Raw genomic sequence first — 56,990 nt, 5'->3', positions numbered from 1 at the left:
CTCCTTGGTCGTCACGGACAGCTCCACGTCGTGGTAACCCAACTCGTCCAGCCGCTCCAGCAGTTGGTCGACCAGCAGCTCGGGCGCGCTGGCGCCGGCGCTGACGCCGATCGTCCGCACCCCCTCCAGCCAGCTCACGTCGAGTTCGGTGACGTCCGGCACCAGGTGGGCGGGGGTCCCTTCGAGGACGGCGACCTCCACCATCCGTACCGAGTTGCTGGAGTTGCGCGATCCGACGACCAGCACGAGATCGCTGCGCGCGGCGATCTGCTTCACCGCGACCTGCCGGTTGGTGCTCGCGTAGCAGATGTCGCCGTCGGCCGGGCTCCGCAGATCGTCGAAGCGCTCGTTGAGCACCGCGACGATGCCAGCGGTCTCGTCCATCGAGAGCGTCGTCTGGGTGAGCACCGCGACCGGGGTGTCGCTCGGCAGGTCGAGCTGCCGGGCGCTCTCCTCGCTCTCCACGATCACCGTACGGTCGGGGGCCTCGCCGTACGTGCCCTCGACCTCCTCGTGGTCGGCGTGGCCGACCAGCAGCAGGGTGCGTCCGTCGCGGGCGTAACGCCGGGCCTCCTGGTGGACCTTCGACACCAGCGGGCAGGTCGCGTCGATGGTGTCGAGCTGCCGGGCCTTCGCGTTCTCACGGACCTCGGGCGCCACCCCGTGCGCGGAGAAGACACAGACCGACCCGGGCGGCACCTCCGCCTCGGAGTCGACGAAGATCGCGCCGCGCCGCTTCAGCACTCCCACGACGTAGTGGTTGTGGACGATTTCTTTTCGCACATAGACGGGAGCGCCGTGGACCTCCAATGCCTTCTCGACGATTTCAATCGCCCGGCGTACCCCCGCACAGAATCCGCGTGGCTCGGCGAGGATCACTTTCTTGTCGGACACGATGTCGGTCACGACTGGAAACTCCTGTCGGTCCGTGGAATTGGGCTTCACCGTCGACCACACCGAAGAGGCAAGTCAAGGTTTTTCCGACCGGCAATAAGCGAGGACCCAGGTAATAGGCAGGGTCCTGCACGCTCTTGCCTGCACTGTCCCCCGCAACTGCCAATGGATTGCCGGGTCATTGCTATCGAAGGGGTGTCGGCGCGCGGTCTACGTTCGATCGGACGTAACGAGCAGAACCGCGGAGTTCCGGACGCGCAGTTCCGACAGGTAGAACCGTGGATTCCGCCCAGCACCGCCGAGACGAGTGGAGTGAAATGGACAGCAAGGCGATGCCGGCTCCGGCGAGCACCGTCCCGTTCTTCACACAGGCGGAATCCTTCGAGAGTTTGTGGCCCCGGCTGAGCGCGTATCTCGACGAGGTCTGCGAGTCGGGGACGTACTCCAACGGGCCGAAGACCGCCGAGCTGGAGGCCGCGCTGCGCGCCTACACCGGTGCCCGGCACGCGATAGCCGTCGGCAACGGTACCGACGCGCTGGTCCTGCTGCTGCGCGCGGCGGGCATCGGCCCCGGTGACGAGGTGATCGTCCCGGCCTTCAGCTTCTTCGCGTCGGCCAGCTCCGTGGCGCTCGTCGGTGCCGTACCCGTCTTCGCCGACGTCGATCCGCTCACCTACAACCTCGACCCGGCCGCACTCGAAGCGCTGATCACACCGCGCACCAAGGCCGTCATGCCGGTGCACCTGTTCTGCCAGCCCGCCGACATGACCGCCGTCCTCGCCGTCGCCGAACGCCATGGCCTGCTCGTCCTGGAGGACAGCGCCGAGGGCATCGGGATGCGGCTGAACGGACGCCACACCGGTCTGATCGGGGCGGGCGGCGTGCTCTCGTTCTTCCCCACCAAGACACTCGGCGCGCTCGGCGACGCCGGCATGGTGCTGACCGACGACGACGCGCTCGCCGGCGCCGTCCAGCGGCTGCGCGACCACGGCCGGCCCGCGCTGCCGCCCCCGGCCTCCGGCGGCAGGCCCGCCGCCGCCCCCGCCGCACGCGCCGAGTACGCGCGGCAGGGCGAACTGGCGGGCACCAACAGCAAGATGGACGAGCTCCAGGCCGCGGCCCTGCTCACCAAGCTGACCACGCTGGACGACGACATCCGCCGCCGCGCCGTGCTGGCCGACGCCTACACCCGCAGGCTGCGCGGCATCCCCGGCGTGCGCGGACTGCCCGCGGTCGTGGAGCGCGGCGAGCCGGTGGATCCGGTCTTCTACGTCTACCTCATCGAGACCGACCGGCGCGACGCGCTCGTCTCGCACCTCGCCGCCGCGGGCATCGGCACCGAGACGTACTACCCGCTGCCGCTGCACCTCCAGCCGTGCTTCGCCCATCTCGGCCACCAGGAAGGCGACTTCCCGCACGCCGAGGCCGCCAGCCACCGCACCGTGGCGCTGCCGCTCTACCCGGAGCTGACCCTCGCGCAGCTCGGCCGGGTGTGCGACGCCGTCCGCTCCTTCTTCACCGGGAGTACGTCATGACCACCGAGACCTCGCCCGTACAGGCCGCCCCGACCCGCGTCGCCGCGGCCACGGCGACCACCGAGACCGTCCCCTACGCGTACACGAGGCTGCCCGACGCGGACCGTGAGCTGCTGCGCGAGGTGCTGTACGAGGTCGGTACGGACCCCGAGCAGAAGTTCATACTCGGCCGCCGCACCGCCGAACTGGAGCGCAGGCTGGCCGACCGCGCGGGTGTGCGCGACGTCGTCGCCTGCGCCAGCGGCACCGGCGCCCTCGTCCTCGCCCTGCGGGCCGTCGGGGTCGTCCCCGGCGACGAGGTGATCGTGCCGGCCTTCGGCGCGGAGCCGCTGGCCGCGACGGTGCTCGGCGTCGGCGCTGTCCCGGTGTTCGCCGACGTCGACCCGGTGACGATGGTCATGGACCCGGTCGACGCGGAGAGCCGCGTGACGGACCGCACCCGGGCGGTCGTCCCCGCCCACACCTTCACCACGATGGCCGACATGCCCGCCATCCTGGCCTGGGCGCGGCGGCGCGGCATCGCCGTCGTCGAGGACGCGGCGGTGGCCCAGGGCGCCACCCTGGGCGGCCGGGTGGCCGGCACCTGGGGGGACATCGGCCTCTACTCGTTCTTCCCGGTCAAGCCGTTCGGGATGCCCGGCGAAGGCGCCGTGGTCCTCTCCGACAACATCGAACTCGCCACGCTCGTACGGCGGTTGCGCAACCACGGGCAGGACGGTGTGCAGCGCTTCGTGCACCACGAGGTCGGTTTCAACAGCCGCTTCGACGAGGTGATGGCCGGCTACCAGCTCGCCCGGCTCGACCGTGCCGACGGGATGGTCGCCCGGCGCGCGGCGATCGCCGCGCACTACAACTCGCGGTTCGCGGCGCTGCGCGGCAGCGGTCTGCTCGCCCCCACCACCGGCGCCGACGGCCAGTGCCACTACGTCTACGCCGTACAGACCATCTGCCGGGACTCGCTGGCGGCGCACCTGGCCGCGCACGGCATCGGCAGCCGCGTGTACTACCCGGTGCCGCTGCCGAGGCTGTCCGCCTTCGCCGCCTACGCGGGGGAGGGCGCGGACGGACGGCGTCCCGGTACGGAACTGGCGAGCGCGCGCCATCTCGCGCTGCCGCTCCACCTGAATCTGACGGACAGTCAGGTCGAGCGTACGGCCGACGTGGTCTGCGCCTTCTTCGACTGATCACCGGCGCGGCCCCCATGCGCGGCGGCCGGCCGCTTCGCCCGGCCGCCGTCGCCCGACCCTGACCAACTGGCCAATCTTCTCCGACGGGAGCAACCGTGAAAAGCAAGGTCGTCGTTGTCGGGCAGGGGTACGTGGGCCTGCCACTGGCCGTCCGGGCCGCGCAGGCGGGCCACCAAGTGGTCGGCTACGACGTGGACACCGACCGCGTCAAACGGCTCGTCAGCGGCGAGTCCTACGTCGAGGACATCCCCGACGCGCAGCTCGCCGTCCTGCTCGACCAGGGCACCTATCTGCCCACCACCGACCCCCACGACCTCGACGGCTTCGACATCGCCGTCGTCACCGTGCCCACCCCGCTGCGGGACGGCGCCCCCGACCTCTCGTACATCGAGTCGGCCGCCCACACCCTCGCGGGCCGGCTGCGCCCCGGCGCGACCGTGGTCCTGGAGTCGACCACCTACCCCGGCACCACCGTCGAACTGCTCGTCCCCCTGCTGGAGGAGGGCTCGGGCCTCGTCGCCGGCCAGGACTTCCACCTCGGCTACAGCCCCGAGCGCATCGACCCCGGCAACCCCACCTGGCGCCTGGAGAACACGCCCAAGGTGGTCTCCGGCATCGACCCGGCCTCGCTCACCGCCGTACAGACCTTCTACGACACGATCACCAGCACCACCGTGCCGGTACGCACCACCGAGGTCGCCGAGCTGTCGAAGCTGATCGAGAACACCTTCAGGCACGTCAACATCGCCCTGGTCAACGAGATGGCGATGTACGCGCACGAACTCGGCGTGGACGTCTGGGAGGCGCTGGACGCCGCGGCCTCCAAACCCTTCGGCTTCATGCGCTTCACCCCCGGCCCCGGCGTCGGCGGACACTGTCTGCCGGTCGACCCCGAGTACCTGTCCTGGCGGGTCAGGCGCACGCTCGGCCGCAGCTTCCAGTTCGTCGAACTCGCCAACGAGATCAACGGACACATGCCCGACCACGTGGTCCAGCGGCTGCTGCTCGCCTTCAACGCCCGCCGCCGGCCGCTGGCCGGCTCCCGGGTCCTGCTGCTCGGCCTCGCGTACAAGCCGAACACCGGCGACGCCCGCGAGTCGCCCGCGCTGCGGGTGGCGGAGCTGCTGCTCGGTCTCGGCGCCGAAGTACGGGCGGCCGACCCGTACGTGGTCGAGGCGGTCACCGTGAACAGCAGGCTGACCCGCTGCGAGTTCACCGAGGAGGAGCTGGCGGCGGCCGACGCCGTGGTGCTGCTGACCGACCACGACACCTTCGACTACGAACTCGTCGCCCGCGCCTCGGACTTCGTCCTCGACTGCCGGCACCGGCTGGAGACCGGTCCCACCGTCGAGGTCCTCTGAAAGCCCTCTTTTCCTGCACTCCTCCGAGCGGTGACCAGGCGAGCGAGAGACCGGCCGCTATCCAGGCCGTCCAACGGGAGACGGAGACACACACGTGAGTGACGGACATCTGGAGGTCTGCATCGTCGGCGCCGGCCCCCGCGGGCTCTCGGTGCTGGAACGGCTCTGCGTCAACGCGCGCCGGAGCCTGCCGGACGGCGCCACCCTCACGGTGCACCTCGTGGACCCGCACCGTCCCGGCGCGGGCGGGGTGTGGCGCACCGACCAGTCCCACCACCTGCTGATGAACACCGTGGCCTCACAGGTCACGCTGTTCACCGACGAGAGCGTGGAGATCGACGGCGAACTCGCCCCCGGCCCCAGCCTGTACGACTGGGCGGTCCGGACGGCGGCGGCGCCGCAGGAGGGCACCGGCGAGGCGTACGACGACCAGGTGCGCGCCGAGGCCCGCGACCTCACCCCGGACTCCTACCCGACCCGCGCCTTCTACGGCCACTACCTGGAGTGGGTCTTCCGGCACGTCGTACGCACCGCGCCCGCGCACGTCCGCGTCGTCGCCCACCCGTCGCGGGCGGTCCGGCTGGACGGCGGTCCCGAGGGGCCGCAGGCGGTGCACCTCGCCGACGGCTCCCGCCTCGACGGCCTGGACGCGGTCGTCCTGGCCCAGGGCCACCTTCCCGTCCGGGGCGGCCCCGGCGAGCGCGTACTCGCCGACTTCGCGCGCACCCACCGGCTGACGTACGTCCCGCCCGCCAACCCCGCCGACGTCGACCTGTCCGCCGTCCGGCCCGGCGAGGCCGTCGCCCTGCGCGGACTCGGGCTCAACTTCTTCGACCACCTGACGCTGTTCACGCTCGGCCGGGGCGGTACGTACACCCGCGAGGACGGCCGGCTCGTCTACGCCCCGTCCGGACGCGAACCGCGCCTGTACGCCGCCTCCCGGCGCGGCATCCCGTACCACTCACGGGGCCGCAACCAGAAGGGCGCGCACGGCCGCCACATCCCGCGCGTGCTGACCCCGGAGGTGCTGGAGCGGCTGCGCACCGCCGCCCGGCTCGGCGGCGGCCTCGACTTCGGCCGCGACCTGTGGCCGCTGATCGCCAAGGAGGTCGAGACCGTCTACTACACGGCGCTGCTCGTCCCGCGCGTCGGCGAGCGGGAGGCCGCCCGGTTCGGCGACCGGTATCTGGGGCCCGCCTGGGGATCGGCCGAGGAGTCCGACCTGCTCGACGCGTACGGCATCGGTCCCGAGGCCCACTGGGACTGGAAACACCTCTCCCTGCCCCACGCCGACCGCGGCTTCCGGAGCGCCGGGGACCACCGCGACTGGCTGCTGGACATCCTGCGCCGGGACCTCGCCGAGTCCGAGGCGGGCAACGTCGAGGGCCCGCTGAAGTCCGCCCTCGACGTACTGCGGGACCTGCGCAACGAGATCCGCCTGGTCGTCGACCACGGCGGACTCACCGGCCGCTCGCACCGCGACGACCTGGAGCGCTGGTACACCCCGCTCAACGCCTTCCTCTCCATCGGCCCGCCGGCCGGCCGGATCGAGCAGATGATCGCCCTCGTCGAGGCCGGGGTGCTGGACGTCCTGGGCCCCGGCATGCGCGTCGGCACCGACCCGGACCGGGGCGTCTTCACCGTCGACGCACCCGCCGTGCCCGGCTCCGCGACCTGCGTCACCACCCTGGTCGAGGCCCGGCTGCCCGAGCCCGATCTGCGCCGGACGACCGACCCGCTGCTGACGGACCTGCTGGCCACGGGGCAGTGCCGCCCCTACGCGATAGCCGACCCGGAACTCGGCGCGTACGAGACCGGCGGCCTGGCCGTCACGCCCCGGCCCTACCGGCTGGTGGACGCCGAAGGCCGCGCCCACCCCCGGCGCTTCGCCTACGGTGTGCCGACCGAGGCCGTCCACTGGGCCACCGCCGCCGGGGTCCGCCCCGGCGTCAACTCGGTGACCCTGGGCGACTCCGACGCGATCGCGCTGGCCGTCCTGGCCCTGCCCGCGGGTCCGCCCCGTCCTCCGGTGACGGACCACCAGAAGTCCAGAACCACCTGAGAACATCGCCGCACGAAGCGAGTTGACGAGGACTCAGACATGACGCACAGTCAGCCCACCGCCGACACCGGGCTTTTCTCACCCGTCCGGTCGGGCACCCCGGCCGAGGCAGCCACGAGCGACACCGCGTGCCTCCAGGCCATGCTCGACACCGAGGCGGCCCTGGCGCGAGTGCAGGCCCGGCTCGGCACCGTACCCGAGTCCGCCGCCCGCGCCATCGGCGAGGCGGCGCGGGCCGAACACTTCGAGCTGGCCGAGCTGGCGGTCCAGGCGCGCGGCGCCGCCAACCCGGTCGTCCCCCTCGTCCGGCGGCTGACCGCGCTGGTCGCCGCCGGTGACGCCGACGCCGCCCACAGCGTCCACCAGGGCTCCACCAGTCAGGACATCCTCGACACCGGCCTCATGCTGGTCGCCGCGCGCACCCTGGACCTCGTACTCGCCGACCTGGACCGGACCGCCGCCGCGCTGGCCCGGCTCGCCGCCCGGCACCGCGACACCCCCATGGCCGCCCGCACCCTCGGCCAGCACGCCGTCCCGACCACGTTCGGCCTCAAGGCGGCCGGCTGGCTCCAGGGCGTGCTGGACGCGCGGGACCGGCTGCGCCGGGTCCGCGCACAGGGGCTGCCGGTCCAACTCGGCGGCGCGGCGGGCACGATGGCGGGATATCTGGAGTACGCGCTCCTGCACGCACCGGACGCCGCCGACGACGGCGGGAAGCGCTACATCGGGGAACTGCCCGCCGCGCTCGCCGCGGAGCTGGACCTCGCCGAACCGCTCGTGCCCTGGCACACCGTCCGCACCCCCCTCGCCGACCTCGGCGCGGCGCTCGCCCTGCTGACCGGCGCGCTCGGCGGTATCGCGGCGGACGTCCAGCTGCTGTCCCGCACCGAGACGGGCGAGCTGGCGGAACCGGCCGCCGAGGGCCGGGGCACCTCCTCCGCCATGCCGCACAAGCGCAACCCGGCGCTCTCGGCGCTGATCCGCGCGGCCTCGTACCAGGTGCCCTCCCTCGTCGGCACCCTCATGCAGGTGTCGGTCCACGACGACGAGCGGCCCTCCGGCGCCTGGCACGCCGAATGGCTGCCGCTGCGCGACTGTCTGCGCCTGGCGGGCGGCGCGGCGCACACCGCCGCGGAGCTGACGGAGGGTCTCACCGTCCACGGGGACAGGATGCTGGCCAACCTGGACCTGACGGGCGGTCTGGTCGTCTCCGAACGGCTCGCGGCCCTGCTCTCCGTGGAACTCGGCAGGACCGAGGCGAAGACACTGGTCAGCCGCGCGTCGGCGGAGGCGGCGACCTCCGGCAGGCATCTCGCGGACGTCCTGGCCGAAGCCCCCGAACTGGCCGGCCGCCGCTCGCCCGACGAGCTGCGCAAGCTGTCGGACCCGGCCCACTACACGGGGGCGGCGGGCCAGTTGGTGGACCGGGTGCTCGGCCGCTTCGACCCCGGCCGGCCCGCGGACTGACCCGGCGCGTCCGGCTGATTCCGCCGGGCCGGGGGTGGACGGACCGGCGAGCGGCCCGCACCGCCGGTCACGGTGCCCCACCGGGCCTTTCGGCTCGCTCCCCGGGAACGAGCCCTGTGCGAGGATGACACCGTCGCCCGGCAATGGCCGCGCGGCCCCGTGCGACACCCTTTCCCTGGATGGTCCTGGATGCAGAGCTCTCAGCGTCGTATCGTCCGCACCGCGCCTCTGCCGACCGCGGACGCTTCCGTCGCGCGTCCGCAGCACAGCGGCCTCTTCCTGGAGGCGCAGTACACGATCGAACTCCCCCCGCTCGACGAGGAGGAGGAAGCCGACCCCGGCGCCACCCCTTACCGGGGAAGGCAGCCGTATGTCGCAGGCTGAGGACGCCGGGAAGGCACTCCTCGACGGTCTGACGGTCGACGACCGGAATCCCCAGCAGCCCGTCCTGCTCGACAAGTCGGGCCGCCCCGTGCGGACATGGCGGCAGAACTACCCGTACGACGAGAAGATGCGCCGCCGCGAGTACGAGCGGACCAAGCGCACGCTCCAGATCGAGCTGCTCAAGTTGCAGCGCTGGGTGAAGGACACCGGGCAGCGGGTGGTCGTGGTCTGCGAGGGCCGGGACGCGGCGGGCAAGGGCGGCACCATCCAGCGGTTCACCGAGCGGCTCAACCCGCGTGGCGCCCGCGTCGTGGCCCTGGAGAAGCCCACGGAGCGGGAAGCGGGGCAGTGGTACTTCCAGCGGTACGTCGCGCACCTGCCCTCCGCCGGGGAGATCGTCTTCTTCGACCGCTCCTGGTACAACCGGGCCGGTGTCGAGCGCGTGATGGGCTTCTGCACCCCGGCCCAGTACGAGCACTTCCTCCACCAGGCGCCCCAGTTCGAGCGGATGCTCACCGACGACGGCATCCTGCTGGTCAAGTTCTGGTTCTCGGTCTCGCACGACGAGCAGCGCACCCGGTTCGCGAAACGGCAGATCGATCCCGTACGGCAGTGGAAGCTCTCGCCCACCGACGTCGCGTCGCTCGACCTCTGGGACGCGTACACCGCCGCGAAGGTCGACATGTTCCGGGCCACCGACACCGCGTACGCGCCCTGGACCGTGGTCAAGAACAACGACAAGAAGCGCGGCCGGCTGGAGGCCATGCGCAGCCTGCTGTGGCGGGTGGACTACGACCTGAAGGACGAGTCGGCCGTGGGTGAACCCGACCCGCTCATCGTCGGTCCGGCCGACACCCTGCTCGAAGAGGGGGAGGAGAGCACCGTCTTGTCCCCGACCCCGCTCGCGTCGCGCCCTGCCGGCCCCGGCGACCACCCGCCGTTCACGCGGCCGGAGCACTACCGGAAGCCGGAGGGCTGACCGGCCGGCACCGGTCGCCGGACGGCCGCGGCACCGGTCACAGATAGCGGCGGATCGGGACCACGGCCGCCTCCTGGGCCCGCCGCACCAGGCCGCGCCGCTTCCAGCGGCGCGGGCAGATCGGCTCGCTCAGCGTCAGATCCTCCTCGAAGTGCTCGTCGAGGGTGGCGGTGAAGGCCGGGTCCAGCACGGCGAGCATGACCTCCTCGTCGTGGTCCAGCGAACGCCGGTTGAAGTTCGTGGACCCGATCAGCGAGGCGACCGAGTCGACGGTGATGACCTTCGCGTGCATCATCGTCGGTTGGTACTGGTGGATCTTCACGCCGCACGCCGTCAGCTGCTCGTAGTACCGCTGGCCCGCGAGCAGACAGACCCGCTTGTCCGTGTGCGGCCCCGGCAGCAGGATCTCCACCGACACCCCGCGCCGGGCCGTCGCGCACAGCAGCTCGACGAAGTACTCGTCCGGCGCGAAGTACGCCGTGGCCAGCCGTACCCGCTCCTCCGCCGACTCCAGCATGACCCGGATCAGGGTCTGCATGTCCTGCCAGCCGAAGCTGGCCGACCCGCGCACCACCTGGACGATCGCGTCGCCCTGCGCGTCCTGCGCGACGAACCGGTCCCGCTCGTCGAACATCTCGTCGTGGCACTCCGCCCAGTTCTGGGTGAACGCGGCGGCGATCCCGTCCACCGCGGCCCCCCGGACCCGTACGTGCGTGTCGCGCCACTCGTTCTCGTTCCGCGCGTCGCCGCACCACTCCTCGGCGATGCCCACGCCGCCCGTGAAGGCGGTCGTCTCGTCCACGACGAGCACCTTGCGGTGGCAGCGGTGGTTCTGCTTCAGCGGCGAGAGGTACAGCGGCTTGCGGAACCAGGCCACCTGCACCCCGGCCCGCTCCATCTCCGCCAGCTGGTCCTTCTCGATCAGCCGGCTGCCGAACCCGTCGAGCAGCAGCCGCACCCGCACCCCGGCACGGGCCCGCTCGCTCAGCGCCCGCGCGAACTCGTGGGCGATGTCACCGCGCCAGTAGACGAAGGTCATCATGTCGACGGTGTGCTCGGCGCCACGGATGCTCTCCAGCATCGACGAGAAGATCTCGTCACCGTTCCGCAGCGGGACGAGCGCGTTGCCCTCGGTCATGGCGATACCGATCAGCCGCTCCAGGCGCCGTCGTATGCGCAGGATCTTCTCGGTCGTCATGGACTCCGGCGTCGTCGGCTCACCGATCCGCGGCGCGGGCAGGACAGATCTCTGTGGCGGGCGGGACAAGGGGACACCCCTCTCGGGTCGGGTCGGTACCTTGTCCCGGATTCCCCCGTCGCGCCCGGTCACGCCGAGTTCCACGCCACATGTTCGCCGGCTCACGTCCGGCGGGCGCGATCCGGTCGGCACCCGTCCGGCCGCGGACGCCCGGCGCGGACGCCCCGTACGGCGCCGCGCGGCGCTCAGTCGCGGAACGCGCCCGCCGCCCCCAGGAACTTCCCGATCAGGCCCACGTCCTTCACACCCCGGCTGCTCTCCACCCCGCTCGACACGTCCACGCCCCACGGCCGCAGCGCCGTCACGGCGTCCACCACGTTGTCCGGGGAGAGCCCGCCCGACAGCACCCACGTGCCCGTCGGCTGCTCCGGCAGCGAGTCGGGGGACCAGCGTTCGCCGGAGCCCGGCCGCGGCGAGTCGATGATGAGCATGTCCTCGCCGTACGCGCCCGCGGCCAGCGGATCGCCCGACTCCGGCGAGGTGGCGCGGATGAGGCGGTACCCGTCGGCGCGCAGCGCGGCGAACGCCTCGGGCGGCTCGCCGCCGTGCAGCTGGACGGTGTCCGCGCCCGCCTCGGCCGCCGCCCGGCGCACCTCGTCCAGGGACTCGCCGCGGAAGACCGCGACCCTGGCGACACCGGGCGGTACGAGCGCGGCCAGCGGGCGGGCCGCGGCGGGCGAGAGCCGGCGGGGGCTCGTCGTCAGGATGAACCCGACGGCGGAGGCCCCGCCGGCCACGGCGGCCTCGACCTCGGCGGGCTTCCGCAGACCGCAGACCTTGACGTACAAGTTGTGCAACAGGAGCTCCTCGCTCGGTGGACTCCACCCGAGAGTACGAAGAAAGCGAGACGTACGTGCCGCACACCGCCGCCCTGACCGCCCCGGGTGCGCCTTTCGAGGTCGTACGCGCCGAGAACGGCTCGCTCATGTACGCGGACGGGCCGCGCACGCTGCGGGAGTTCGTGGAGACGACATGGGCGTACGGGGAGCGGCCCTTCCTCGTCGGCGGCGACGGGACCGTCCTGCTCGCGTACGGCGACTTCTTCGCCGCCGCGACCGCGCTGGCCAACCGCTTCGTGGACACCTACGGCCTGCGGCCGGGCGACCGCGCGGCCGTCCTGATGGGCGACCGCCCCGAATGGCAGACCGCCTTCTGGGCCACGCAGCTCGCCGGGCTGGTCACCGTGCCGCTCGACGCCGCGTGGAGCGCGGACGGGATCGCCCGCGTACTGGACCACTGCGCCCCCCGCCTGCTGCTCGTGGACGACGAGCGGCTGCCCGCCGTCGCGGGGCGGACGGGGGAGCGGACGGTGGTCTTCGGGTCCGGGGGGTCCCGCCGACCCGGGGCGGCGGGTGCCCCGGCCGGGCCCGCCGAGCGGTACGAGGACCTGCCGGCCCCCGATCCGTACGCGGCCCCGCCCGACATCGAGATCCGCGCCGAGGACGACGCCACGATCGACTACGCGTCCGCGGCCGGCCCGCTCCGGGGCGCCGTCGCCACACAGCTGGCGCAGGCGGGGGCCGCGATGGACGCCCGTTTCCGCGCGGCGGCCGACGCGCTGGGACGCGGCGGGCTGCCGGGCCTCGGCCCGGCCCCCGTCACACCGCTGACGGGTCCCTTCTCCGGTCCCGCCGCGCTCCTCGACGTGTACGGGGCCATGGCGGCGGGCGGCGCGCTCGTGCTGGACGCGCCGGTGCGGGCGGAACGGCCCCGGCGGGGGCCGGCGGACACGGCCGCCGGGACGCCCGCCGTCGAGTCGCGCGTGTCGGAGGAGACCGGCGAGCTGTGGCTGCGGGGTCAGTCGCTGCCGTACGCCTACTGGCGGGACGAGGAGGCCACGGCCGCGGCGTTCACGCCCGACGGCTGGTTCAGGGCCGGGTGACGCGGACCCGGTAGCCGCCGTCGCCGTCGGTGCCGAGCACCGCTATGCCGACGCCGCTGTCCCGGTCCCGGAACGTCTCTCCGGGCCCGTACGGCGCGTCGGACAGCTCCGCGTGCACGTTGGGCCGCCGCGTACAGCCGCCGCTGCGCTCCTCGCTGTCGGAGACGGTCACCGGACCGCGTCCGGTGTCGACGTCGGTCTCGACCCGGTAGATCAGCACACCGGGTTTGCACACGGCCTCGTCGTTGCCCGCGCGGGTGCGGACCTCGACGGCGAAACCGGCCTCGTCGGAGACGGGGACGAACGCCAGTTTCCGGCCGCCCCCGGTGGCCAGCGGAGTGAGGTCGTGCTCGCTCTCGCCGGGCACGGAAGCGCAGCTGACCTGGGCGTTGTCGAGCCAGCCGAGCTTCCACTTGTGCCAGCCCAGCAGATCGTTGTTGGCCCCCCAGTCCTCGGACATGATGTCCCAGTGCCCGACCGTGCCGCCGCCGTCCGTCGTGTAGAGGTCGGGGAGGCCGAAGACATGGCCGTTCTCGTGCGGCAGGACGCGGTAGCCGGTGCGTGAGTACGACCCCGAGCCGTCGTCCTGTCTGCTGTAGACGAACGAGGTGTTGGAGAGCGGGACACCGTCGGCCTTCGGGGCCTCGCCGTTCCCGGAGAACGTCACGGACAGGACGGTGTCCAGGGCCGAGGGCCCCGCGTTGGGCGTGACGAGGATGTTGACCAGGTCGTACTCGCTGAAGTCCACCTCGGGGTCGGCCGCCGTCACGATGTCCTGGACGAGTCGCCGGTAGCCGGGTTCGTAGGGGGCGCCGCGCTCTATCCCGTAGTCGGCGAACGGCAGCGGCATCCGCAGCCAGTCCTTCAGGGGGGCCTCGGGCCGGTAGTCGAGCCGTCCGTAGGAGCTGGTGCGGAACCACTGCGAGGTCTGCGGGAAGAACTCACCGAGCCGGTCGGCGGCGCGGCCGGGACCCGGCGCGTCGGAGAAGTCGACCATCAGGTTGAGCGCGCGCACGGTGCCGGTTGAGCGGGTGTAGCCGGCGGGGGTGGGCACACCCTCGGACATCTGGACGCCCGCGGCGGGGGCGATACGGCACGGGGCGAGCGTCGAGTCGTGTGCGCTGGACGCGGGGCCGGCGGAGGCGCGGATGGGCAGCGGGAGGGTGGCGCTGGCGGTGGCGAGGGCGGCGAGGGTCAGTGAGCCGACGGCGGCGAGTGTGCCGAGCCGACGCGGTCTGTGGCGGCCGTGACCTGCGGTTCCGCGTATCCGACGGGTGTTCTTCATCGGCCGCCTTCGGGTCAGCGGCAGTCGTCCTGCTGACTGCTCTCGGTCCGCTCACCCTGCGACGGTCGGCGTGTCGGCGCTCGCTGGGTGCGCCGATCGTGGGGTTTTCGATCGCCGTACGGGCGTAAATGCCGGGGCCGGCGATTGAGGACGCCCTCCCGGCGCACCCGTGACCCAGCTCACACGGCCCGCCGAAATAACCGGGGACGTCTTCCCCGTTTGCACCCGTGTCAACGAAAACGGGGACCCGCTCCCCACTTGTGTGAACCGACGGAAAGGCCCGACGTGACCACCGCTGCCGCATCGGAAACGCGCCGCGTCCCGCGTCCGCGGGCGGACGCTCTGCGCAACAGGGAGCGCATCGTGGCGGCGGCCCGCGAGATCCTCGTGGAGTCGGGTCCCGACGTTCCGCTCGACGAGATCGCGCGGCGCGCCGGTGTCGGCAACGCGACCCTCTACCGCCACTTCCCCGACCGGTCCGCGCTCATCCTGGACGTGGTGCTCTCCGTCATGGCGCGCACCGCGGACCAGGCCGAGCGGATGGCGGCCGAGGAGGCCGACCCGTTCGTGGCGCTCAGCCGCTTCGTCCACGCGGCGGCCGACGAACGGATCGGGGCCCTGTGCCCGCTCCTGTCCGGCAGCTTCGACGGAGACCTTCCCCGGCTGCACGCGGAGCGCGAACGGCTCGAAGGGGCGGTGGAGGACCTGATGGAGAAGGCGCGCGCCGCGGGCAGGCTGCGCACCGACGTCGCGGTCGGTGACCTGATGGTCGCCCTCTCCCAGCTCACCCGTCCGCTGCCGGGTACCGGTTGCCTCAACATCGACCGGTTCACCCACCGGCATCTACAGCTGTTCCTCGACGGCCTGGAGGCGCCCGCGCGCTCCGAGCTGCCGGGTGCGGCGGCGACTCTGGAGGATCTGCGCCACGGTCGATGACGACCTGTGCGGCGCCCCCCGGACCCAGAACTTCTGTCGACCACGAACATCCCGAACATCCCGGACACCACGTAACCAGCGCGTAGGGCCGACCAGTGCGTCCCCGCGTCCGTTATGAACTCTTCGTACGCATAGGCGGACTCACCCATGTCGAAAACAGCCGAGACCCGGCTCCCGGACCTCACGGTCCCCGACCCGGTCCCTGATCCCAATCGCTGGAAAGCCCTGGTGTTCATCGCCCTGGCCCAGCTCATGGTCGTGCTCGACGCGACCATCGTGAACATCGCGCTGCCCTCCGCCCAGCAGGACCTGGGGATATCGGACGGCAACCGCCAGTGGGTCATCACCGCGTACGCGCTCGCTTTCGGCGGTCTGCTGCTCTTCGGCGGACGCATCGCCGACCTGTGGGGACGCAAGCGCACCTTCACCGTCGGCCTGCTCGGCTTCGCCGCCGCGTCCGCCATCGGCGGCGCCGCCACCAGCGAGGCCATGCTGCTCGGCTCGCGCGCCCTCCAGGGTGTGTTCGGCGCGCTGCTCGCGCCGGCCGCGCTCTCGCTGCTCGCCGTGACGTTCGGCGATCCCAAGGAGCGCGCCAAGGCGTTCGGCATCTTCGGTGCGATCGCCGGCGGCGGTGGCGCCGTGGGTCTGATCCTCGGCGGATTCCTCACCGAGTACCTAGACTGGCGCTGGACCTTCTTCGTCAACATCCCGTTCGCGATCGTGGCCGCCGCCGGCGCCTACTTCGTGATCCGGGAGCCCGCGGGCGGCCGCAACCGCAACCCGCTCGACATCCCCGGTGTCGTCCTGTCCACGCTCGGCCTGGTGGCGCTGGTGTACGGCTTCACGCGCGCCGAGTCCGAGGGCTGGTCCGACCCGGTCACCGTCGGCATGTTCGTCGCGTCGGCCGTCCTGCTGGCCACGTTCGTCGCGGTGGAGGCGCGGGTGAAGTCGCCGCTGCTGCCGCTGCGCGTCCTGATGGAGCGCAACCGCGGCGGTGTCTATCTCTCGCTCGGCCTGGCCATCATCGGCATGTTCGGTCTGTTCCTCTTCCTGACCTACTACCTCCAGGTCGTGAAGGGCTACACACCGGTCAAGACCGGGTTCGCCTTCCTGCCGATGATCGTCGGCATGATCACGGGCTCCACCCAGATCGGCGCCCGGCTGATGACCCGGGTGCCGCCGCGGCTGCTGATGGGCCCCGGCTTCCTCGTCGGTGCGACCGGCATGCTGCTGCTCACGCGGCTGGAGATCGGCACCTCGTACCCCGGTCTGATCCTGCCGGCGCTGCTGCTGCTCGGTCTCGGCATGGGTACGGCGTTCATGCCGGCCATGTCCCTGGCGACGCACGGCATCGAGCCGCGTGACGCGGGCGTCGCCTCCGCGATGGTCAACACCTCGCAGCAGGTCGGCGGCGCGATCGGTACGGCGCTGCTGAACACCGTGGCCGCCTCCGCCACCACCGCGTACGTCGCGGCCAACGCGGCGGGTGCGGGCAGCCCGAGGCTCCTGGAGCTCCAGGCGATGGTGCACGGATACGCGAGCGCCATCTGGTGGGCGGTCGGCATCCTGGTGATCGCCGCCGGTATCGCGTTCACTCTCATCAACACGGGCCGTCCGGGGAGCACCCGGGTGGTCAGGGGCGAGGGCGCCGGTGCCTCGGCGGAGGACGTCCAGATCCCGGTGGCCATGCACTGAGGCGCACGCCCACCGAACCGTCGGCCCACCGGCCGGGTACTGCCCTGGCGCCGCCGCTCCTCAGCGGCGCCAGGGCAGATCCGCGTCCGAACCCTCCGGCTGGAGCCCCTCCGCCATCACCCGCATGATCTCCCCGAGCTGGGTCACCTGCTCGGGGCCGAGCCGGTCGAAGATCGCCTGCCGTACGGCGGCGACATGGCCGGGCGCCGACCGCCGCAGCACCTCCTCGCCCGCGTCGGTGAGGATCGCGTTCTGCCCGCGCCGGTCGGAGGGGCAGTCCTCGCGCCGTACCCAGCCGTTCCCCTCCAGGCGGGCTATCGCGTGCGAGAGACGGGACCGGGTGATCTTGGCGTTCTGGGCGAGCCGGGTCATCCGCATCCGGTGCTGCGGGGCGCGGGCCAGCTGCACGAGCAGGGCGTAGTAGATGTGCGGCATCCCCGCGTCGCGCTGCAACTGGCGGTCGAGATGGTCCTCCAGCAGCGTGGTGGCCTGGAGGTACGCCTGCCAGACGCTCTGCTCCTCGGCGCTGAGCCAGCGTGGCCGCTCTTCGGTCCCCATGCTCTCCACCCTACGCGCTCCTTGAAAGTTGAACTAGATGGACGTAAAGTCCCTCGGGTAAGTGTTTTAAAGTTCAAGCAGATCATCGGAAACCGGCAGGGAGACGCCATGACCAGCACAGCGGAGCGCATGCCCGCCCTCTATCTCTCCCACGGCGCCCCTCCCCTCGCCGACGACCCGCTGTGGCCCGGACAGCTCGCCGCCTGGTCCGCCGGACTGCCGCTGCCGAAGGCGATCCTGATGGTCTCAGCCCACTGGGAGGAAGCCCCCCTCGCCCTCGGCGCCACCGAGACCCGGCCGCTGGTCTACGACTTCTGGGGCTTCCCCGAGCACTACTACCGGGTCCGGTACGACGCCCCGGGCGCCCCCGCACTCGCCGACTCCGTCGAGAAACTGCTCCGCGGTCCCGGCGCCCCCGTCCAGCGCGTCCCCGACCGGGGGCTGGACCACGGCGCGTACGTCCCGCTGGTCGAGATGTTCCCCGGCGCCGACATCCCCGTACTCCAGATCTCCATGCCGACGCTCGACCCGGCGGAACTCCTCGCGATCGGCCGCAAGCTCGCCCCGCTGCGGGACGAGGGCGTCCTCGTCGTCGGCAGCGGCTTCTTCACGCACAACCTGGCCGCGCTGCGCCACGCGGGCCCCGGAGTGCCGGGCTGGTCGGCCGAGTTCGACGACTGGGGCCGCGAGGCGCTGCTCGCACGGGACGTCGACGCGCTGCTCGACTTCACGCACAAGTCCCCGGCCGGGCAGCTCGCGCACCCGCGCACCGAGCACTTCGCGCCCCTGTTCGTGACGCTCGGCGCCGCCGAGGAGGAGCTGCACACCGTACGGAACGTCATCGACGGCTTCTGGATGGGACTGGCCAAACGGTCGGTGCAGTTCGGCTGACCCGCGCCCCGGTACTCCGCCAGTGGTCCACCCAATGGCAGACGGGTTCAGATAGGCAACGGTTCGACATCCCCTGGCCAATGGCACTTGACCGGGCAATCGGGGCTCCGTACGTTCCTGTGGTCTAGACATCCTGTTAGGGAGCGGCCATGCGGAAACACGTCATCGGGGCCTTTGTCGTCACCATGGCGCTCGGACTCTCTGCCTGCGGCAGTGGGGACTCGGGCGGGGACGGCGGCGGAACGTCGGGCAAGGGCAAGACCCTGACCGTATGGATCATGGAGGGGACCAACCCGGACCCCAAGCCCTTCTTCAACGAGGTCGCCGCGGCCTTCAAGGAGAAGACGGGCGCGACGGTCAAGGTCGAGTACCAGCAGTGGGCCACCGCGCAGAAGAAGTTCACCACCGCGATCGAGGGCGGACCGAGCCAGGTCCCCGACGTCGCCGAGGTCGGCACCACCTGGATCCCGCAGTTCGCCGAGACCGGCGGCCTCGTCGACGTGACCGACAAGGTGAAGGACTCCGGGCTCAACGACGACCTGGTCGAGGGCCTGGCCGACGCGGGCACGCTGGACGGCAAGCAGTACGGCATGCCCTGGTACGCCGGTGTCCGCGGACTCCTCTACCGCAAGGACATCTTCGAGAAGCACGACCTCAAGGCCCCGACGACCTGGAAGGAACTGCGCGACACCGCGCTGGTCCTGAAGGAGAAGGAGCCGGGCATGATCCCCTTCCCGGTCGCGGGCGGCGCGGAGATGTTCGCGACCCCGTTCGTCTGGGGCGCCGGCGGCGAACTCGCCGTCGACGAGGGCGGCAAGTGGAAGTCCGGCATCAACTCCCCGGAGTCGGTCAAGGGCATCACGTACTACACCGACCTCGCGAAGAAGGACAAGCTGTCCCCGGCGAAGGTCACCACCTGGACCGAGAAGGAGGTGGCGACCGACTTCCAGAAGGGGAAGATCGCCATGTCCCTCTCCGGCAACTGGACGCCCAAGGCGTTCGTCCAGGCGGCCCCCGACCTGGAGGGCAAGCTCGCCGCGGCCCCGATCCCCGGTGAGACCGGCGGCATGAGCAAGTCCTTCCTCGGCGGCTCCTACCTCTCCACCTTCAAGGGCGAGAACCAGGACCTGGCCTGGGAGTACGTCAAGCTGGTCACCACCGGCGAGTTCGCCACCAAGTGGGCCGAGCAGACGAACTACTTCCCCGGACAGAACTCCCTCCTCAAGAAGGTCCAGGCGGAGAACGACCCGCTGGTCGCGCCGTTCGCCAAGCAGATGACCGAGGCCGGCGCCACCGTGCCCAAGACGCCCGCCTACGGCCAGATCCAGGCCACCCAGGTCGTCACGAAGATGGTGCAGTCCATCCTCACCGGCAAGCAGACCGTGCAGGAGGCCGCGGACCAGGCCGCCGAGGAGATGGACAAGATCTTTGCCTCCTGAGTCGCTCATCGAAGACTCGGCGCACGACGACGTGGCCGCGGCGACCTCCCCCGTGAAGTCGCCGCGGCCACGCGGCCGGCGCCCGAGCCCGACGCTGCGCCGCAAGCAGCTCGGTCGCACCACCCGCCCCTGGCTGCTGCTCCTGCCCTCCCTCGTGGTGCTGGCGGGGCTCCTCCTGTGGCCGCTGGTCAAGGTCGGCATCCTGTCGGTCCAGGACTACGAGGTGAAGTTCGGCGGCGGAGTCGGCACGTACACCGGCTTCGACCACTACAAGGACCTGCTGAGCGACGGCGCCCTGTGGCGCACGGTCCTGCCCAACACCGCGTTCTTCGCGGTCGCCTGCGTGGCGCTGACCGTCGCGCTCGGCACCCTCGCCGCACTGCTGCTCCAGCGGCTCGGCACCACCTGGCGGGTCATCTGCTCCACCGCGATCATGGCGGCCTGGGCCATGCCCGCGGTCACCGGCACCTACGTCTGGGTCTGGCTGTTCTCGGCGGGCGACGGAATGATGAGCCAGCTCGCCGGCTCACTCGGACTGATCGACCCGGAGACCACGAACTGGTTCACCGAACGGCTGTCCTTCTACGCCATCGCCACCCTCAACGTCGTGCACCACGGCTTCCCGTTCGTCGCCATCACCGTGCTCGCGGGGCTGCTGACCATCCCCAAGGAGCTGTACGAGGCGGGGATGATCGACGGCGCGAGCGCCTGGCAGCGGTTCTGGAAGATCACCGTCCCCACCATCAAGCCGATCTTCCTCGTCGTCACCATCCTGTCGACCATCTGGGACTTCAAGGTCTTCACCCAGATCTATCTGATGCCGGGCGGCGCGGGCAGCAACGAAGAGGTCCTCAACCTCGGCGTCTGGTCCTACCAGCAGGCGTTCGCCCTGAACGACTACGGCGCCGGCGCGGCCACCGCCGTACTCCTCACACTGCTCCTGCTGCTGATCACCGTCGTCTACATCCGAACCCTCTTCAAGGAGAGTGACGAGCTGTGACCCGCACGACGACCGCCGGGCGGATCGGGCTCGCTGTCGCGGTGTTCGCGCTGCTGGTCTTCACGCTGTTCCCGGTGTACTGGATGGTCAGCACCGCGCTCGACCCCAACGCGATCACACGCGGCGCCGACGTCCTGCCGAGCGGGATCAGCGGCGAGCACTTCAGCTACATCTTCGACCGCGGCAACTTCGGCCAGTTCCTGACCAACTCGCTGATCGTCGGACTCGGCACGATCCTGGTCTCCGGGCTGCTGGCGCTGTTCGCCGCCGTGGCCGTCGCGCGCTTCCGCTTCCGGTTCCGCACCTCCGTGCTGATCATGGTGCTGATCGTGCAGATGGTCCCGCTGGAGGCGCTCGTCATCCCGCTCTTCCTCCAGATGAGGGACTACGAACTGCTCAACAGCCTCATCGGGCTGACCGTCGTCTACATCGCGCTCTCCCTGCCCTTCGCGATCTGGACGCTGCGCGGCTTCGTCGCCACCGTGCCCAAGGAGGTCGAGGAGGCCGCGTACCTCGACGGCTGCTCCTGGCCCCGGATGTTCTGGTCCGTCCTGCTGCCGCTGGTCGCGCCGGGCCTCGTCGCCACCAGCGTCTTCGCCTTCATCACCGCCTGGAACGAGTTCGTCTTCGCGTACACCTTCATGAAGGACGGCTCCAAGTACACCGCCGCCGTGGGGCTGTTCCAGTTCTTCGGCGAGAACTCCACCTCCTGGGGCCCGGTCATGGCCGGCTCCACCCTCATCACCCTGCCGGTGCTGATCTTCTTCATCATCGTGCAGCGCCGACTGGCCTCCGGGCTGGCGGCCGGTGCGGTGAAGGGGTGAGCCCCGCGAACTCCGAGGACTCGGCGTCACGCCTGGTCAACTCCGTGCTGCTGCCCGGCTTCCACGGCACCGAGCCGCCCCCGTGGCTGCTCGGCGCCGTGGACGACGGACTCGCCGGCGTCGTGTACTTCGCGCACAACGTGCCCGGCCCCGAGGCCGCCGCGGCGCTCTCGGCCGCCCTGCACGCCCGCCGCGCCGACCTGATCATCGCAAGCGACGAGGAGGGCGGCGACGTCACCCGTCTGGAGGCCGCGACCGGCTCCTCGTACCCCGGCAACGGGGCCCTCGGCGAGGTCGACGACACCGACGTCACCGAGCGGATCGCCCGCGCCATCGGCCACGACCTGCGGGCGGCGGGCATCGACCTGAACCTCGCGCCCGACGTCGACGTCAACGCGAACCCGGACAACCCGGTGATCGGCATCCGGTCCTTCGGCGCCGACGCCGCCCACGTGGCCGGACACTCCGCCGCGTACGTCACCGGCCTCCAGTCCGCCGGCGTCGCGGCCTGCGCCAAGCACTTCCCCGGCCACGGCGACACGGCCGTCGACTCGCATCTGCGGGTGCCCCGGCTGGACGCCGACCTCGACCTGCTCCGACAGCGCGACCTGCTGCCGTTCGCCGCCGCGATCGAGGCGGGCAGCCGCTGTCTGATGACCGGGCACATCACGGCCCTCCCGTTCGGCGACGCACCCGCCTCGCTGAACGCCGAGGCGGCCCGGCTGGCCCGCGAGGAACTGGGCTTCACCGGCGCCATCGTCACCGACGCGCTCGACATGGGCGCCGTCCTGGCCGACCCGGGCTTCGGCCCCGCCTGCGTCCGCGCCGTCCTCGGCGGCGCCGACCTGCTCTGCCTGGGCAACCCGGACACCGCGGAGGCCGCCGAGCGCGCCTACACGACGGCGCGCGACGCGCTCCTCGACGCCGTCGCGACCGGCGAACTGCCCACCCGGCGGCTCGCGGAGGCCGGACGGCGGGCCCGGGAACTGGCGGAGTGGATCGGCCGCGCCCGCGCCACACCGCCGCCTCCCAAGGAGGACGCGCTGCCGTTCGCGGTCGCCCGCGCCGCCCTGCGGGTACGCGGCAACGTCGTGCTCGGCCCGGCGCCGTACGTGATCGACCTGCGACAGCAGGTCAACCACGCCTCCGGCAGCCGCGCGCCCCATCTGAACCGGCTGCTCGCCGACGCCATGCCGGGCCTCACCACCACCGGCGTGCCCGCCGACGGCCCGACCGCCGCCCGCGCGGACACCGCGCTCCGGGGCGCCGGCGGGCGCCCCGTGGTCGTCCTCGCCCGCGAGCCGCACCGGGACGCGCGGGAGACCGCGCTGCTGCGTGAGATCGTCGCCCGCCGCCCGGACGCCGTCGTCGTCCTCACGGGCTGGCCGCACGCCGTGGACGCGCTGGCCGCCAACACCGTCGTGACGTACGGCTCCGCCCGCGTCAACGCGCGGGCGGCCGTGGAGCGCCTCCTGGGCGGCACCCCGCACGGAGGCTAGCCGTGTCTTCGAAGGAGCGCCGTCCGCCCGCAGCGCGGGCCGGGCGGGACTTCGAAGACCCGACCCAGCGGGGCACGGCGCGCGTCAGAGCTTCTTCTCGTACCAGGCGACGTCCCAGTACCTGCCGAACTTGCGGCCGACCTCGCCGTACGTACCGATGTGCCGGAAGCCGAAGCGCTCGTGCAGCCGCACCGACGGGTTCGTCCCCCCGTCCTCGCCGGGAGTCACCCCCCGCACGATGCCCGCGTACGCGCGGTGCACGTCCTCGCCCTCCAGGACCTTGAACAGCTCCTCGTAAAGAAGCGTGCCGACTCCCCGCCCCGCCGCCCCGGCCAGGCAGTACACCGTCACCTCCACGGAGGTGGAGTACGCCGGCTTCGGCCGGAGAGGACTACTGGTCGCGTAACCGAGCACACGTCCGGAGGGAACTTCCTGAGCAACCCTGAGGCGGTGTGGGCCGTCTTCGGGGTAGGAGCGCAGCCACGGGCGGCGTTGCTCGGGGGTGAAGGTCTGGGTGTCGAAGGTGATCGGCGTCTCGCGGACGTAGTGGTTGTAAATCTCCGTGAGCGCCGTCAGATCGTCCTCCGTTCCGCTTCTGACCTGCACTTCCGTCCAGCTTGGCACCATGCGTCCCTCCTCGTGGCGGGACAGGGTACTGCATGATCACAAAAATGAGTGCACGCCTTGGGAATTCTGTCCGGATTCCAGTCGTTGTTTCCAACGGATGCAGGGCACCCGGAAGGGTGTCGCGACCGACTCAGTAAGGGAGCTCGCATGGCAACCCGTGCCGTCGCCCGTCGTACCGCCACCGGCGGTCCGAAAGCGGCAAGCAGTGTTCGCGCCGTGGGCGGGGAGATCGCCGACCGCGACCTGGTCGGCATGTACCTCGACGAGATCGCGCGTACTCCGCTCCTCGACGCCGCCAAGGAAGTCGAACTGTCCCAGACCATCGAAGCGGGTGTGTACGCGCAGCAGATCCTCGACGGATCGGTGGAGAGCGAGGGCGCCGGCGCCCGGCGCGAGGAGCTGGAAGCCCTCGTCGCCGCCGGCGAGCGCGCGAAGGACGTCTTCATACGCTCGAACCTCCGTCTCGTCGTCGCCGTGGCCCGGCGCTACCCGCGCAGTGGACTGCCCCTGCTCGACCTCATCCAGGAGGGCAACGCCGGCCTGGTGCGCGCGGTCGAGAAGTTCGACTACGCCAAGGGATTCAAGTTCTCCACCTACGCGACCTGGTGGATCCGCCAGGCCATCACCCGGTCCATCGCGGACCAGTCACGCACGATCAGGCTGCCCGTCCACCTCGTGGAGGAGCTCGGCCGCATCCGCAGGGTGCAGCGCGAGTTCAACCGTGAGCACGGGCGCGACCCGGAGCCCTCCGAGGTCGCCGCCGAGCTCGGCTCCAACGCCGCGCGGGTCACCGACGTCCTGGACTGGGCCCGTGACCCGGTCAGCCTGAACATGTCGGTGGACGACGACGGGGACACCCAGTTCGGCGATCTGCTGGAGGACACCTCGGCGATCTCGCCCGAGCAGTCCGTCCTCACGCTGCTGCGCAGCGAGGAGCTGGAAGAGCTGATCGGCAGGCTCGACCACCGCACGGCCTCCATCATCAAGATGCGCTACGGCATCGAGGACGGCCGGGAGCGGACGCTCACCGAGGTGGGCAAGCAGCACGGCCTGACCCGGGAGCGGATCAGGCAGATCGAGAAGCACGCCCTGCTCGAACTGAAGAAGATGGCGCACGACGTGGGGTTCGACGCCGCGGCGTGACCCAGGGCGTGCCCCATGAGCGGAGTCCCGGTATCCATCCCCCCCGGTGCCGGGACTCCTCACGTACTCACGCACCACCCGCCGCGCGCGTCAGCCGGTCACCCAGCTCCGCGATGTGCTCGACCAGCCGCGCGGGCCGGTGGACCGTGAACTCGCAGTTCACCAGAGCCAGTCGCAGCGCCAGCCACTCCAGCGAATCGCCCGCCTCGGTCCGTAGCCGGCAACTGCCGGGACCGGTCGGCTCCGGCACCCCGAACGACGGCGGCAGCCGCGCCGCCACCTGCTCCGCGGGCGCCGCGAAGCTCACATCCACCTCCCACGGCTGCTGCGCGCCCCGCATCGAGCTGGTCAGGAACTCCGCCGCGTCACCCGTCGGCAGCTCACGCGGTGCGAAGCGCGCCCCGGTCGGGAACGGCTCACCGACCCGGTCGACCCGGAACGTACGCCAGTCCTCCCGCCCCAGGTCGTACGCGACGAGATACCAGCGGCGCGCCGTCGACACCAGACGGTACGGCTCGACCTGCCGTCTGGTCCGCGCGCCGTCGCCCGCGCGGTAGTTGAACCGCAGCCGCTCCGTACCGGTGATCGAGGCGGCGACGGCGGTCAGCGTCCGGGGGTCCACGCTCGCCGCGTCGCCCCGGATCAGCAGCGGCACCGTCGCGGCCTGGAGGGTGGAGACCCGGCGCCGCAACCGCGACGGCAGCACCTGCTCCAGCTTCGCCAACGCCCGTACGGACGCCTCCTCGACGCCCTCGATCGCATGGCCCGCGCCGGCCCGCAGGCCCACCGCGATGGCCACCGCCTCCTCGTCGTCCAGCAGCAGCGGCGGCATGGCGGCGCCCGCCACCAGCCGGTACCCACCGACCGCGCCCCTGCTGGCCTCCACCGGATAGCCGAGATCGCGCAGCCGGTCGATGTCCCGGCGAATGGTGCGCGGGCTGACGTCGAGACGCGCCGCCAGTTCGCTGCCCGGCCACTCGCGTGGCGTCTGGAGGAGCGACAGCAGATTCAGGAGTCGTGCCGGAGTGTCCGTCATGCGCTCCAGGGTGCCAGTGATCTAGGACATGAACTGGCCTACATGCCGCATAGCTTTCCGGCATGACTTCCCCAGCGACAGCACCGCGCAGAACGCTCGACCCCGTCACGACACCGGCGCCCGGCGACCGCCGGCGCTGGCTCGCGCTGGCCGTGGTCATGACCGCCGCCTTCATGGACCTGGTCGACGTCACCATCGTCAACATCGCCGTCCCCAGCATCGAGCGGGACCTCTCGGCCACCTTCGGCGCCATCCAGTGGATCACCGCCGGATACGCGCTGGCCTTCGCCGCCGGACTGATCACGGGCGGCCGGCTCGGTGACATCTACGGCCGCAAGCGGCTCTTCCTCCTGGGCATCACCGGCTTCACCCTCGCATCCGCGCTCTGCGGATTCGCGGTGAACGCCGAGATGCTCGTCGGCTCCCGGCTCCTCCAGGGCGCGATGGCCGCGCTGATGGTGCCCCAGGTGCTCGCGATCATCCACGTCACCTTCCCGGCGCACGAACGCGGCAAGGTCTTCGGGATGTTCGGCGCGGTCATCGGCCTCGGCGCCGTATCGGGACCGCTCCTCGGCGCGCTGCTCACCCAGTGGAACCTCTTCGGACTCGAATGGCGGCCGATCTTCCTGATCAATCTGCCGGTGGGCGTCGCCGGACTGATCCTCGGCCGCAGGTTCATCATCGAGTCCAGGGCGCCGAAGGCCCTGCGGCTCGACGTGGTCGGCGTCGTCCTGGTGACCGGGGCGCTGCTGATGCTGATATACCCGCTCACCCGCGGCCGCGAGCTGGGCTGGCCGCTCTGGGGGCACCTGTGCATGGCGGGCAGCGTGCTGGTGTTCGCGGCGTTCGTGGCGTACGAGAAGGCGAAGACGCGCAAGGACGGGTCGCCGCTGGTGGAGCTGTCCCTGTTCAGGGTCAAGAGCTTCGCCGCGGGTATCGCCGTACAGCTCACCTTCGGCGTCGGCCTCGGTATCTTCTTCCTGGTCTGGACGCTCTACATGCAGATCGGCCTCGGCTGGAGCCCGCTGCACGCGGGTCTGACCGGGCTGCCGTTCTCGCTCGCGGTCTCCACGGCCGCCGCGCTCTCCGTACAGAAGCTGGTGCCGAGGTTCGGCCGCAAGGTCCTCCAGACCGGCGCGCTCACGATGGCGGCGGGCGTCCTGCTCTACCTCGGGGAGGCCGGGCGTTACGGGGCGGACATCACCACCTGGCAGATGGTGCCGCCGCTGGTCGTGATGGGCCTGGGGATGGGGCTGATCGTGGCGCCGCTGACGGACGCGGTGCTGTCGGACGTACCGAGCGAGCACTCGGGCTCGGCGTCCGGACTCATCAACACCGTGCAGCAGATGGGCAACGCGCTGGGTCTCGGGCTGGTGTCGGTGGTCTTCTTCGGGGCGGTCGACGACCACCGGGCGACGACGCCCACGGGGGTGGCGTCGGCGTTCGAGGCGGGGTTCCAGAACGCGCTGTGGTGGGTGGTGGCGGTGCTGGCGGGCATCTTCCTGCTGATGTTCGCGCTGCCGCGGAGGGGGGTGGGGGCGGCGTGACGCGGTGCGGGTGGTGATGGGTCGGGGTGGGGTGGCCTCAATCGCCGGCCGGGCTTGGGTGGTGCGGGCCGGTGGCCGGGGCCCGCTTCCGGGGCCGGGGTGCTGCCCGTGCGGGCTGGAGCGGGGTGCCGGTGGGTGGCCTCAATCGCCGGCCGGGCTTCGGTGGTGCGGGCCGGTTGCCGGGTGCCGCTCCGGGGTCATGCCCGGACGGCGTGATTTACGGCGCGTGCACCGCTCGTTGGACCCGACGACCCGGGTTGTCCACGCACCACAAATCAGCCTGAGTGTCCGGCCACGACCCCTGCGCGTCCCCCTTCCCTCCCGCGGGAAGAGGGACGCGCCTGTCTGTGCGGGCGGCGGGATCACCTGCGGGAGGCGGGCCGGGGGTGGCCCGTGCCGGTGTCCCTCGCGGCGTGAGGCGGACCGGGGGCGGTGACCGCCGGGATCACCCGCGGCAGACGGACCCGGGGCCGGCGACCACCGGGATTATCCGCAGGAGGGCGGACCGGGGTCGGTGACCGTTGCGGGTGTCGGGGCGGACCGGGGGGCCCGTACCGGTGTCGGGGCGGCGGGAGGGGGGCGGGGTCGTAGGAGGTGCGTGTTCGGACACTCAGGCTGATTTGTGGCGCGTGAACAAGCCGGGTCAGCGGGTCCAACGAACCCTGCACGCGCCGTAAATCACGCCGTCCGGACATGCGCCTCCGGAGGCCCCGCACCCCGACCACGACCCACAACCGCAACCAGAAACCCCGCACCCCCGCCGGGAGGACACCCGGAGGGCAACCGCCACCCCCGGAGGGCCTCCGTCCGTGTGTGTTTACTTCCGAGGGCCCTGCCCGTAACGTGACCCCGAAACCACAGACTCGGGCATCGAACGGACGTAAACCCACATGTACGCACCGGAGCGGCAGCAAGAGATCCTGCGCCTCGCCCGTGAGGGAGGCCGCGTCGACGTGCTGTCGCTCGCCGAGGAGTTCCAGGTCACCGCCGAGACCGTACGGCGCGACCTCAAGGCCCTCGACCGCGCCGGCCTCGTCCGCAGGGTGCACGGCGGCGCCATCCCCGCGGGCCGCCTCGACTTCGAGCCCGACCTCGCCGAGCGCGAGTCCACCGCCGCCGACGAGAAGGACCGCATCGCGCACGCCGCGCTCGCCGAACTGCCCCGGACCGGCAGCGTGATCCTCGACGCGGGCTCAACGGTCGCGCGGCTCGCCGCCGCGCTCCCGCTGGAGAGCGGACTCACCGTCGTCACCCACGCCCTGCCCGTCGCCGCGCGCCTCGCCGATCACCCCGGCATCGACCTGCACCTCGTCGGCGGCCGGGTCCGCCACCGCACGCGCGCCGCCGTCGACGCGTGGGCGCTGCGCGCGTACGGCGAGATCCGCGCCGACGTCGTGTTCCTCGGCACCAACGGCTTCTCCCCGGAGGGCGGCCTCACCACGCCCGACCTCGCCGAGGCGGCCGTCAAACGCGCACTGGTCGCCGCGGCCCGCCGCGTGGTGCTGCTGGCGGACTCCGCCAAACACGCCCAGGAGCACTTCGCCCGCTTCGGCGCCCTCTGTGATGTCGACCTGCTGATCACCGACACCGCTCTCGCCCCCGCCGCCCGCACGGCGATCGAGAGCGCGGGCACGGAGGTGCTCGGTGTCTAGGGCGGGCAACGCCGTCGGCGGGCCGGGCGGGACTTTCCGGACACGGCCCGCGTCCACCACCACCCGGAGGGGCCCCGCGTGATACTCACCGTCACCCCGAACCCGAGCCTCGACCGTACGTACGAGATCCCCGCCCTCGACCGCGGCGAGGTCCTGCGCGCGACCGTCGAGCGGATGGACCCCGGCGGCAAGGGCGTCAACGTGTCGCGCGCGGTCGCGGCGGCCGGGCACCGTACCGTCGCCGTGCTGCCCCTCGGCGGCGCGCCCGGCGCGCTCGTCGCCCGGCTCCTCGCCGGGCAGGGCATCGACGTCGCCCCCGTACCGATCACCGGCGCGACCCGCTCCAACATCGCCCTCGCGGAACCCGACGGCACACTGACGAAGATCAACGCGCCCGGCCCCGAACTGACCCCCGCCGAGTCGGAGTCCCTGCTGTCCGCCCTCGGCGACCACGCGGTGGGCGCCGAGGGCGACTGGATCGCCTGCTGCGGCAGCCTGCCGCGCGGGCTCGGCCCCCGGTGGTACGCCGAACTCGTCGCCCGCGCGCACGCCGCCGGCGCCCGGATCGCGCTCGACACCTCCGGCGCCTCGCTGCTGGCCGCCCTCAGGGAGCGCCCGGACGTCGTGAAGCCCAACGCCGACGAACTCGCCGCCGCCGTCGGCCGCCCGCTGGCCACCGTCGGCGACGCGCTCAAGGCGGCGGAGGAGCTGCGCGCGTACGGCGCCGGGGCCGTCCTCGCCAGCCTCGGCGCCGACGGCCAGCTCCTGGTGTCCGGGGAGGGCGTGTACTTCGGCTCGGCCGCCGTCGCGGCCGTCCGCAGCAACGTCGGCGCCGGTGACGCCTCGCTCGCCGGTTTCCTCGCGGCGGGCGGCACCGGCCCTGCCGCGCTGGCCTCGGCCGTCGCCCACGGCGCCGCGGCCGTCCAACTGCCGGGCAGCGTCATGCCGTCGCCCGCGGACCTCGACCCGCGGGCGGTCACCGTGTCCGCGGACATCCCCCTGGACCGCCCCCTCTCGGAGCCCGCCTCATGACCTCCACGTCCCCGAACCGTTCCCCCCGAAGGAGCCCGCGATGAGCGACATGATCACCGCGGACCTGGTCGACCTCGACCTGGCCGCAGAGACGAAGGAAGCCGCGGCCCGCTCGCTGGCCGAACGCATGGCGGCTCTGGGCCGCGTCACCGACCTGGCGGGCTTCCTGGCCGATGTGGCCGCCCGCGAGGCGCAGATGCCGACCGGGCTCGACGGCGGGATCGGCATACCGCACTGCCGCAGCGAGCACGTCACCGAGCCGACGCTCGCGTTCGGACGCCCGGCCCGGGGCATCGACTTCGGGGCACCGGACGGCCCGGCCGACCTGATCTTCCTGATCGCGGCCCCGGCGGGCGCCGACGACGCGCATCTGACGATCCTCTCCGCCCTGGCCCGCCGTCTGATGGACCCGGACTTCACCGCGGCGCTGCGCGCGGCGACCGACCCGGCGGCGACCGCGAGCCTGATCAGCGGCGAGACACCGCCCGGGCCGCCCGCCCCGGCGGATGTCCCGGCGGATGTCCCGGCGGATGTCCCGGCGGACGCGCCGGCCGCCCCGGAACCGGCTCCCGGCGTCTTCCGTGTCGTCGCCGTCACCTCCTGCCCCACCGGCATCGCGCACACCTATATGGCCGCCGAGGCCCTGGAGCAGGCCGGTCAGAGCGAAGGCGTCGAGGTCGTCGTCGAACCGCAGGGCTCCGCCGGGTTCACCCGGATCGACCCCGCCGTCATCGCCGCGGCCGACGGCGTGATCTTCGCGCACGACGTGCCGGTGCGGGAGAAGGAACGCTTCGCCGGCAAACCGACCGTCGACGTCGGCGTCAAGGCAGGCATCAACCGACCCGCCGAGCTGATCGCCGAGGTCCGCGACAAGGCGGCCCGTGGCGAGACGACGGCCGCCGCCACCGGCTCACCCGTCGACGAGGCGGGCGACCCCGGCGAGGGCTACGGCACCAGGCTCCGCAAGTGGCTGATGTCCGGCGTCAGTTACATGGTCCCGTTCGTCGCGGCCGGTGGACTCCTGATCGCGCTCGGCTTCGCCATCGGCGGCTACACCGTCGACAAGGCGCCCTCCGTCGCCGAACACTTCGTGTGGACGGACTCCACGAGCTGGGCGGCCCTGTTGTTCCAGATCGGTGGCCTGGCGTTCAGCTTCCTGGTGCCGGTCCTCGCGGGGTACATCGCGTACGGGATGGCCGACCGCCCCGGTCTGGTCCCCGGCTTCGTCGGCGGCTCCATCGCGCTCACCATCAACGCGGGATTCCTCGGCGGCCTCGCCGCCGGTCTCATCGCCGGCGGCACGGTCATGGCCGTCCAGCGGATCAAGGTGCCCGCCGCGCTGCGCGGCATCATGCCGGTCGTCGTCATCCCGCTGATCTCATCGGCCGTCGTCGGCTTCCTGATGTTCCTGGTGGTCGGCAAGCCCATCGCCGAACTCCAGAAGGCCCTGACGGACTGGCTGTCGGGGCTGTCCGGCGCCAACGCGATCATCCTCGGCGTCGTCCTCGGCCTGATGATGTGCTTCGACCTGGGCGGGCCGCTCAACAAGGTCGCCTACGCATTCGCGGTCGGCGGCCTCGCCAACCCCAACGACGGCAGCCTGAAGGTGATGGCGGCCGTCATGGCGGCGGGCATGGTCCCGCCGCTGGCGATGGCGCTGGCCACGGTCGTGCGCGGCGCCCTCTTCAACCGCGCCGAGCGCGAGAACGGCAAGGCCGCCTGGGTGCTCGGCGGCTCGTTCATCACCGAGGGCGCCATCCCGTTCGCCGCGGCCGACCCGCTGCGGGTCATCCCGTCGGCCATGGCGGGCGGCGCGGTCACGGGCGCGCTGTCGATGCTCTTCGAGTGCACGCTGCGCGCCCCGCACGGCGGGATCTTCGTGCTGCCGCTGATCGGCAACCCGGTGCTCTATCTGATCGCGATCCTGGCCGGCACGGCGGTCAGCGCCGCTCTGGTCGTCCTGCTGAAGGGCATGGGCGGTCGCGGCGGCAAGGACCTCGGCCGGGGCGGCGTCCCGGGCGCGGAGTCCGGGACCGCGCCCAAGGTGCCTGCGTCCGTCTGAGCCGCCTCACCCGCTCATCTGACCCGCGCGCGAAGCTCCATGGCTTCGCGCGCGGCGCTCTGCGCGGCGTACACCTCACACATGTGGCGGCCGTCCGGCGTCGCCGTGTGCTCGACCTCCCACAGGCTCGTCTCCGTGCCGTCGAGCAGCAGGAACGCGTGCTCGTACAGCGTGAACCCGGCGTCCTTGCCCTCGACATGGCCGTACCGGCCGAAGACCTGGGTGATCTGGTGGGCGAAGGCGGCCCGCAGCGGTCCCGCGATCTCCTCACCCGGCCGGTCCATGTTCTCCGCGCGGCGCAGCACCCGGCGTGCGTGGTCGGCGGAGTTGTCCGGGTGGTACACCCGGGGCAGCGGTGTCTGCGGTGCCGTCAGCAGTCCGCTGAGCAGTTCGAGATCGGCCGCGAGGTCGGACTCGAAGCTCGGATCGAGACTCCCGCCGAGGCCGGGCTCGAAACGGGACTCGAAGAGCGAATCGGCGTGGTCGGCGGGATCGAGGTGGTCGAGGGGGTCGAGGGGGGAAACGGTGGCCCTGCCCGTACCGCCCGCGCCGCCGGGGCGGCGCAGCCGGGAGGCGGCGAGGCGCACCTCGTGCTCGTCGGTGTAGAGCTCGTGCTGTTCGGCGCCGTCGCGCCCGGTGTTGTGGACCAGCTCCCAGAGGGTGAGGGCGGTGCTGTCGGCAAGCAGGTAGGTATGCCGGTAGGTCTCGCGATGCAGCCCCGCACTGTGGTGCGAGGACCGCATTGAACTGGCGTGCGCCAGAGCGGAGTCGAGCCGCTCGATCACGGCGTCGGGCAGATCGAAGGAGTTGAGTGCCCGACCCAGGAGACGCTCAAGATGCGTCTCGCTTGTCTCATATGGATCGTTCAAGGTGGGTCTCCAGGCCGTCGCCACATGTCACTTGGTGATTGCATAACGTAGCCCCTGGGACTGAGATTGCGTCCCAAGTTCGGTAAAACGATTGGGGGCGCGCGAGAAGTTCCTTCGAGCCCCCCTCAACTCCCTTGCGCCGGACGTCAGTCCGTGCCGTACAGATCGCGGTGGGACGGGAACGTGCCACCGGGTCCGTCAACCCCCTCCGCCGCCACCATCGCCCGTACGATTGCCCTGGTCACGACGTCGGCCCCGGCCGCGAGCAGCTCGTTGAGCGCCAGCGGATCCCCGGCTTCGAGCGGCCGTTCCCCGGTGGCGAGCGTGAAGACGGTGTCGCCGTCGTTGAGCAGATGTACAGGACGGACGGCGCGCGCGATACCGTCGTGCGCCGTCCCCGCGAGCTTCTGCGCCTGGGCCTTGGAGAGGTCGCCGTCGGTCGCCACGACGGCGAGCGTGGTGTTCAGCGGAGGCCGCCCCTCGCGCTCCCGGATTTCCGCGAGACGCGCGAGGGCCGCCTCGTGCACACCGGCCGGCGGCCGGCCGGAACGCCCCTCGAAGTACCGCCCGTACAGCACGCCCGTCAGTGGATCGACCGCGGAGCCCGCCGCGTTCGCGACGACCAGAGCCGCGACGGTGATCCCGGACGGCAGCCGCACACTCGCCGTGCCGACCCCGCCCTTCAACTGGCCCACCACGGCCCCGGTCCCGGCGCCGACCGCCCCCTCGGCCACCGGGGCCCCCGATTCCGTACGGGCCGCCGCCTCCACCGCCGCGCGGCCCGTGGCGGCGTCCGGGCGGGCCCGCCAGTCGCCACCGCGCCCCAGATCGAAGACACAGGCGGCCGGGACGACCGGCACCACCTGCGACGGATCCGGCCCGACCCGCACACCCCGCCCGTGCTCCTCCAGCCACGCCATCACCCCGCCCGCGGAGTCGAGCCCGAACGCGCTGCCGCCGGTCAGTACGACGGCCTCCACCCGCCGCACCAGATTGCGCGGATCGAGCGCGTCGGTCTCCCGGGTGCCGGGCCCGCCGCCCCGTACGTCCACGGCGGCCACCGCCCCGCCCTCGGGCGCGAGGACGACCGTCGTACCGGTCAGGGCCCGGTCCCCGGCCACCCGCGCGTGACCGACCCGAATCCCCGCCACATCCGTCAGTGCGTCATTGAGTGCCATGGGCCCCATGCGTACCACGGTCCCGGCCCCGCCGACGGCGGGTTCCCAGCCGGCCGGGCCCGCCGCCGTACCCTGGAGGCATGAGCACCACACCCCCTCCCGGCCCACGTGACACCAGCACGGAGCCGCCCCGGCCGGCCCCGCCGAAGCCGGGCCCGCCCAAGCCGCCGCTGGTCTTCGACGACCCGCTGGACCGTCAGTCTCCGGACGACACGGACACCGGCTGGGGCGACGGGCAGACCACGAGCGGCGACAGCGCCGCCGACCTGGCCCGCTTCCTGGACGAGAAGCCGCCCCACCACATCTGAGCGCCCCCGGGCCCCGCGGGCCCGGCCGGGTCGGCAGCACACTCCCTAGGGAGCGCCGCGCTCCTGCCCCCGCTGCTGGGCGACCAGGGTGTCCCTGATCTCCTTCAGGACCTCCAGCTCGCTCACCTCCAGCACTTCCTCCACCTGCTCCTTGGCGGCCTGCTGCCTGGCGCGCCTGGCCAGGTACTTGGCCATCGGCAGGACCATCAGGAAGTACACGACGGCGGCGGTGATCAGGAAGCTGAGGGTCGCGCTCAGCACCGTCCCCCACATGATCGGGATTCCCGACACCACCTCGCCCGCCTCGTTCGTCTCGCAGGGGGCCTGCAGACAGGACGAGTAGCGGTCCAGGTCCTTGGTGCCGAACGCGCCGACGACCGGATTGATGACGCCCTTCACGAGGGAGTTCACCACGTTGGTGAACGCGGCGCCGATGACCACCGCGACCGCGAGGTCGATCACGTTGCCACGCGTCAGGAAGGCTTTGAAGCCTTCCAGCACGCTCTCCTTCTCCTTGCTCACCAGTGAGCCCTTCTTCGTATCTGCCGTGGGGACAGCGACGGGAACAGCCAATCGCCCTGACACCTTGGGTAACTCGCGCCCCGGCTGTCCAATCCGCCCATGCTTTCGTGTGACCAGTGTGCTCATCAGTACGACCACGAGAAGCGGCGGCCGGCGCTAGGCGGCTCAGCACAGCGTCACCGCCAGCCGGGAGTTCGCGCTCGCGCCCGCCAACTCCGCCGCCACATCACGCGCGACGGTGAGCAGGACCAGCGCCCCACCGTCGCCGGCGCTCTCCGGAGCCCGTGGGACGGACTCCACCAGCACGCCCGTCGCGATCACCCGGGCATCCGAATCCCCGGCCGCGGGGGAGTGGGCGGCGGCGATCACATCGACCCGGTCGCCCGGTCGCAGCAGCCGGACCGTCGCCACATCCGCGATCCGCACCGGAGCCGTCACCAACCGGGCCTCCGGCGCACCCGGCCGGGCTGCGGCCCCCGCGCCCGGCGCACCCTCACCACCACCCCCACGCGCCGCCGCGCGGGACGCGGCACGCTCCTCCGCCCCCGCAGCGACACCGGGACCGCCGGCGCCCGAAGCCGCCAGCGCCGCGGCCGTCACCGCCAGCCCCGCCGCCATCGCCCGACGCCGACGGAGCAGGGCCCTGCGCAGCCGATGCCCACCGCCGCCCACCCGCACCGGATCGAACGCCGGCACCCCGCACGGCGCGGGCGCGGCTGCCACGGGCGCGGGCACCGGCACGGGCGGGGAGACCGTCGGATCGGAGGGACGGGAGGAACGGGCATGCGCAGAGAGAGATCGGGACGGGGCGTGGGAGAACGAACGGGAACGGGACATGGCAACCACCACCTGGCGTGAGGAGTTCTCGCTGACCGCCCCTCACGATCCACGTCCCGCCGGAATCCCGCAGAAGCCTGTGGACAACTACCCGGATGTGAATATCTCGCTCACCCGAACGAGGTCCGCTCCACGCGTTTACGGCAGCTCAAGCCCCGTGTCGATGCCGTCCAGCGCGTGCGAGCACAGGCAGTCCCGTGTCTCGTCCGCCTGCAATCCGCCCACGGTGTCGAACAGCACCGTACGCAGCCGGTCGACGTTGGAGGCGAAGACCTTCAGCACTTCCTCGTGCGAGACGCCCTCGCCCGTCTCGGCTCCGGCGTCCAGATCGGTCACGAGCGTCAACGACGTGTAGCAGAGCCCCAGTTCACGGGCGAGTACGGCCTCGGGGTGACCCGTCATACCGACCACGGACCAGCCCATCGACGCGTGCCACCGCGATTCGGCGCGGGTCGAGAAACGCGGTCCCTCGACGACGACCAGCGTCCCGCCGTCCACCGGCTCCCACTCGCGCCCCCGCGCCGCCCCGAGGGCCGCCCGACGCCCCTCGGGGCAGTAGGGGTCGGCCAGCGAGATGTGGACGACCTTGGAGGCGCCGCCACCGGGCAGCGGCACCCCGTCGTAGTACGTCTGGGTACGTGCCTTCGTACGGTCCACCAGCTGGTCCGGCACGAGCAGCGTCCCCGGCCCGAACTCCTCGCGCAGCCCGCCCACGGCGCACGGGCCGAGCACCTGCCGCACGCCCACGGACCGCAGCGCCCACAGATTGGCGCGGTAGTTGATGCGGTGCGGCGCGATGTCGTGCGCGCGCCCGTGGCGGGGCAGGAACGCGACGCGCCTGCCCTCGACGTCGCCGATGAACAGCGAGTCGCTCGGCGGCCCGTAGGGGGTGTCGACGGTGACCTCGGTCACATCGTCGAGGAATGAGTACAGACCCGAGCCGCCGATGACGCCGATCTCCGCGGTCTTCGAGCCCTCTGCGTTCGCCTTGGTCGCCATGACGATCACCCTAAAGGCTGGAGGGCGGGCGTGGGCGGGCCACCGTGGGCCCGCGGGAGTACGCCGAGGACCCCGCCGTTACCGTACGGCGGGGTCCTGGAGAGGACTTCGGACGATCAGGCGGCGGAGGAGCCGCTGGAGCTGCCGCTCGACGCGCTCGACTTCGAGCCGGAGGAACCGGAGCCGGACGACCCGGAGCCCGACGAGGACCCGGTCGACGCCGTGGACGTGGACTTGGAGTCCGACGACGAGCCCGCCGACTTGTCGCTCGAACCGCTCGACTCACCCGAGCCGTTCGACGCGCCCGTCTTGGCGGGCGTGCTGCTCGACGACGAGCCGCGGCTGTCGTTCCGGTAGAAACCGGAGCCCTTGAAGACGATGCCGACCGCGGAGAACACCTTCTTCAGGCGTCCTTGGCACGCGGGGCACACGGTGAGGGAATCGTCGGTGAATTTCTGCACCGCCTCGAGGCCCTCGCCGCATTCGGTGCACTGGTACTGATAGGTCGGCACTTGTTCCTCCTGGCACTCTCACTCAATGAGTGCTAACGACGCTCCATAGTGACGCATTCCGCTGGATCAGTCCACTGCCACCGGCACGCGGTGACCCATTCCACGCGCGGCGACGCGGCCCGACGCCTTCGGCGTGAGCCGCGAGCGCAGAGCGACGAGCGTGACCAGGGCCAGCGCGGTGCCGACCAGGGGCACCACGAACCCGGCGCTCGCGCCGTACGCGTCCGCGAGCTGCCCGGCGGCCGTGACCGCGCCCGCCTGGCCCAGCGCGACCGAGCCCGTCAGCCAGGTGAAGGCCTCCGTACGGGCCTCGGCGGGGACCAGCGGCTCGATCAGGGTGTAGCCGCCGATCAGCGCGGGCGCGATGCAGAGCCCGACCAGCAGGCCGAGCGCGGCGAGCACCGGGACCGAGTGCACGGCCCACAGCCCTGAGGCGGCCAGGGTCAGGCCCGCGTAACCGGCGATGAGCCGGCGGCGGGGGCCGGTCTTCCAGGCGACGGCACCGCACACGATTCCCGCGAGCATGTTGCCGGCGGCGAAGACTCCGTACAGAAGGCCGTTCGCACCGGGGTCGCCGATCTCCTCGGAGAACGCGGTGAGGGAGACCTGCATCCCGCCGAAGACCGAGCCGATACCGAGGAAGACCACGGCCAGGACCCGTACGCCGGGTACGGACAGCGCCGGGACCCGCGCCCCGGCGGCACCACCGGTACCGCTCGCACGCCGCGCACCGGCCGGACGCCGCCCCGCGGGCTCCGGCTGGGTGCCCTTGCGCGCCGCGAACAGCAGCCCGCCCACCAGGGTCAGCGCCCCCTCGGCGATCAGTCCCGCCGCCGGGTGCACACCGGTGCACAGCGCGGTCGCGACGACCGGGCCGATGACGAAGGTGAACTCGTCCGTGACGGACTCGAACGCGGCGGCCGTCGGCAGCAGCCGCGCCCGCCCCTCGGAGGAGCCGAGCAGCGCCGCCCAGCGGGCCCGCACCATCGGCCCCACCTGCGGGACCGAGGCGCCCGTCGGCACGGCGGCGGCGAACAGCGCCCACAGGGGCGCGCCCGCCAGCGCGAGCACCGTCAGCGCGGTGACGGAGGCCGCGTGCAGCAGCACTCCGGGCACCAGCACCGCGCGCTGGCCGAACCGGTCGGCGAGCTTGCCGTTCTGCGGCGCGCACAGCGCCATGGAGACACCGGTGACGGCGGCGACGGCGCCCGCGCTGCCGTACGAACCGGTTGTGTGCTGGACGAGCAGGACGATGCCGATCGTCAGCATCGCGAAGGGCTGTCGCGCGGCGAAGCCGGGAAGCAGGAACGTCCAGGCGCCGGGTGTACGCAGCAACTGCCCGTAACCCGGACGGGGCCGAGCGGTGCCCTCGGGGGCGCCGGCGGAGGTGTCGACCGTGTCGGCCACGGTCCTTGCCTTTCTGCCGCCTGGTGGCGTCCCCGGACGTGCGGGGGCCGCCGAGAGCTGTCCTCTTGCGCGGAACTGCGGTAGATACCCAGGGTCCACTGAAGGGGACGCCACGGCCGCCATACGGTCGCGCCAGCTCTGCGTCAGGCAGAGTTGGTCGATCAGGGTCAATCAAGGTCGATCAGGTTTGTGCCGCACGTCGATCCGTCGAAACGCCGGAGACAGTCCTCGACGCGGCAGGTACGGGCCTCATCCTACCTGGGAAACACCTGGAAGATCCCGGCCCGTACCTGTGATTGCCACCTCCGCCCGGAGGAGGCGGCCGTCAGCCGGACCCCCGTCCGAGCCCGCCGACCCCGCTCTCGGGTTTCCCGTGCGCCCCCGGCCTCCTGCCCGTACCGCCGCCGGCGCCTCCGCCCGTACCGCCCGTCCCGTTCGTCCCCAGCCAGTCGGCCAGCTTGCCGCCCTGCCCGACCGCCCGCAGCCGCCGTTCGGCCGCGTCCCGCACCGGATCCGTCGCCACCACCAGCAGCTCGTCGCCCCGCCGCAGCACCGTGGACGGCCCCGGCACGAAGCTCTTGTCCTCCCGTACGACCAGCGTGACCGCCGACCCCGGCGGCAGTCGCAGCTCGCCGACCTCCACGCCGTGCATCTTCGACCGGTCCGGGATGGCGACGGACAGCAGATGTCCCCGCAGCCGCTCCAGCGGCGCCGACTCGACACCGAGGTCGGCGGCCCCCGCGGGGTCGCCGAGGTGCAGCTTCCCGGCCACCCAGGGCAGCGTCGGGCCCTGCACGAGCGTGTACACGACCACCAGCACGAAGACGATGTTGAAGATCCGGTGGCTGCCCTCGATCCCCGAGACCATCGGGATGGTCGCCATGACGATGGGCACGGCGCCACGCAGCCCCGCCCACGACATCAGCGCCTTCTCCTGCCACGGGATGCGGAACGGCGCCAGGCTGACCAGTACGGAGACGGGCCGCGCCACCACGGTCAGCACCAGACCCACTATCACCGCGGGCCAGAAGTCGTCGCCCAGTTCGTGCGGCGTGACCAGCAGGCCGAGCAGGACGAACATCCCGATCTGCGCGAGCCAGCCCAGCCCCTCCGCGAACCCGCGGGTCGCGGGCGCGTGCGGGAGCTTGGAGTTGCCCAGCAGCATGGAGGCCAGATACACGGCGAGGAACCCGCTGCCGTGGGCCATGGCCCCGGCCGCGTACGCGACGACCGCGATGGCCATCACGGCGATCGGGTACAGACCGGAGGCCGGCAGGGCCACGCGCCGGAGCCCGAAGGCGCCGAGCCAGCCCACCGCGAGGCCGATGGCCGCTCCGATGGCCAGCTCCAGGGCGATCTCGCCCACGAGCACGTACCAGTGCTCCACCGGGCCGACCGTCGACAGCGCCACCACCATGATCACGACGGGTGCGTCGTTGAAGCCCGACTCCGCCTCCAGCGCGCCCGTCACCCTCGACGGCAGCGGGATCTTCCTCAGTACGGAGAAGACGGCGGCGGCGTCCGTCGACGAGACGACGGCGCCGATGATCAGGGCCTGCCGCCAGTCGAGGCCGACGAGGTAGTGCGCGGCGGTCGCGGTGACGCCCACGCTGACCGCGACACCGACGGTCGACAGCGCGACGGCGGCCGGCAGCGCGGGTCTGGCCTCTTTCCACTTGGCGCCGAGACCACCCTCGGCGAGGATCACGACCAGGGCGGCGTACCCGATCACCTGCGTCAGCTCGGCGTTGTCGAACTTGACGTTGAAGATGCCGTCCTGCCCTATGACGACGCCGATCCCGAGGTAGAGCAGCAGGCTGGGGAGCCCGCTCCGGGACGAGATCCGCACCGCGGCGACGGCGATCAGCAGCACGAGCGAGCAGATGAGCAGGAGTTCATTGAGCTGGTGGACAGTCAGCGGCCGATCCTTCCCCTCGCGCGCACCGGATCGTTTCTCCGGCCGTCGGCACTTCGTTACCTTACCTAATCTTTAACGTTTTCTTGACGCGATCGATCGTTCGTGCGATCGATCGCGTGATTTCCTGTGTGATCGTCCGAGGAGTCCCGCCGGTTCGCACTCCGGGTCGTACTAGTGACACCGCGTGGGGGCGAGGGAACGGCTGCGCCTATGGTTGCTGCAGCATTCCAGGACCACCCTGCCCCTCGAAGGACAGCGATGCCCGCCAACTCAACGCCCCCTGCCGCCAAGAAGAAGGGGCGACGCGCCCGTCTTGTCGTGATCGTCCTGGTCCTGGCTCTGGTAGCAGGCGTTGGCTACGGCGCCTACTGGGGCGTCAGCACCGTGCGTGCCTCGCTCCCGCAGACCACCGGCACGATCAAGGTGCCGGGACTCGACGGCCGGGTCGAGGTCAAGCGCGACAGCTACGGCATCCCGCAGATCTACGCCAACACCGACCGGGACCTCTTCCGCGCGCAGGGCTACGTCCAGGCGCAGGACCGCTTCTGGGAGATGGACGTCCGGCGCCACTTGACCTCGGGGCGGCTCTCCGAGATGTTCGGCAAGGGCCAGGTCGCGACGGACGAGTTCCTGCGCACGCTCGGCTGGCGGCGGGTGGCCCAGGAGGAGTACGACACCAAGCTCTCGGAGGAGACCAAGCGGAACCTCCAGTCGTACGCGGACGGTGTCAACGACTACCTCAAGGGCCGCGACGGCAAGGACATCTCCGTCGAGTACGCCGCTCTGAACTTCACCAACGACTACAAGCCCGCCGAGTGGACCCCCGTCGACTCGGTGGCCTGGCTCAAGGCGATGGCGTGGGACCTGCGCGCCAACATGCAGGACGAGATCGACCGTTCGCTGCTGACGAGCAGGATGGACGAGAAGCAGATCGAGGACCTGTACCCGTCGTATCCGTACAGCCGCAACCAGCCGATCGTCACCGAGGGCGCGGTCGATCCGGTCACCGGGCGGTACGACCCCGAGGCCCGGCCCGGCGACGCGACAGGTGACGGTACGGGCACCGGGACCGGCACCGGAACAGGCACGGGTGCGGGCACCGGCACGGGTGCGGGCACCGGAACAGGCACCGGCACGGACCCCGCCGACGCCACCCAGGGCCTGGAGTCCCAGCTCGACGCCCTCTCCGGCACCCTCGACGAGATCCCCGCCCTCCTCGGCCCCAGCGGCAGCGGCATCGGGTCCAACTCCTGGGTCGTCTCCGGCGAATACACGACAACCGGCAAGCCGCTGCTCGCCAACGACCCGCACCTCGCGCCCTCGCTGCCCTCGGTCTGGTACCAGATGGGCCTGCACTGCCGCAGCTTCACCGAGGACTGCCAGTACGACGTAGCCGGCTACACCTTCGCCGGAATGCCCGGCGTCATAATCGGCCACAACAAGGACATCGCCTGGGGCATGACCAACCTCGGTGCCGACGTGACCGACCTCTATCTGGAGAAGGTCAACGGCGACACCTACCAGTACGGGAACGAGCAGAAGAAGTTCACGACCCGTCAGGAAACGATCAAGATCGCCGGGGCCAAGAGCCAGACCATCACGGTCCGCTCCACCGGCCGCGGTCCGGTGGTCTCCGACCGGAACGCCGAGCTGCGCAGGGTCGGCGACAAGGCCCCCGTCACCAACGCGGCCCCCGACCGCGGCGACGGATACGCCGTCTCCCTCCAGTGGACCGCCCTCCAGCCCGGCCGGTCCATGGACGCGGTCTTCGCGATCAACAAGGCCGAGGACTTCACCCAGTTCCGCAAGGCGGCCCAGTTCTTCGAGGTCCCCTCGCAGAACCTGATCTACGCCGACTCCAAGGGCAACATCGGCTACCAGGCGCCCGGCCGGATCCCGATCCGCGCCAAGGGCGACGGCTCGGTCCCCGCACCCGGCTGGGAGCCCGAGTACCGCTGGGAGGACTACGTCTCCTTCGACGAGCTTCCTTACGAGGAGAACCCGGAGCGCGGCTACATCGTCACCGCCAACCAGGCCGTCATCGACAAGGACGACTACCCGTACCAGCTCACCGAGGACTGGGGTTACGGCGCGCGCAGCCAGCGGATCAACGACCTGATCAAGTCGAAGATCAAGGACGGCGGCAAGATCTCCATGGACGACATGCGCACCATGCAGACCGACAACCGCAGCGAGATCGCCACGCTCCTCATGCCGTACCTGCTGAAGATCGACGTCGCGGAACCCTCCGTGCGCGAGGCGCAGAAGCTCCTCGAAGGCTGGGACGGCACCCAGGAACCCGACTCGGCGGCGGCCGCGTACTTCAACGGCGTCTGGCGCAACGTCCTCAAGCTCGCCTTCGGGAACAAGCTTCCCAAGGAGGTGCGCGTCAAGGGCGAGTGCCTCGCCGTGCGGCCCGCCGACAGCACGGGGCCGGTCGACGGCCTTGAGCAGCTGGTGCGGGAGTGCGGCAAGCGCTCCCCGGACTCGGCGCAGCCGGACGGCGGCGACCGCTGGTTCGAGATCACCCGCAAGATCCTCAAGGACGAGGACAACGACTGGTGGCAGGCCCCGGGGACGCGTACGGAGAAGCCCGCGGACACCCGCGACGAGCTCCTGCTCCGCGCCCTCACGGACGCGCGCTGGGAGCTGACCGCGAAGCTCGGCAAGGACGTCTCCAGCTGGAGCTGGGGCCGGCTGCACCAGCTGACCCTGGAGAACCAGACCCTCGGTACGGAGGGCCCCGGGATCGTGCGGACCCTGCTCAACCGGGGTCCGTGGAACCTGGGCGGCGGCGAGGCCGCCGTCAACGCCACGGGCTGGAACGCGGCCGGCGGCTACGAGGTCATGTGGGTGCCGTCGATGCGGATGGTGGTCAACGTCGACGACTGGGACAAGTCCCGCTGGATCAATCTGACGGGTGCCTCGGGGCACGCGTACAGCGCGAACTACACCGACCAGACCGACAAGTGGGCCAAGGGTGAGCTGCTCGACTGGTCGTTCAGCAGCAGAGCCGTGGAGGAGAGCACGGGGGACACCCTGACGCTCGCCCCGTAGGGCGCGGGACACGAGGGCCCGCCCAGCCGGACGCACCGGCCGGGCGGGCCCTTCAGTTCCCGGTGAAGCGGCGCGTCCCCGCCGGGGTCACCGCCACGTGCACCGGCCGGTCGTGCGGCTCCCCGGGGACGCGGCCGACCACCTCGTGGTCGTACAGCAGCACCGCGAGAGCGGGCCCCCCGCCGCCGTCCGTGCCGCCCGCACGCCCGTCCGCAGCCCGCTCCAGCCGCGCCAGGACCCGGTCGTACGATCCGCCGCCCCGGCCCAGCCGCATGCCGCGCCCGTCCACGGCGAGCCCGGGGAGCAGCACCACCCGCGCCCGGAGCACCGCCCGCACGCCGAGCCGGGGCCCGTCCGGCTCCAGCAGTCCGCGCCCGGCGCGCACGAGCCGCTCCGCCCCGCCGTACGCGGCCCAGTCCAGATCGTTGTCCGGCAGCAGCACCGGCAGGAGCACGCGCACCCCCCGCTCCCGCAGCGCGTCGAGCAGCGGGCGCGTGCCCGGCTCGCTTCCCACGGAGACGTACGCGGCGACGGTCCCGGCCGACGCGAGTTCGGGAAGCTCCAGCGCGTGCCCGGCGAGAACCGCGGCGGCCTCCCGGACGTCCTCCTCCGAAAGGAGGCGCCGCGCCGCGAGGAGTTCCCGCCGTAGGGCTGACTTTCCCGACATGTCAGTACTCACCGGACTTCGCAAATCTCTCGTATGTGTATGTATGGAGAGAAAGTTAACCGGAGCCACATCTTCCCCTCATCCGCCACGGATATGGTGCTCGGCATGACTCAGTCGCCCCCCAGGATCAGCAAGGCTGTCATCCCCGCCGCAGGTCTCGGAACACGTTTCCTCCCCGTCACCAAGGCCACTCCCAAAGAGATGCTGCCTGTCGTCGACAAGCCCGCGATCCAGTACGTCGTTGAGGAAGCCGTGATGGCCGGGCTCTCCGACGTCCTCATGGTCACCGGACGCAACAAGCGTCCCCTGGAGGACCACTTCGACCGCAACTACGAGCTGGAGGAGGCGCTCACCCGCAAGGGAGACACCGAACGGCTCGCCAAGGTGCAGGAGTCCAGCGACCTGGCCACCATGCACTACGTGCGGCAGGGCGACCCCAAGGGCCTCGGTCACGCCGTCCTGTGCGCCGCCCCGCACGTCGGCGACCAGCCCTTCGCGGTGCTCCTCGGTGACGACCTGATCGACCCGCGCGACCCGCTGCTCTCCCGCATGGTCGAGATCCAGGAGACCGAGGGCGGCAGCGTCATCGCGCTGATGGAGGTCGAGCCCGACCAGATCCATCTCTACGGATGCGCCGCCGTCGAGCCCACCGCCTACGGCGACGTGGTCAAGGTGCACGATCTGGTCGAGAAGCCCGACCGCGCCGACGCGCCCAGCAACTACGCCATCATCGGCCGCTACGTCCTCGACCCCGCCGTCTTCGAGATACTGCGCAAGACGGAGCCCGGCCGGGGCGGTGAGATCCAGCTCACCGACGCCCTCCAGCAGTTGTCCGCCGACGAGAAGGTCGGCGGTCCGGTGCACGGCGTGGTCTTCAAGGGACGCCGGTATGACACGGGTGACCGCGGCGACTATCTGCGTGCCATTGTCAGACTCGCGTGCGAACGTGAGGACCTGGGCCCGGACTTCCGGTCCTGGCTGCGCAGTTACGTCACCGAGGAGATGTAGGTCTTGAGCAGTACGGCGACACCGGCACCCACACCTGTCTCCGGTCAGGGGCGGCTCTGGACGGTCGACGAGCACCTGGCGGACATCCTCGCCACGGTCCGCCCGCTGGACCCGATCGAGCTGCAACTGCCCGACGCCCAGGGCTGCGTCCTCGTCGAGGACGTCACGGTGCCGGTGGCGCTGCCGCCGTTCGACAACAGCTCCATGGACGGCTACGCGGTCCGTACGGCCGACGTGTCGCGCGCCGACGAGGAGTTCCCGGCCGTCCTGACGGTCGTCGGCGACATCGCGGCGGGGGGCGGCACCCCGCCCCGTGTCGGCCCCGGCCAGGCCGCCCGGATCATGACCGGCGCACCGCTGCCACCGGGCGCCGAGGCCGTCGTCCCCGTCGAATGGACCGACGGCGGTACGGGCGCCGGAGCCGCCACCTCCATGCGCCCGGCCCACTCCGCGCCCGAGGGAGCGCGGGGCGAGGTCCGGGTGTACCGGCCGGCCGTGGCCCGCGCCCATGTCCGCGCGCGCGGCAGCGACGTACAGGCCGGGGACCTCGCCCTGGAGGCCGGCACGGTCCTCGGACCGCCGCAGATCGGCCTGCTGTCCGCCATCGGCCGCGCGACCGTCCGGGTCCACCCGCGCCCGCGCGTCGTGGTGCTGTCGACCGGCAGTGAACTGGTCCAGCCGGGCGAGGCGTTGGGCGAGGGCCAGATCTACGACTCCAACAGCTTCGCGCTCACCGCCGCCGCGCGTGACGCCGGCGCCATCGCGTACCGGGTCGGCGCGGTCACCGACGACGCGGACACCCTCCGGTCCACCATCGAGGACCAGCTGATCCGCGCGGACATGATCGTGACGACCGGCGGTGTCAGCGTCGGGGCGTACGACGTGGTCAAGGAGGCGCTCTCCTCCGTGGGAGACGAGGACGAGCCGGGCGGCGGCATCGACTTCCGCAAGCTCGCGATGCAGCCGGGCAAGCCCCAGGGCTTCGGCTCCATCGGCCCCGAGCACACCCCGCTGCTCGCCCTCCCCGGCAATCCCGTCTCCTCCTACGTGTCCTTCGAGCTGTTCGTGCGCCCCGCGATCCGCGCGCTCATGGGCCGCCGGGACGTCCACCGCCCGACGGTCCGGGCCACGCTGAAGGCCGACGCGCCGCTGAGATCCCCGGCCGGCCGCCGTCAGTTCCTGCGCGGTACGTACGACGCCGAGGCGGGCACGGCCGTCCCCGTCGGGGGCGCCGGTTCCCATCTCGTCGCGGCCCTCGCCCTCGCCGACGCGCTCATCGTGGTCCCCGAGGAGGCGACCTCGATGGAGCCCGGGAGCGAGGTCGACGTGGTGCTGCTCGGCTGAGGGGCCCGTGGTGGCGGTAGCGTGTCTGCCCAGACAGGCCCCGCCGGGCCCGGACCGGGAGCGCCACAGCGATGACTGCGTTTTCCCGGGGGGAGACCCCCGGACCCTCTGGACAAGGCCGACTGACGCATATCGACGAGGCGGGCGCGGCCCGCATGGTCGACGTCTCCGCCAAGGAGGTCACCGCGCGCACCGCCAGCGCGAGCGGCCGGGTGCTGGTGTCGCCGCGCGTGGTCCAACTGCTGCGGGGCGACGGCGTGCCCAAGGGTGACGCCCTGGCCACCGCGCGGATCGCGGGCATCATGGGCGCGAAGCGGACTCCGGAGCTGATCCCGCTCTGCCATCCGCTGGCGCTCTCCGGAGTGAAGCTGGACCTCGCCGTCGCGGACGACGCGGTGGAGATCCTGGCGACGGTGCGCACCACGGACCGCACCGGCGTGGAGATGGAGGCCCTGACCGCCGTCTCCGTCGCGGCCCTGACGGTGGTCGACATGGTGAAGGCCGTCGACAAGGGCGCGGTGATCACGGACGTGCGGGTCGAGGAGAAGACCGGCGGGAAGTCGGGCCCCTGGTCGCGCCGCACCCCGGAACCGGACGCACCGCCGGATCCCCGGCCGCTGCCGGACGGGACCTCCGAGAGGGGCACGGTATGACTTCCGCCGGGAGCGGCCCCGCGGCCCCCGCGCCCCGGGCGAGCAGGCCCTACCGCGCCCTCGTCGTCACGGCGTCGAACCGCGCGGCCGCCGGTGTGTACGCGGACACCGGGGGCCCGCTCATCGCCAACGCCCTCGGGGAGCTGGGCTTCTCGGTCCAGGGACCGCTGGTCGTGCCCGACGGCGACCCGGTCGAACAGGCCCTGCGCGAAGGGGTCGCCGCCGGGTACGCCGTGATCCTGACCACCGGCGGCACCGGCGTCTCGCCCACCGACCGCACCCCCGAGGCCACCCGCCGTGTGCTGGACCGGGAGATCCCCGGCATCCCCGAGGCGATCCGCGCCGAGGGCGCCCGCAAGGTCCCCACCGCCGCGCTCTCGCGGGGTCTCGCGGGCGTCGCGGACCGGACCCTGATCGTGAACCTGCCGGGCTCGTCCGGCGGTGTACGGGACGGGCTCGCCGTCCTCGGCCCCCTGCTCGTCCACGCCGTCGACCAGATCCACGGCGGCGATCACCCGCGTACCGACGGATGAACCACCCCTTCTGGCCCGTGGCGCTGGTGGACGGCGACATCGTCCTGCGCCCCATAAAGTCGCGCGACCAACGGGCCTGGCGCGAGGTCAACCGGCGCAACCGCGAGTGGCTGCGGCCGTGGGAGGCGACGATCCCGCCACCGCCGCCCGGCGCCCCGGTCGCCCAGCGCCCGACGTACCGGCAGATGGTCCGTCATCTGCGCGCCGAGGCGAACGCGGGGCGGATGCTGCCTTTCGTCATCGAGTACCGGGGTCGGCTCGTCGGCCAATTGACGGTGGCCGGGATCACCTGGGGTTCGATGTGCTCGGGCCATGTCGGCTACTGGGTGGACCGGGACGTCGCGGGGCGCGGTGTCATGCCGACGGCCGTGGCCCTCGCCGTCGACCACTGTTTCCGTATGGCGGGGATGCACCGGATCGAGGTGTGCATTCGCCCCGAGAACGGGCCGAGCCGCCGTGTCGTGGAGAAACTCGGATTCCGTGAGGAAGGGACCCGGCCCCGCTATCTGCACATCGACGGGGCCTGGCGGGACCATCTGGTCTTCGCGCTGACGGCCGACGAAGTGCCGGAAGGACTCCTCCACCGCTGGCACCAGGCGCGACCTGGAACACCGCAGAAATAAAATAAGTGTTCGAAATTAGTCGCCATCCGACCATCAAGTGATCCGAACAATCACAAAAAAAGTCCGTGATATCAGCCAGATCGTGCGACACACCGGCTCAATTGGCGGATCCCCTCGCGCGTAGACCTCTACGGTGTGAACCGTGAGCAGCAGCGGCCTCATCTACGCAGTCATCGTCGGGGCCTGGGCCGCCTACTTGGTACCGATGTGGCTCCGCAGGCAGGACGAGCTCAACGAGGCCCGTCCCACGGAACGCTTCAGCACCGCCATCCGGCTGCTGTCCGGACGGGCGGGGATGGAGCGCCGGTACGCCAAGGAGTTGCAGGAACGCGCTACCGAAGAGGCCGGGCCCGACGATGAACCGGACGCCGCGGCGGAGCCGACGAGCTCCGTCGACGTCCGGTCCTTCTCCGCGCCCGCGGCCCGTACGGAAGCCAGGCTGGAGATCCCGGCGCCGTCGAAACGCCCGGCGTCCGCGCCGGCCCACGCGTCCGACCCGGCGCACGCCCCCGCCGCGCAGTCCCGTCCGGCACCGGAACGGCGCCCGCGTCCCACCGGCGCCGCGGCCGAACGAGCCCGCCGCGCCCAGCGCTCGCAGGTTCTCGCCCGCCGCCGGCGCACCACCGTGGTGCTCTTCCTCGCCTTCACCGTCGGCGCGGTCGTCGCCGGCGTCCAGGGACTCGCCTTCCTGTGGGCACCGGGCGTCCCCGCCGTACTCCTCAGCGTGTACATCGTGCATCTGCGCGCCCAGGAGCGGCGCCGCTTCGTCTTCACCATGGACCGCCGCAGGGCCGAGATCGCCGCGCAGCGCCTGCGCGAGAACCGCCCCCGCCGGCACCATCAGGTCTCGGCCGCCCCGGCCGAGCCGGACGAGGAGCCCGAACCCCGCCCCGCCCCGGAACCGGCCGCCTCGGTCTCCCCGCAGGAGGCGGGCCGGCGCGCGCTGGTCGAGCAGACGGACCACGCCGAATGGGTCGACCAGCAGCGCGAGCGCGGCCCGGCGCGCGGCGACAGCTGGGAGCCGGTCCCGGTCCCGCTCCCGACGTACGTGACGGCACCCGTCGCCCCGCGCGCGTCGAGCGGTGTGAACGTCAGCGACCCGGAGACCTGGAGCGCGGCCCGCTCCTCCACGGCCGAACCGGCCCCCGCGGAACCGGCGACCCCCGAACCCCCCGCCCCCCGCCACACCCCCCCGCTCCAGCGCCGCAGCCGAACCCCCCTCTTCGACCAGTACGACGACGGCGACCGCCCCCGCGCGGCCAACGAGTGACCAGCACGGAACTGATTTCCAAGCAGCCCGATGGGGGTGCTAAAGTTTCACTCGTCGCAAGGGCCTGTGGCGCAGTCTGGTAGCGCACCTCGTTCGCATCGAGGGGGTCTGGGGTTCAAATCCCCACAGGTCCACGGCAAGTGAGAAGCCCCTACCGGGGAAATCCGGTAGGGGCTTTTCGTTGTGTGGTCGAGATGAAGGCGGTATTGGTCTAGGCCAGCCGCTCCCGTCCCAGTATCCTCACCCGTAGCCAGTGGCACACCCCCCCCCACCCAGGTTGCGTGCTGGCGCGGGCGACCGCCGACTCAACTCCGCCCCAAGCAGCCGGGTCCCCCCACTCGCCGCCTCTAGGAGTCACGGTGAAAATTCGCACCAGAAGCTCGGCGATCATCGGCACCATCTGCCTTGCCACCTCCCTCGCCTTCGCCACGGCGTACGCCGACGAGCCCGCCGCCCCGCCCAAGGCGGCGGCGGCCGACGTCGCGCTCACGGAAGTGGCCACGGCCCAGAACCCCGTCGCCGGTGCCGCCGGGCCCGACGGCACCGTGTGGATCGCCGAACGCGCGGGCACCGTACGGGTCCTGACGGACAGCGGGCTCGGCGAGCCCGTGCTCGACATCTCCGACGAGACCACCACCGACGGTGAACGCGGCCTGCTCGGCGTCGCGTTCGACAACGAGCTGGCGCACTTCTACATCTCGTACACGGACCTCGAAGGCACCAGCACCATCGACGAGTTCGCCGTGGAGTCGGGCGCGATCCAGCCGGACTCGCGCCGTACCGTCCTCACCCAGACGCAGCCGTACGAGAACCACAACGGCGGGGACATCAAGTTCGGTCCCGACGGTTACCTCTACATCGCGTTCGGCGACGGCGGCGCGGGCGGCGACCCGCACGGCAACGGGCAGAAGCTCGACACCCTGCTCGGCAAGATCCTGCGGATCGACCCGGGCGGCGCGGAGCCGTACGCGATCCCGGCGGACAACCCGTTCGTGGACGACCCGAACGCGAAGGACGAGATCTGGTCGTACGGACTGCGCAACCCGTGGCGGTTCTCCTTCGACTCCGGCACCGGCGACCTGCTGATCGGTGATGTCGGCCAGAGCGACTGGGAGGAAATCGACTGGTCCCCGGCGGACAGCGAGGGCGGCGAGAACTACGGCTGGGCCTCGATGGAGGGCACCCACCCGTTCCGGGGCGGCACCGAGCCGGCGAACCACGTTCCGCCGGTCTTCGAGTACGACCGCAACGGACTCGGCTGCTCGGTCACCGGCGGTTACGTCTACCGCGGTGACGCGATCCCGGAGCTCCAGGGGCAGTACCTCTACAGCGACTACTGCGACGGCACCGTACGCGGTCTGACCATCGAGAACGGCGAGGTCACCGGTCAGAGCGATCTCGGAGTCAACGGCGGCGAGGTCATCTCCTTCGTGCAGGACGGCGACGGCGAGCTGTACGTGCTCGGCCTCGGCGGCACCGTCTCCCGCATCGACCCCGCGTAACGGCCTCCGCCGACGCGTCCGCACAGCGGCGCGGCGACCGCTCACGGCGTCCCGCCCGATCCCCGTGATCGGGCGGGACGCCGTCGTCTCCACCGCCCGTCACTGCCCCGTCGCCACCGGCCCGCCGGACCACACACGGCAGGAGACGGCCACCACCAATGGCCACACGGCCTGTACGAAGGTGACCACCCGCTCCGCGACCCCCGGCGCCTTCCCGCCGCGCAGCTCGACCACGAACCACAGCGCGCACACGCACATCAGCGCGCTCGCGACGATCGCCACCTTGAACCGCAGCCCCCACGGCACCGTTGCCCTGCGCCTGGCGGCCAGCGCCGGCCACACGGCGAGCAGTACGAAGCCGACCGCCGCCACCGCCCCGTGCCCCAGGGCCCCGCCGCTGACGGGCGCGGGCACCAGGGTCAGGGTCATCGCGGCCAGCCCGCCGCCGGCCAGGGCGATCCGTCCGGCCGGTGCGGCCTCCCGCAGCCCGTGCGCCGTGACCACGTAGCAGCTTCCCAGCACGATCAGTATTCCCGTCATCAGCCAGTAGCCGCGGGCACCGTAGGACGCCAGCACGCTGAGTGTGTCGACCGAGGGGTTGTAACCGGGGCCCTGGAGCAGCTGCGCGATCATCCAGGCACCGACAAGGAGCAGAGGGGCGCCCCCCGAAGAGAGGAGGACCCACCAAGGGGCACGTCGCATCAGCCCACCGTAAACAGCGTCCGCCCTCTCTCCCGGGTGACACACCACCACCTGAACCACCCCGCCCCCGCGTCCGTGCCCCCTGTACAGATCCGCGGCTCAGGCCGTCACCCTCACAGGAGAAACCACATGGCCACGGCGCCCCCACCCAAGCCGGACCCCAAGCCTGAACCCACGTCGGCGGGACAGCCGGAATCCCCCACGGCACCGGGCGGCGACAGGCCGGGCACCGACAACTGGCTGGCGCGCATGGCGCTGCGCTTCACCGCGTTCACCGAGAAGTGGCTGCCCGACGCCCTCGGGTTCGTCCTCGTCGGTACGTTCGCGGTCTTCGCGCTCGGACTCGCGACCGGCGAGGGGCTGTACGGGCGGCCCGGCGATCCCGCGGACACCGCCGGGTTCGGGCTGGTGGACGCCTGGGGACAGGGCTTCTGGTCGCTCATCACCTTCACGCTCCAGATGGCGATGATCATTATCGCCGGGTACGCGGTCGCGGTCTCCCCGCCGATGAGCCGGCTGATCGCCAGGATCGCGCGCGTGCCCCGTACCCCGCGCGGCGCCATCGCGTTCACCGCCGCTGTCGCCATGGCGACCTCGTACCTCAACTGGGCCTTCAGCCTCATCTTCACGGCGATCCTCGCCAAGGAGATCGCGCGCCGCGTCCCGGGCGTGGACTACCGGGCGCTCGGCGCGATGGCCTTCCTCGGGCTGGGCACCGTGTGGGCGCAGGGACTGTCCGGGTCCGCCGCGCTCCAGGTGGCCAGCGAGGCGTCGAGTCCGCCCGCGGTCCAGGAGGTCATCGCGGACGGGCGCGGCAGCGGGCTCATCCCGCTCACCGACACGATCTTCCTCTGGCAGGGCATCGTGGCCACGGCCATCGTCTTCGTCATCGCGGTGGTCACGGCCTGGTTCCTGTCGCCGTCCCCCGAGCGGGCGAAGACCGCGGAGCAGCTCGGCATCGAGCTGGGGCCGAGCGTCGCCGAGAAGCGTGAGCGGACGCGTCGCGGCCGGCCGGGGGAGTGGATCGAGTACAGCCCCGTCTTCGCGATCCTGCTCTTCGCACTCGGCGTCTGGTACCTCGTACGGCACTTCGCCCTCGCCGAGGGCGACCCCCTCAACGCGCTGGACCTCAACACCGTCAACCTCATCCTGATCCTGCTGGCCCTCATCCTGCACTGGCGCCCCGTCCGGCTCGCCCAGGCGGTCAAGGAGGGCACGCCCGCCGCCTCCGGTGTCCTGCTCCAATTCCCCCTGTACGGCGGCATCTTCGGCATGATCGCCTTCACCGGGCTGAGCAAGACCATCGCCGGCTGGCTGGTCTCGGTGTCGAACGAGTTCTTCTACCCGGCCCTCATCGCGATCTACAGCATGGTGCTGGGCGTCTTCGTGCCGAGCGGCGGCAGCAAGTGGGTGATCGAGGCGCCGTACGTCCTGGAGGCCGCCAACCAGCTCCAGGTGAACCAGGGCTGGATGGTGGTCGTGTACGACCTCGGCGAGGCCAGCGCCAATCTGCTCCAGCCGTTCTGGATGCTGCCCACGCTGACCATCCTCGGCCTGAAGGCGCGCGACATCATGGGCTACACCTTCGCCATGTTCCTCGCCTGCTTCCCGGCGGTGCTGATCCTCGTGACCCTCTTCGCCCGCACCCTGCCCTTCCCGTAGGGACGAAAGGACGGCCGGGGCGCGAACGAGGCCGGGCAGGGGCGGTACGGGCCCGCTGCCCGGCCTCGTCGAAGGCCACGGGGGGTGAGCGGTCAGCGGCCGGCGGTCTCCGCGAACGCGCACGGCATCGAGCGGACCCGGTTGTCGAAGTTCGAGGGCACCAGCACCGGCGCGCCCACGGCGCGCAGCTCGGGCAGTCTCGTCAGCAACTCCCGGAACAGCGCCTTCATCTCCTGCTTCGCCAGGAACGTGCCCAGGCAGTAGTGCGGGCCGCCCCCTCCGTAACCCACGTGCGGGTTGGGGCTGCGGGTGATGTCGAAGCGGTCCGGGTCGGCGAAGACCGACTCGTCGCGGTTGGCGGAGGCGTAGAAGAGCACCACCCGCTGGCCCCGCCGGAAGTCGTGTCCGTTCAGCCGGTGGTCCTCGGTGAGCCGGCGCCGGAACTGGATGATCGGTGTCGAGTGACGCACGATCTCCTCGACGGCGCCGTCCGCGTACCGGTCGAAGTCGCCCAGCAGCAGCGCGCGTTGGTCGGGGTGGTCGGTCAGCAGGGACAGGCCGTGCGCGATCGCGTTGCGCGTGGTCTCCACACCGGCGACCATCAGCAGCGAGAAGAACGAGCCGAGCTGGCGGCCGTTGAGGGACTGTCCGTCGATATCGGCGTTCACCAGCGCGGAGATGAGATCCCCGGTCGGGTTCCTGCGCCGTTGCCTTCCGAGGTCCGCGACCATTCCCTGCATGGAAGCGAGCGCCCGGAGTCCCTTTCCCGGGACGCGAATCCGCTGTCTCACGGTGCGCGCGACACCCGTTTCGACGGACGCCCGATTCACCTGGGCGAGAATCGCGGGGCGCTCCTTCTCGGGGATACCCATCAGATTGCAGATGATTTCGAACGGCATGCGCGAGGCGACCGCGGTGACGAAATCGGCCGGACGTTCCCGGAGCATGTCGTCCACGATTCGGGTGGCCACCGAACGGACGTCCTCCTCCGTCGCGGCGAGAATGCGCGGAGTGAAGGCCCGGGAGACGATCCTGCGCAACTGCGCGTGCTGCGGATCGTCGAGATTGACCAGGGACTCCCCGAAGAGGGCCCGCACCCAGCGGGCCGGCTCGGGGGTGGTGACGCCCGGCGCGCTGCCGAACACCCGCGCGTTACGGCTGGCCTCGACCACGTCGGCGTGTCCGACCAGCGCGTGGAAGCCCCGCTCCGGCCGCAGCCGGCTCCCGGGGCGCTCCACGAAGTACTGCGGCTCCCCGAGGGCGCGCAGCCGGGCGAAACCCTCCAGCCTTTCGGAATGCGGTAGTTTCCAGAACGCGGGATCGGCGAGATTCGGTCTCATTTTTTTCCATTCCTTCCGTGACTTGGAGCTTCCCACGGCCGACATGCCATCAGCATGTGCCGGATGTGGGGCAGACGGGGGTGTCGAGGCGCTTCTTTCGCACTGGGGAACGAGCACTCCGCCACTCGGGTGACGCGAAATCACTCCGGGGGCCGAAGGGCCACTACTGTGCCGGAGCATGACCTCTACCAACACCGCGCAGGGAAGCCCGCAATACGCTCCGCTGCTCGGCACCCTCACGGTAATTCCCTGGACCGGCGAAGCCTCCGACGGCGAGCGCAACCCGCCTTTCCTGCTGGCCTATTCACTCGGTGACGGCCGCGACGGGGCCGAGGCCGGAGCGGAGGCGATGCGTGCGGTCATCGAGAAGGCGGGACTCCACACCGGCGCCGGGCTCGTCGACGTGGGCCAGTCGCCCAACGTCCCGATCACCCTCCTCGTACAGGCCGGGCGGGCCGTGCTGAACATGCCGTACCTCAAGGCCCAGTGCGCCGTCCCGCCGGAGTGGGAGGAGGACGCGCGCGCGACCGGCGGGGTGTACTTCATCATCGCCACCCGGCCGTGGCCCGAGGGCACCCCCGGCAGGCCGGTGAGCGAGGAGGCGCTGCGCGCCTTCGTCGGCGACGAGGAGGTGCTCACCGGCGCCGCGCACTGCCTGGTGCCCGTGAGCAGCCTGCGCGGCTGAACGCGGCCGGGGCACGACCTCGGGGGCGCCGGCCTCCCGGCCCGCGCCCCCTGCTCACCAGCCCTTGCGGCCGGCCCCGCCGTCAGCGGGGGACCGTACGTCCCGCCGCGCCCCACTCCCGCACGAGAGCGCTGTAGATGGGAGTGGGGACCGGCGTGGGCGCGGGAGGAGGCGGCGAAGGGGGCGGGGAGACCTCTTCGCCACGGAAGTCGGGTACCGCTGAGAGGCGCTGCCATTTGGGCGCTCGCACGGAGTTCATGCCCTGGAAACGCCGTACTCGACCCCGGAGTCACTGCACCCGGCGTGTCGTGGCGAAAGCCGACACGCTCATTCGAATACGCGACCGAACCGGTGGAGCACACCATGACGACAGTAGTGATCGACAACGCGTCGCCTTCCGGCGTGGACAGCGAGGAGGCCCTGCGGGACGGGCCGCGCCGCATCGGGGCGGGGCGGGTGCTGGCGTGGCTGCTGGTGGTGACGGGTGCGGCGGGTGTGCTGGCGTCGTGGGTGATCACGATCGACAAGTTCAAGCTGCTGGAGGACCCGGGCTTCACGCCGGGGTGCAGTCTGAACCCGGTGGTCTCGTGCGGGAACATCATGACGAGCGAGCAGGCGTCGGTCTTCGGGTTCCCCAACCCGATGCTGGGGCTGGTGGCGTACGGGATCGTCGGGTGCGTGGGCGCGGGGCTGCTGGCGGGAGCGCGGTACCGGCGGTGGTTCTGGCTCGGGCTCAACGCCGGGATGCTGTTCGGCGTCGGCTTCTGCACCTGGCTCCAGTACCAGTCGCTCTACAGCATCGGCTCGCTCTGTCTGTGGTGCTCGCTGGCCTGGGTGGCGACGATCGTGATGTTCTCCTACGTCACCACGCACAACGTCACGCACCGGATCCTTCCCGCGCCCGCCGCGCTGCGCGGCGTGCTGGGGGAGTTCCACTGGGTGCTGCCCGTGCTGTGGATCGGGACCATCGGGGTGCTCGTCCTGACCCGCTGGTGGGACTTCTGGACCAGCTGAGAAACGGCCGTGGGGGGGGGGGGGGGAGGGGGGGGGGGGGGGGGGAGGGGGGGGCCGGGGGGGGGGGGGGGGGGGGGGGGGTGGGTGGTGGGGGGGGGGGGGGGGGAGGGGAGGGGGAGGGGGGGGGGGGGGGGGGGGGGAGGTT

At 71.7% G+C, this 56,990-nt stretch carries 50 protein-coding genes and 1 tRNA gene (1 of these 51 running past the window's edge); 33 read left to right on the top strand and 18 right to left on the bottom strand.

Going from position 1 to position 56,990, the window contains the following annotated elements; translation table 11 throughout:
- On the bottom strand, window positions 1-906 hold the 5' portion of the coding sequence (locus ACZ61E_RS26480; RefSeq protein ID WP_469702371.1) for a 4-hydroxy-3-methylbut-2-enyl diphosphate reductase. The gene continues 54 nt to the left of window position 1, outside the view; the window shows 906 of its 960 coding nt (coding positions 1-906); it begins with the start codon at window positions 904-906; its stop codon lies off the left edge, out of view.
- A 305-nt stretch (window positions 907-1,211) separates the two neighbouring features.
- On the opposite strand from ACZ61E_RS26480, the gene ACZ61E_RS26475 reads away from it, so the two are divergent.
- The 7 genes from ACZ61E_RS26475 to ppk2 all read left to right on the top strand — a co-directional run bounded on the left by ACZ61E_RS26475 (window position 1,212) and on the right by ppk2 (window position 9,869).
- On the top strand, window positions 1,212-2,429 hold the full coding sequence (locus ACZ61E_RS26475) for a DegT/DnrJ/EryC1/StrS family aminotransferase (protein WP_469702370.1): 1,218 nt from the start codon (window positions 1,212-1,214) through the stop codon (window positions 2,427-2,429).
- Window positions 2,426-3,613, top strand: coding sequence for a DegT/DnrJ/EryC1/StrS family aminotransferase (locus ACZ61E_RS26470; RefSeq protein ID WP_469702369.1), 1,188 nt, complete (start codon window positions 2,426-2,428; stop codon window positions 3,611-3,613). Before ACZ61E_RS26475 ends, ACZ61E_RS26470 begins: the two co-directional genes overlap by 4 nt.
- 98 nt (window positions 3,614-3,711) lie before the next feature.
- Window positions 3,712-4,977: a nucleotide sugar dehydrogenase gene (locus ACZ61E_RS26465; RefSeq protein WP_469702368.1), complete on the top strand. Its 1,266-nt coding sequence runs from the start codon at window positions 3,712-3,714 to the stop codon at window positions 4,975-4,977.
- A gap of 94 nt (window positions 4,978-5,071) precedes the next feature.
- Window positions 5,072-7,039, top strand: coding sequence for an FAD/NAD(P)-binding protein (locus tag ACZ61E_RS26460; RefSeq protein WP_469702367.1), 1,968 nt, complete (start codon window positions 5,072-5,074; stop codon window positions 7,037-7,039).
- Window positions 7,040-7,078: 39 nt separating this feature from the next.
- Window positions 7,079-8,506 carry a nitrosuccinate lyase gene (locus ACZ61E_RS26455; RefSeq protein ID WP_469702366.1) on the top strand — a complete coding sequence of 476 codons (1,428 nt, stop codon included), beginning with the start codon at window positions 7,079-7,081 and terminating at the stop codon, window positions 8,504-8,506.
- A 189-nt stretch (window positions 8,507-8,695) separates the two neighbouring features.
- Complete coding sequence (locus tag ACZ61E_RS26450; RefSeq protein ID WP_469702365.1) at window positions 8,696-8,890, top strand: hypothetical protein; 195 nt, start codon at window positions 8,696-8,698, stop codon at window positions 8,888-8,890.
- Complete coding sequence (gene ppk2 / locus ACZ61E_RS26445; protein WP_469702364.1) at window positions 8,877-9,869, top strand: polyphosphate kinase 2; 993 nt, start codon at window positions 8,877-8,879, stop codon at window positions 9,867-9,869. The genes ACZ61E_RS26450 and ppk2 overlap by 14 nt, the downstream gene beginning before the upstream one ends.
- 37 nt (window positions 9,870-9,906) lie before the next feature.
- Here ppk2 and ACZ61E_RS26440 read toward each other — a convergent pair whose 3' ends face one another.
- Both ACZ61E_RS26440 and ACZ61E_RS26435 read right to left on the bottom strand, forming a co-directional pair.
- Window positions 9,907-11,067 (bottom strand): phospholipase D-like domain-containing protein, encoded by a 1,161-nt coding sequence (locus tag ACZ61E_RS26440; protein WP_469702363.1) that lies wholly within the window; start codon window positions 11,065-11,067, stop codon window positions 9,907-9,909.
- Between the two features lie 245 nt (window positions 11,068-11,312).
- Window positions 11,313-11,924, bottom strand: a complete 612-nt coding sequence (locus ACZ61E_RS26435; RefSeq protein WP_469702362.1) for a phosphoribosylanthranilate isomerase — start codon at window positions 11,922-11,924, stop codon at window positions 11,313-11,315.
- A 17-nt stretch (window positions 11,925-11,941) separates the two neighbouring features.
- On the opposite strand from ACZ61E_RS26435, the gene ACZ61E_RS26430 reads away from it, so the two are divergent.
- Window positions 11,942-13,009: an AMP-binding protein gene (locus ACZ61E_RS26430; protein WP_469702361.1), complete on the top strand. Its 1,068-nt coding sequence runs from the start codon at window positions 11,942-11,944 to the stop codon at window positions 13,007-13,009.
- Here ACZ61E_RS26430 and ACZ61E_RS26425 read toward each other — a convergent pair.
- Window positions 12,996-14,294, bottom strand: coding sequence for a M6 family metalloprotease domain-containing protein (locus ACZ61E_RS26425; protein ID WP_469702360.1), 1,299 nt, complete (start codon window positions 14,292-14,294; stop codon window positions 12,996-12,998). The genes ACZ61E_RS26430 and ACZ61E_RS26425 overlap by 14 nt on opposite strands.
- 285 nt (window positions 14,295-14,579) lie before the next feature.
- Here ACZ61E_RS26425 and ACZ61E_RS26420 point away from each other — a divergent pair, with 285 nt between their 5' ends.
- Both ACZ61E_RS26420 and ACZ61E_RS26415 read left to right on the top strand, forming a co-directional pair.
- Window positions 14,580-15,230: a TetR/AcrR family transcriptional regulator gene (locus ACZ61E_RS26420; protein ID WP_469702359.1), complete on the top strand. Its 651-nt coding sequence runs from the start codon at window positions 14,580-14,582 to the stop codon at window positions 15,228-15,230.
- Window positions 15,231-15,377: 147 nt separating this feature from the next.
- On the top strand, window positions 15,378-16,925 hold the full coding sequence (locus tag ACZ61E_RS26415; protein WP_469702358.1) for an MFS transporter: 1,548 nt from the start codon (window positions 15,378-15,380) through the stop codon (window positions 16,923-16,925).
- A 60-nt stretch (window positions 16,926-16,985) separates the two neighbouring features.
- Here the strand turns inward: ACZ61E_RS26415 and ACZ61E_RS26410 are convergent, their stop codons facing one another.
- The gene (locus tag ACZ61E_RS26410) at window positions 16,986-17,483 is read right to left on the bottom strand and encodes a MarR family winged helix-turn-helix transcriptional regulator (RefSeq protein ID WP_469702357.1); all 498 of its coding nucleotides are present in this window, start codon (window positions 17,481-17,483) and stop codon (window positions 16,986-16,988) included.
- Window positions 17,484-17,591: 108 nt separating this feature from the next.
- Here ACZ61E_RS26410 and ACZ61E_RS26405 point away from each other — a divergent pair, with 108 nt between their 5' ends.
- The 5 genes from ACZ61E_RS26405 to ACZ61E_RS26385 all read left to right on the top strand — a co-directional run bounded on the left by ACZ61E_RS26405 (window position 17,592) and on the right by ACZ61E_RS26385 (window position 23,136).
- On the top strand, window positions 17,592-18,374 hold the full coding sequence (locus ACZ61E_RS26405; protein WP_469702356.1) for a dioxygenase family protein: 783 nt from the start codon (window positions 17,592-17,594) through the stop codon (window positions 18,372-18,374).
- Between the two features lie 149 nt (window positions 18,375-18,523).
- Window positions 18,524-19,813: a sugar ABC transporter substrate-binding protein gene (locus ACZ61E_RS26400; RefSeq protein WP_469702355.1), complete on the top strand. Its 1,290-nt coding sequence runs from the start codon at window positions 18,524-18,526 to the stop codon at window positions 19,811-19,813.
- Window positions 19,803-20,813, top strand: a complete 1,011-nt coding sequence (locus ACZ61E_RS26395) for a carbohydrate ABC transporter permease (protein ID WP_469702354.1) — start codon at window positions 19,803-19,805, stop codon at window positions 20,811-20,813. The genes ACZ61E_RS26400 and ACZ61E_RS26395 overlap by 11 nt, the downstream gene beginning before the upstream one ends.
- Window positions 20,810-21,637: a carbohydrate ABC transporter permease gene (locus ACZ61E_RS26390; RefSeq protein ID WP_147877017.1), complete on the top strand. Its 828-nt coding sequence runs from the start codon at window positions 20,810-20,812 to the stop codon at window positions 21,635-21,637. The genes ACZ61E_RS26395 and ACZ61E_RS26390 overlap by 4 nt, the downstream gene beginning before the upstream one ends.
- Complete coding sequence (locus ACZ61E_RS26385; RefSeq protein ID WP_469702353.1) at window positions 21,634-23,136, top strand: glycoside hydrolase family 3 N-terminal domain-containing protein; 1,503 nt, start codon at window positions 21,634-21,636, stop codon at window positions 23,134-23,136. Before ACZ61E_RS26390 ends, ACZ61E_RS26385 begins: the two co-directional genes overlap by 4 nt.
- 84 nt (window positions 23,137-23,220) lie before the next feature.
- Here the strand turns inward: ACZ61E_RS26385 and ACZ61E_RS26380 are convergent, their stop codons facing one another.
- Window positions 23,221-23,760, bottom strand: coding sequence for a GNAT family N-acetyltransferase (locus ACZ61E_RS26380; protein ID WP_469702381.1), 540 nt, complete (start codon window positions 23,758-23,760; stop codon window positions 23,221-23,223).
- Between the two features lie 150 nt (window positions 23,761-23,910).
- Here ACZ61E_RS26380 and ACZ61E_RS26375 point away from each other — a divergent pair, with 150 nt between their 5' ends.
- Complete coding sequence (locus ACZ61E_RS26375) at window positions 23,911-24,906, top strand: sigma-70 family RNA polymerase sigma factor (protein WP_469702352.1); 996 nt, start codon at window positions 23,911-23,913, stop codon at window positions 24,904-24,906.
- Window positions 24,907-24,973: 67 nt separating this feature from the next.
- Here ACZ61E_RS26375 and ACZ61E_RS26370 read toward each other — a convergent pair whose 3' ends face one another.
- A complete protein-coding gene (locus ACZ61E_RS26370) occupies window positions 24,974-25,942 on the bottom strand; it encodes a helix-turn-helix transcriptional regulator (protein ID WP_469702351.1) in 969 nt (322 codons plus the stop codon).
- A 62-nt stretch (window positions 25,943-26,004) separates the two neighbouring features.
- Between ACZ61E_RS26370 and ACZ61E_RS26365 the strand changes: the two genes are divergently transcribed.
- The 4 genes from ACZ61E_RS26365 to ACZ61E_RS26350 all read left to right on the top strand — a co-directional run bounded on the left by ACZ61E_RS26365 (window position 26,005) and on the right by ACZ61E_RS26350 (window position 32,235).
- Entirely contained in the window at window positions 26,005-27,489 is a 1,485-nt protein-coding gene (locus ACZ61E_RS26365; RefSeq protein ID WP_469702350.1) for an MFS transporter, read from the top strand.
- 890 nt (window positions 27,490-28,379) lie between these two features.
- The gene (locus tag ACZ61E_RS26360) at window positions 28,380-29,141 is read left to right on the top strand and encodes a DeoR/GlpR family DNA-binding transcription regulator (protein ID WP_469702349.1); all 762 of its coding nucleotides are present in this window, start codon (window positions 28,380-28,382) and stop codon (window positions 29,139-29,141) included.
- A gap of 78 nt (window positions 29,142-29,219) precedes the next feature.
- On the top strand, window positions 29,220-30,173 hold the full coding sequence (pfkB, locus tag ACZ61E_RS26355) for a 1-phosphofructokinase (protein WP_469702348.1): 954 nt from the start codon (window positions 29,220-29,222) through the stop codon (window positions 30,171-30,173).
- A 40-nt stretch (window positions 30,174-30,213) separates the two neighbouring features.
- Window positions 30,214-32,235: a PTS fructose transporter subunit IIABC gene (locus ACZ61E_RS26350; protein WP_469702347.1), complete on the top strand. Its 2,022-nt coding sequence runs from the start codon at window positions 30,214-30,216 to the stop codon at window positions 32,233-32,235.
- A 14-nt stretch (window positions 32,236-32,249) separates the two neighbouring features.
- On the opposite strand, the gene ACZ61E_RS26345 is transcribed toward ACZ61E_RS26350, so the two are convergent.
- Together ACZ61E_RS26345 and ACZ61E_RS26340 are read right to left on the bottom strand one after the other, a co-directional pair.
- Window positions 32,250-33,104, bottom strand: coding sequence for a DUF6227 family protein (locus ACZ61E_RS26345; RefSeq protein ID WP_469702346.1), 855 nt, complete (start codon window positions 33,102-33,104; stop codon window positions 32,250-32,252).
- Between the two features lie 146 nt (window positions 33,105-33,250).
- Window positions 33,251-34,282 (bottom strand): P1 family peptidase, encoded by a 1,032-nt coding sequence (locus ACZ61E_RS26340; RefSeq protein ID WP_469702345.1) that lies wholly within the window; start codon window positions 34,280-34,282, stop codon window positions 33,251-33,253.
- Between the two features lie 80 nt (window positions 34,283-34,362).
- Between ACZ61E_RS26340 and ACZ61E_RS26335 the strand changes: the two genes are divergently transcribed.
- The gene (locus ACZ61E_RS26335) at window positions 34,363-34,590 is read left to right on the top strand and encodes a hypothetical protein (RefSeq protein ID WP_469702344.1); all 228 of its coding nucleotides are present in this window, start codon (window positions 34,363-34,365) and stop codon (window positions 34,588-34,590) included.
- 45 nt (window positions 34,591-34,635) lie between these two features.
- On the opposite strand, the gene mscL is transcribed toward ACZ61E_RS26335, so the two are convergent.
- The 6 genes from mscL to ACZ61E_RS26305 form a co-directional block, all read right to left on the bottom strand.
- Entirely contained in the window at window positions 34,636-35,112 is a 477-nt protein-coding gene (gene mscL / locus ACZ61E_RS26330) for a large conductance mechanosensitive channel protein MscL (RefSeq protein WP_469702380.1), read from the bottom strand.
- Window positions 35,113-35,277: 165 nt separating this feature from the next.
- Window positions 35,278-35,949, bottom strand: coding sequence for a hypothetical protein (locus tag ACZ61E_RS26325; protein WP_469702343.1), 672 nt, complete (start codon window positions 35,947-35,949; stop codon window positions 35,278-35,280).
- 138 nt (window positions 35,950-36,087) lie between these two features.
- The gene (locus tag ACZ61E_RS26320) at window positions 36,088-36,948 is read right to left on the bottom strand and encodes an S-methyl-5'-thioadenosine phosphorylase (protein WP_469702342.1); all 861 of its coding nucleotides are present in this window, start codon (window positions 36,946-36,948) and stop codon (window positions 36,088-36,090) included.
- A gap of 116 nt (window positions 36,949-37,064) precedes the next feature.
- Window positions 37,065-37,460: an FmdB family zinc ribbon protein gene (locus ACZ61E_RS26315; RefSeq protein ID WP_469702341.1), complete on the bottom strand. Its 396-nt coding sequence runs from the start codon at window positions 37,458-37,460 to the stop codon at window positions 37,065-37,067.
- Window positions 37,461-37,526: 66 nt separating this feature from the next.
- The gene (locus ACZ61E_RS26310; protein ID WP_469702340.1) at window positions 37,527-38,867 is read right to left on the bottom strand and encodes an MFS transporter; all 1,341 of its coding nucleotides are present in this window, start codon (window positions 38,865-38,867) and stop codon (window positions 37,527-37,529) included.
- 325 nt (window positions 38,868-39,192) lie between these two features.
- Window positions 39,193-40,785, bottom strand: a complete 1,593-nt coding sequence (locus ACZ61E_RS26305) for a potassium/proton antiporter (RefSeq protein ID WP_469702379.1) — start codon at window positions 40,783-40,785, stop codon at window positions 39,193-39,195.
- A 258-nt stretch (window positions 40,786-41,043) separates the two neighbouring features.
- Here ACZ61E_RS26305 and ACZ61E_RS26300 point away from each other — a divergent pair, with 258 nt between their 5' ends.
- Window positions 41,044-43,842: a penicillin acylase family protein gene (locus ACZ61E_RS26300; RefSeq protein WP_469702339.1), complete on the top strand. Its 2,799-nt coding sequence runs from the start codon at window positions 41,044-41,046 to the stop codon at window positions 43,840-43,842.
- Between the two features lie 52 nt (window positions 43,843-43,894).
- Here ACZ61E_RS26300 and ACZ61E_RS26295 read toward each other — a convergent pair whose 3' ends face one another.
- Window positions 43,895-44,509: a 5-formyltetrahydrofolate cyclo-ligase gene (locus ACZ61E_RS26295; protein ID WP_469702338.1), complete on the bottom strand. Its 615-nt coding sequence runs from the start codon at window positions 44,507-44,509 to the stop codon at window positions 43,895-43,897.
- A 105-nt stretch (window positions 44,510-44,614) separates the two neighbouring features.
- Here ACZ61E_RS26295 and galU point away from each other — a divergent pair, with 105 nt between their 5' ends.
- From galU to ACZ61E_RS26255, 8 genes are all read left to right on the top strand, one after another.
- Window positions 44,615-45,517 (top strand): UTP--glucose-1-phosphate uridylyltransferase GalU, encoded by a 903-nt coding sequence (gene galU / locus ACZ61E_RS26290; protein ID WP_469702337.1) that lies wholly within the window; start codon window positions 44,615-44,617, stop codon window positions 45,515-45,517.
- Window positions 45,518-45,520: 3 nt separating this feature from the next.
- On the top strand, window positions 45,521-46,861 hold the full coding sequence (gene glp / locus ACZ61E_RS26285; protein WP_469702336.1) for a molybdotransferase-like divisome protein Glp: 1,341 nt from the start codon (window positions 45,521-45,523) through the stop codon (window positions 46,859-46,861).
- Between the two features lie 71 nt (window positions 46,862-46,932).
- Window positions 46,933-47,514, top strand: coding sequence for a cyclic pyranopterin monophosphate synthase MoaC (moaC, locus tag ACZ61E_RS26280; protein WP_469702335.1), 582 nt, complete (start codon window positions 46,933-46,935; stop codon window positions 47,512-47,514).
- Window positions 47,511-48,047 (top strand): MogA/MoaB family molybdenum cofactor biosynthesis protein, encoded by a 537-nt coding sequence (locus tag ACZ61E_RS26275; protein ID WP_469702334.1) that lies wholly within the window; start codon window positions 47,511-47,513, stop codon window positions 48,045-48,047. Before moaC ends, ACZ61E_RS26275 begins: the two co-directional genes overlap by 4 nt.
- Entirely contained in the window at window positions 48,044-48,670 is a 627-nt protein-coding gene (locus tag ACZ61E_RS26270; protein WP_469702333.1) for a GNAT family N-acetyltransferase, read from the top strand. Before ACZ61E_RS26275 ends, ACZ61E_RS26270 begins: the two co-directional genes overlap by 4 nt.
- A 142-nt stretch (window positions 48,671-48,812) precedes the next feature.
- A complete protein-coding gene (gene sepX / locus ACZ61E_RS26265) occupies window positions 48,813-49,940 on the top strand; it encodes a divisome protein SepX/GlpR (protein ID WP_469702332.1) in 1,128 nt (375 codons plus the stop codon).
- A gap of 60 nt (window positions 49,941-50,000) precedes the next feature.
- Window positions 50,001-50,074: transfer RNA gene (locus ACZ61E_RS26260), tRNA-Ala, on the top strand.
- Window positions 50,075-50,299: 225 nt separating this feature from the next.
- On the top strand, window positions 50,300-51,442 hold the full coding sequence (locus ACZ61E_RS26255; protein WP_469702331.1) for a PQQ-dependent sugar dehydrogenase: 1,143 nt from the start codon (window positions 50,300-50,302) through the stop codon (window positions 51,440-51,442).
- A gap of 99 nt (window positions 51,443-51,541) precedes the next feature.
- On the opposite strand, the gene ACZ61E_RS26250 is transcribed toward ACZ61E_RS26255, so the two are convergent.
- Window positions 51,542-52,144: a DUF998 domain-containing protein gene (locus ACZ61E_RS26250; RefSeq protein ID WP_469702330.1), complete on the bottom strand. Its 603-nt coding sequence runs from the start codon at window positions 52,142-52,144 to the stop codon at window positions 51,542-51,544.
- A 129-nt stretch (window positions 52,145-52,273) separates the two neighbouring features.
- Between ACZ61E_RS26250 and ACZ61E_RS26245 the strand changes: the two genes are divergently transcribed.
- Window positions 52,274-53,806, top strand: a complete 1,533-nt coding sequence (locus tag ACZ61E_RS26245) for a short-chain fatty acid transporter (RefSeq protein WP_469702329.1) — start codon at window positions 52,274-52,276, stop codon at window positions 53,804-53,806.
- A 92-nt stretch (window positions 53,807-53,898) separates the two neighbouring features.
- On the opposite strand, the gene ACZ61E_RS26240 is transcribed toward ACZ61E_RS26245, so the two are convergent.
- Complete coding sequence (locus ACZ61E_RS26240) at window positions 53,899-55,146, bottom strand: cytochrome P450 (RefSeq protein ID WP_469702328.1); 1,248 nt, start codon at window positions 55,144-55,146, stop codon at window positions 53,899-53,901.
- Window positions 55,147-55,324: 178 nt separating this feature from the next.
- On the opposite strand from ACZ61E_RS26240, the gene ACZ61E_RS26235 reads away from it, so the two are divergent.
- The gene (locus ACZ61E_RS26235) at window positions 55,325-55,831 is read left to right on the top strand and encodes a DUF5949 family protein (protein WP_469702327.1); all 507 of its coding nucleotides are present in this window, start codon (window positions 55,325-55,327) and stop codon (window positions 55,829-55,831) included.
- Window positions 55,832-56,194: 363 nt separating this feature from the next.
- Window positions 56,195-56,845, top strand: coding sequence for a vitamin K epoxide reductase family protein (locus tag ACZ61E_RS26230; RefSeq protein WP_469702326.1), 651 nt, complete (start codon window positions 56,195-56,197; stop codon window positions 56,843-56,845).
- The last annotated feature ends 145 nt before the right edge of the window (window positions 56,846-56,990 follow it).

The sequence above is a fragment of the Streptomyces sp. NPDC104581 genome (assembly GCF_055583685.1).
Note: the sequence above shows the minus strand (reverse complement) of the source record. Positions and strands in the feature narration are given on the sequence as shown.

Coding starts and splice junctions, on each gene's coding strand:
- ACZ61E_RS26475 (WP_469702370.1), top strand. CDS start 1,212: ATGGACAGCAAGGCGATGCCGGCTCCGGCGAGCACCGTCCCGTTCTTC.
- ACZ61E_RS26340 (WP_469702345.1), bottom strand. CDS start 34,282: ATGGCACTCAATGACGCACTGACGGATGTGGCGGGGATTCGGGTCGGT.
- ACZ61E_RS26360 (WP_469702349.1), top strand. CDS start 28,380: ATGTACGCACCGGAGCGGCAGCAAGAGATCCTGCGCCTCGCCCGTGAG.
- ACZ61E_RS26270 (WP_469702333.1), top strand. CDS start 48,044: ATGAACCACCCCTTCTGGCCCGTGGCGCTGGTGGACGGCGACATCGTC.
- ACZ61E_RS26370 (WP_469702351.1), bottom strand. CDS start 25,942: ATGACGGACACTCCGGCACGACTCCTGAATCTGCTGTCGCTCCTCCAG.
- ACZ61E_RS26245 (WP_469702329.1), top strand. CDS start 52,274: ATGGCCACGGCGCCCCCACCCAAGCCGGACCCCAAGCCTGAACCCACG.
- moaC (WP_469702335.1), top strand. CDS start 46,933: ATGACTGCGTTTTCCCGGGGGGAGACCCCCGGACCCTCTGGACAAGGC.
- ACZ61E_RS26235 (WP_469702327.1), top strand. CDS start 55,325: ATGACCTCTACCAACACCGCGCAGGGAAGCCCGCAATACGCTCCGCTG.
- ACZ61E_RS26300 (WP_469702339.1), top strand. CDS start 41,044: ATGCCCGCCAACTCAACGCCCCCTGCCGCCAAGAAGAAGGGGCGACGC.
- galU (WP_469702337.1), top strand. CDS start 44,615: ATGACTCAGTCGCCCCCCAGGATCAGCAAGGCTGTCATCCCCGCCGCA.
- ACZ61E_RS26400 (WP_469702355.1), top strand. CDS start 18,524: ATGCGGAAACACGTCATCGGGGCCTTTGTCGTCACCATGGCGCTCGGA.
- ACZ61E_RS26415 (WP_469702358.1), top strand. CDS start 15,378: ATGTCGAAAACAGCCGAGACCCGGCTCCCGGACCTCACGGTCCCCGAC.
- ACZ61E_RS26375 (WP_469702352.1), top strand. CDS start 23,911: ATGGCAACCCGTGCCGTCGCCCGTCGTACCGCCACCGGCGGTCCGAAA.
- ACZ61E_RS26250 (WP_469702330.1), bottom strand. CDS start 52,144: ATGCGACGTGCCCCTTGGTGGGTCCTCCTCTCTTCGGGGGGCGCCCCT.
- ACZ61E_RS26295 (WP_469702338.1), bottom strand. CDS start 44,509: ATGTCGGGAAAGTCAGCCCTACGGCGGGAACTCCTCGCGGCGCGGCGC.
- ACZ61E_RS26365 (WP_469702350.1), top strand. CDS start 26,005: ATGACTTCCCCAGCGACAGCACCGCGCAGAACGCTCGACCCCGTCACG.
- ACZ61E_RS26425 (WP_469702360.1), bottom strand. CDS start 14,294: ATGAAGAACACCCGTCGGATACGCGGAACCGCAGGTCACGGCCGCCAC.
- ACZ61E_RS26470 (WP_469702369.1), top strand. CDS start 2,426: ATGACCACCGAGACCTCGCCCGTACAGGCCGCCCCGACCCGCGTCGCC.
- ACZ61E_RS26455 (WP_469702366.1), top strand. CDS start 7,079: ATGACGCACAGTCAGCCCACCGCCGACACCGGGCTTTTCTCACCCGTC.
- ACZ61E_RS26275 (WP_469702334.1), top strand. CDS start 47,511: ATGACTTCCGCCGGGAGCGGCCCCGCGGCCCCCGCGCCCCGGGCGAGC.
- ACZ61E_RS26230 (WP_469702326.1), top strand. CDS start 56,195: ATGACGACAGTAGTGATCGACAACGCGTCGCCTTCCGGCGTGGACAGC.
- ACZ61E_RS26325 (WP_469702343.1), bottom strand. CDS start 35,949: ATGTCCCGTTCCCGTTCGTTCTCCCACGCCCCGTCCCGATCTCTCTCT.
- ACZ61E_RS26405 (WP_469702356.1), top strand. CDS start 17,592: ATGACCAGCACAGCGGAGCGCATGCCCGCCCTCTATCTCTCCCACGGC.
- ACZ61E_RS26335 (WP_469702344.1), top strand. CDS start 34,363: ATGAGCACCACACCCCCTCCCGGCCCACGTGACACCAGCACGGAGCCG.
- ACZ61E_RS26240 (WP_469702328.1), bottom strand. CDS start 55,146: ATGAGACCGAATCTCGCCGATCCCGCGTTCTGGAAACTACCGCATTCC.
- ppk2 (WP_469702364.1), top strand. CDS start 8,877: ATGTCGCAGGCTGAGGACGCCGGGAAGGCACTCCTCGACGGTCTGACG.
- ACZ61E_RS26350 (WP_469702347.1), top strand. CDS start 30,214: ATGAGCGACATGATCACCGCGGACCTGGTCGACCTCGACCTGGCCGCA.
- ACZ61E_RS26410 (WP_469702357.1), bottom strand. CDS start 17,483: ATGGGGACCGAAGAGCGGCCACGCTGGCTCAGCGCCGAGGAGCAGAGC.
- ACZ61E_RS26440 (WP_469702363.1), bottom strand. CDS start 11,067: ATGACGACCGAGAAGATCCTGCGCATACGACGGCGCCTGGAGCGGCTG.
- ACZ61E_RS26320 (WP_469702342.1), bottom strand. CDS start 36,948: ATGGCGACCAAGGCGAACGCAGAGGGCTCGAAGACCGCGGAGATCGGC.
- ACZ61E_RS26450 (WP_469702365.1), top strand. CDS start 8,696: ATGCAGAGCTCTCAGCGTCGTATCGTCCGCACCGCGCCTCTGCCGACC.